This is a genomic window from Gardnerella swidsinskii (genome assembly GCF_003397705.1).
Taxonomy (GTDB): Bacteria; Actinomycetota; Actinomycetes; order Actinomycetales; family Bifidobacteriaceae; genus Bifidobacterium; species Bifidobacterium swidsinskii.
Genome location: NZ_QJVB01000002.1, coordinates 288,357 through 346,027, shown reverse-complemented (window position 1 = coordinate 346,027; position 57,671 = coordinate 288,357). Strand labels below are relative to the sequence as shown.

At 42.0% G+C, this 57,671-nt stretch carries 43 protein-coding genes, 1 tRNA gene, 1 pseudogene and 1 CRISPR repeat array (2 of these 46 cut by a window edge); of the genes and pseudogenes, 38 read left to right on the top strand and 7 right to left on the bottom strand.

What is annotated here, in order from left to right:
• From prmC to D0T18_RS03685, 7 genes are all read left to right on the top strand, one after another.
• Positions 1-467, top strand: partial view of a peptide chain release factor N(5)-glutamine methyltransferase gene (gene prmC, locus D0T18_RS03715; RefSeq protein ID WP_116440505.1) — the 3' portion only. The gene continues 448 nt to the left of window position 1, outside the view; the window shows 467 of its 915 coding nt (coding positions 449-915); its start codon lies beyond the left edge, outside the window; its stop codon occupies positions 465-467.
• Between the two features lie 72 nt (positions 468-539).
• Entirely contained in the window at positions 540-1,211 is a 672-nt protein-coding gene (locus D0T18_RS03710; protein ID WP_116440504.1) for an L-threonylcarbamoyladenylate synthase, read from the top strand.
• A gap of 128 nt (positions 1,212-1,339) precedes the next feature.
• Complete coding sequence (locus D0T18_RS03705) at positions 1,340-2,443, top strand: MraY family glycosyltransferase (RefSeq protein WP_004108465.1); 1,104 nt, start codon at positions 1,340-1,342, stop codon at positions 2,441-2,443.
• Between the two features lie 236 nt (positions 2,444-2,679).
• Positions 2,680-4,224, top strand: coding sequence for an IMP dehydrogenase (gene guaB, locus D0T18_RS03700; RefSeq protein WP_004108463.1), 1,545 nt, complete (start codon positions 2,680-2,682; stop codon positions 4,222-4,224).
• Between the two features lie 199 nt (positions 4,225-4,423).
• The gene (orn, locus tag D0T18_RS03695; protein WP_116440503.1) at positions 4,424-5,131 is read left to right on the top strand and encodes an oligoribonuclease; all 708 of its coding nucleotides are present in this window, start codon (positions 4,424-4,426) and stop codon (positions 5,129-5,131) included.
• Positions 5,132-5,188: 57 nt separating this feature from the next.
• Positions 5,189-6,646 (top strand): ATP-dependent DNA helicase, encoded by a 1,458-nt coding sequence (locus D0T18_RS03690; RefSeq protein WP_116440502.1) that lies wholly within the window; start codon positions 5,189-5,191, stop codon positions 6,644-6,646.
• Positions 6,647-6,820: 174 nt separating this feature from the next.
• Entirely contained in the window at positions 6,821-8,653 is a 1,833-nt protein-coding gene (locus tag D0T18_RS03685) for a proline--tRNA ligase (protein ID WP_116440501.1), read from the top strand.
• A 123-nt stretch (positions 8,654-8,776) separates the two neighbouring features.
• On the opposite strand, the gene D0T18_RS03680 is transcribed toward D0T18_RS03685, so the two are convergent.
• Positions 8,777-9,265 (bottom strand): single-stranded DNA-binding protein, encoded by a 489-nt coding sequence (locus D0T18_RS03680; RefSeq protein WP_116440500.1) that lies wholly within the window; start codon positions 9,263-9,265, stop codon positions 8,777-8,779.
• 316 nt (positions 9,266-9,581) lie between these two features.
• On the opposite strand from D0T18_RS03680, the gene D0T18_RS06945 reads away from it, so the two are divergent.
• The 6 genes from D0T18_RS06945 (at position 9,582) to cas2 (ending at position 15,639) form a co-directional block, all read left to right on the top strand.
• A complete protein-coding gene (locus D0T18_RS06945) occupies positions 9,582-10,112 on the top strand; it encodes a hypothetical protein (RefSeq protein ID WP_240318280.1) in 531 nt (176 codons plus the stop codon).
• A gap of 21 nt (positions 10,113-10,133) precedes the next feature.
• Positions 10,134-10,481, top strand: a complete 348-nt coding sequence (locus tag D0T18_RS06940) for a hypothetical protein (protein WP_240318279.1) — start codon at positions 10,134-10,136, stop codon at positions 10,479-10,481.
• Entirely contained in the window at positions 10,460-10,702 is a 243-nt protein-coding gene (locus tag D0T18_RS06935; RefSeq protein WP_240318278.1) for a hypothetical protein, read from the top strand. The genes D0T18_RS06940 and D0T18_RS06935 overlap by 22 nt, the downstream gene beginning before the upstream one ends.
• 119 nt (positions 10,703-10,821) lie before the next feature.
• On the top strand, positions 10,822-14,394 hold the full coding sequence (gene cas9 / locus D0T18_RS03670; RefSeq protein WP_240318277.1) for a type II CRISPR RNA-guided endonuclease Cas9: 3,573 nt from the start codon (positions 10,822-10,824) through the stop codon (positions 14,392-14,394).
• A 7-nt stretch (positions 14,395-14,401) separates the two neighbouring features.
• Complete coding sequence (cas1, locus tag D0T18_RS03665; protein WP_004108447.1) at positions 14,402-15,310, top strand: type II CRISPR-associated endonuclease Cas1; 909 nt, start codon at positions 14,402-14,404, stop codon at positions 15,308-15,310.
• Complete coding sequence (gene cas2 / locus D0T18_RS03660; RefSeq protein WP_004108445.1) at positions 15,307-15,639, top strand: CRISPR-associated endonuclease Cas2; 333 nt, start codon at positions 15,307-15,309, stop codon at positions 15,637-15,639. Before cas1 ends, cas2 begins: the two co-directional genes overlap by 4 nt.
• 50 nt (positions 15,640-15,689) lie before the next feature.
• Positions 15,690-16,174: direct repeats of the CRISPR family, unit length 36 nt; unit sequence CAATTATATCAAGAATGGTAGAAGCTAATTTTCAAC.
• Positions 16,175-16,959: 785 nt separating this feature from the next.
• Here the strand turns inward: cas2 and D0T18_RS03655 are convergent.
• Positions 16,960-19,098: a M13 family metallopeptidase gene (locus tag D0T18_RS03655; RefSeq protein ID WP_064621394.1), complete on the bottom strand. Its 2,139-nt coding sequence runs from the start codon at positions 19,096-19,098 to the stop codon at positions 16,960-16,962.
• Between the two features lie 92 nt (positions 19,099-19,190).
• On the opposite strand from D0T18_RS03655, the gene map reads away from it, so the two are divergent.
• The 13 genes from map (at position 19,191) to D0T18_RS03590 (ending at position 37,166) form a co-directional block, all read left to right on the top strand.
• The gene (gene map / locus D0T18_RS03650; protein ID WP_004120872.1) at positions 19,191-19,964 is read left to right on the top strand and encodes a type I methionyl aminopeptidase; all 774 of its coding nucleotides are present in this window, start codon (positions 19,191-19,193) and stop codon (positions 19,962-19,964) included.
• Between the two features lie 80 nt (positions 19,965-20,044).
• Positions 20,045-21,181, top strand: coding sequence for a peptide chain release factor 2 (prfB, locus tag D0T18_RS03645; protein WP_116440499.1), 1,137 nt, complete (start codon positions 20,045-20,047; stop codon positions 21,179-21,181).
• Between the two features lie 63 nt (positions 21,182-21,244).
• On the top strand, positions 21,245-22,699 hold the full coding sequence (ftsE, locus tag D0T18_RS03640; RefSeq protein ID WP_116440498.1) for a cell division ATP-binding protein FtsE: 1,455 nt from the start codon (positions 21,245-21,247) through the stop codon (positions 22,697-22,699).
• Entirely contained in the window at positions 22,699-23,622 is a 924-nt protein-coding gene (ftsX, locus tag D0T18_RS03635; RefSeq protein ID WP_012914381.1) for a permease-like cell division protein FtsX, read from the top strand. Before ftsE ends, ftsX begins: the two co-directional genes overlap by 1 nt.
• Positions 23,623-23,768: 146 nt before the next feature.
• Positions 23,769-25,175 carry a CHAP domain-containing protein gene (locus D0T18_RS03630; RefSeq protein WP_116440497.1) on the top strand — a complete coding sequence of 469 codons (1,407 nt, stop codon included), beginning with the start codon at positions 23,769-23,771 and terminating at the stop codon, positions 25,173-25,175.
• 133 nt (positions 25,176-25,308) lie between these two features.
• Positions 25,309-25,806: an SsrA-binding protein SmpB gene (smpB, locus tag D0T18_RS03625; protein WP_116440496.1), complete on the top strand. Its 498-nt coding sequence runs from the start codon at positions 25,309-25,311 to the stop codon at positions 25,804-25,806.
• A 277-nt stretch (positions 25,807-26,083) separates the two neighbouring features.
• Positions 26,084-26,992, top strand: coding sequence for an ABC transporter substrate-binding protein (locus tag D0T18_RS03620; RefSeq protein WP_004108432.1), 909 nt, complete (start codon positions 26,084-26,086; stop codon positions 26,990-26,992).
• Positions 26,993-27,136: 144 nt separating this feature from the next.
• Complete coding sequence (locus D0T18_RS03615) at positions 27,137-28,138, top strand: amino acid ABC transporter permease (RefSeq protein ID WP_102155694.1); 1,002 nt, start codon at positions 27,137-27,139, stop codon at positions 28,136-28,138.
• 85 nt (positions 28,139-28,223) lie between these two features.
• Positions 28,224-29,012 (top strand): amino acid ABC transporter ATP-binding protein, encoded by a 789-nt coding sequence (locus tag D0T18_RS03610; protein ID WP_116431593.1) that lies wholly within the window; start codon positions 28,224-28,226, stop codon positions 29,010-29,012.
• A gap of 95 nt (positions 29,013-29,107) precedes the next feature.
• Positions 29,108-31,015, top strand: a complete 1,908-nt coding sequence (gene glmS, locus D0T18_RS03605; protein WP_116440495.1) for a glutamine--fructose-6-phosphate transaminase (isomerizing) — start codon at positions 29,108-29,110, stop codon at positions 31,013-31,015.
• 46 nt (positions 31,016-31,061) lie between these two features.
• The gene (locus D0T18_RS03600; protein WP_033888514.1) at positions 31,062-32,492 is read left to right on the top strand and encodes an ABC transporter substrate-binding protein; all 1,431 of its coding nucleotides are present in this window, start codon (positions 31,062-31,064) and stop codon (positions 32,490-32,492) included.
• A gap of 182 nt (positions 32,493-32,674) precedes the next feature.
• Complete coding sequence (locus D0T18_RS03595; protein WP_004108421.1) at positions 32,675-33,442, top strand: type III pantothenate kinase; 768 nt, start codon at positions 32,675-32,677, stop codon at positions 33,440-33,442.
• A gap of 247 nt (positions 33,443-33,689) precedes the next feature.
• Positions 33,690-37,166 carry a BspA family leucine-rich repeat surface protein gene (locus D0T18_RS03590; protein ID WP_116440494.1) on the top strand — a complete coding sequence of 1,159 codons (3,477 nt, stop codon included), beginning with the start codon at positions 33,690-33,692 and terminating at the stop codon, positions 37,164-37,166.
• A gap of 139 nt (positions 37,167-37,305) precedes the next feature.
• On the opposite strand, the pseudogene D0T18_RS03585 reads toward D0T18_RS03590, so the two are convergent.
• The 4 genes and pseudogenes from D0T18_RS03585 to pdxS form a co-directional block, all read right to left on the bottom strand.
• Positions 37,306-37,586, bottom strand: a pseudogene (locus D0T18_RS03585) (type II toxin-antitoxin system YafQ family toxin).
• Positions 37,583-37,915 carry a type II toxin-antitoxin system RelB/DinJ family antitoxin gene (locus tag D0T18_RS03580; protein ID WP_116440493.1) on the bottom strand — a complete coding sequence of 111 codons (333 nt, stop codon included), beginning with the start codon at positions 37,913-37,915 and terminating at the stop codon, positions 37,583-37,585. The pseudogene D0T18_RS03585 and the gene D0T18_RS03580 overlap by 4 nt, the downstream one beginning before the upstream one ends.
• A 377-nt stretch (positions 37,916-38,292) precedes the next feature.
• Positions 38,293-38,886, bottom strand: a complete 594-nt coding sequence (pdxT, locus tag D0T18_RS03575; RefSeq protein ID WP_116440492.1) for a pyridoxal 5'-phosphate synthase glutaminase subunit PdxT — start codon at positions 38,884-38,886, stop codon at positions 38,293-38,295.
• Between the two features lie 2 nt (positions 38,887-38,888).
• Entirely contained in the window at positions 38,889-39,824 is a 936-nt protein-coding gene (gene pdxS, locus D0T18_RS03570; protein WP_076002965.1) for a pyridoxal 5'-phosphate synthase lyase subunit PdxS, read from the bottom strand.
• A 481-nt stretch (positions 39,825-40,305) separates the two neighbouring features.
• Here pdxS and D0T18_RS03560 point away from each other — a divergent pair, with 481 nt between their 5' ends.
• The 9 genes from D0T18_RS03560 (at position 40,306) to dnaG (ending at position 51,952) form a co-directional block, all read left to right on the top strand.
• On the top strand, positions 40,306-41,997 hold the full coding sequence (locus D0T18_RS03560; protein ID WP_033888460.1) for an ABC transporter substrate-binding protein: 1,692 nt from the start codon (positions 40,306-40,308) through the stop codon (positions 41,995-41,997).
• Between the two features lie 219 nt (positions 41,998-42,216).
• Positions 42,217-43,182: an ABC transporter permease gene (locus D0T18_RS03555; protein WP_033888459.1), complete on the top strand. Its 966-nt coding sequence runs from the start codon at positions 42,217-42,219 to the stop codon at positions 43,180-43,182.
• A 50-nt stretch (positions 43,183-43,232) separates the two neighbouring features.
• On the top strand, positions 43,233-44,108 hold the full coding sequence (locus tag D0T18_RS03550; RefSeq protein WP_420870292.1) for an ABC transporter permease: 876 nt from the start codon (positions 43,233-43,235) through the stop codon (positions 44,106-44,108).
• Positions 44,105-45,787 carry an ABC transporter ATP-binding protein gene (locus D0T18_RS03545; protein ID WP_116440489.1) on the top strand — a complete coding sequence of 561 codons (1,683 nt, stop codon included), beginning with the start codon at positions 44,105-44,107 and terminating at the stop codon, positions 45,785-45,787. The genes D0T18_RS03550 and D0T18_RS03545 overlap by 4 nt, the downstream gene beginning before the upstream one ends.
• A 116-nt stretch (positions 45,788-45,903) precedes the next feature.
• Positions 45,904-46,398: an S-ribosylhomocysteine lyase gene (locus D0T18_RS03540; protein ID WP_004118906.1), complete on the top strand. Its 495-nt coding sequence runs from the start codon at positions 45,904-45,906 to the stop codon at positions 46,396-46,398.
• Between the two features lie 54 nt (positions 46,399-46,452).
• On the top strand, positions 46,453-46,992 hold the full coding sequence (locus D0T18_RS03535; RefSeq protein ID WP_103013833.1) for a GNAT family N-acetyltransferase: 540 nt from the start codon (positions 46,453-46,455) through the stop codon (positions 46,990-46,992).
• 85 nt (positions 46,993-47,077) lie between these two features.
• Positions 47,078-48,457 carry an alanine racemase gene (gene alr, locus D0T18_RS03530; protein ID WP_116440488.1) on the top strand — a complete coding sequence of 460 codons (1,380 nt, stop codon included), beginning with the start codon at positions 47,078-47,080 and terminating at the stop codon, positions 48,455-48,457.
• 61 nt (positions 48,458-48,518) lie between these two features.
• Positions 48,519-49,802 (top strand): deoxyguanosinetriphosphate triphosphohydrolase, encoded by a 1,284-nt coding sequence (locus D0T18_RS03525; RefSeq protein ID WP_116440487.1) that lies wholly within the window; start codon positions 48,519-48,521, stop codon positions 49,800-49,802.
• Positions 49,796-51,952 carry a DNA primase gene (gene dnaG / locus D0T18_RS03520; RefSeq protein WP_420870291.1) on the top strand — a complete coding sequence of 719 codons (2,157 nt, stop codon included), beginning with the start codon at positions 49,796-49,798 and terminating at the stop codon, positions 51,950-51,952. The genes D0T18_RS03525 and dnaG overlap by 7 nt, the downstream gene beginning before the upstream one ends.
• 100 nt (positions 51,953-52,052) lie before the next feature.
• Here the strand turns inward: dnaG and D0T18_RS03515 are convergent, their stop codons facing one another.
• Positions 52,053-53,804, bottom strand: coding sequence for an acetolactate synthase large subunit (locus D0T18_RS03515; protein ID WP_082915474.1), 1,752 nt, complete (start codon positions 53,802-53,804; stop codon positions 52,053-52,055).
• 255 nt (positions 53,805-54,059) lie between these two features.
• Between D0T18_RS03515 and D0T18_RS03510 the strand changes: the two genes are divergently transcribed.
• The 3 genes from D0T18_RS03510 to D0T18_RS03500 all read left to right on the top strand — a co-directional run.
• Positions 54,060-55,253 carry an SLC13 family permease gene (locus D0T18_RS03510; RefSeq protein WP_116440486.1) on the top strand — a complete coding sequence of 398 codons (1,194 nt, stop codon included), beginning with the start codon at positions 54,060-54,062 and terminating at the stop codon, positions 55,251-55,253.
• A 79-nt stretch (positions 55,254-55,332) separates the two neighbouring features.
• Positions 55,333-55,405 (top strand) — tRNA-Arg (locus tag D0T18_RS03505).
• 543 nt (positions 55,406-55,948) lie between these two features.
• Positions 55,949-57,671, top strand: partial view of an SIR2 family protein gene (locus D0T18_RS03500; protein ID WP_103013835.1) — the 5' portion only. The gene runs 212 nt beyond the window's last position; the window shows 1,723 of its 1,935 coding nt (coding positions 1-1,723); its start codon is at positions 55,949-55,951; its stop codon lies beyond the right edge, outside the window.

The window sequence follows — 57,671 nt, the reverse complement described above, 5'->3', positions numbered from 1 at the left end:
AAAAATCTCCTGAAGCTTTCCAATATTTGCAAAAAAATTTCGAAGAAACTGCAAAAAAATGGGAAAATATTCAGATTTTCAGTCGCTATCGTGCTGTGCTTGCAGACGCAACCAAATCGCATATTTCGGATTGCACGCCGGAACTTCACGCAATTTGCGGCAAAGTAGATTTAGTAATAACGAATCCGCCTTACGTGCCGGAAAGTCAAGTGCCAGAACAGGTTGAAGTGCGAGAGTACGATCCGCCGGTTGCGCTTTATGGTGGTTCTGCGGACGGCTTGCTTATTCCGGAGCAGATTATGCGTGCGGCTTTTGCGCTGCTTAAGTCTGAGGGAGCGATGGTTATGGAGCACGATATTTCGCAAGGGGATGCGCTTAAAAAGTATGCGGAAAGCGTAGGTTTTTCGCGTGCGCGCGTTGGAAACGACTTAACTGGCAGACCGCGGTACACTTTTGCGGAAAAGTAGGATTTTAATCAAAAATAAAACTTGACTCAAACAGAATAAAATAAGCAAAATAAGCAATAAAAGAGGCAAAAAATGAGCAAAATTTGCAATATCAACGAAGAATCCCTGCAAATGGCAGCGCAAATTATTAACGAAGGCGGCGTGATTGTAGTGCCAACGGACACCGTGTATGGCGTTGCATGCGATCCATTCAATGAAGCCGCTGTTGCCAAAATTTACGAGCTTAAGCGCAGGCCGCGCACAAAGGCGCTGCAAATTTTAATGAGCGGAGTGGAAGATTTAGAAAAACTTGGGCTTTATTTGCCTTCTCCGCTGGATATTCTAGGCAAAAAGTTCCTTCCGGGCGGATATTCTCCGATTGCGCGTGCGAAGAAGGATTCAGTTGCTTCAAATCTTGCAACGCTGTGCAAAACGAATGAAACTGATGCTCAAAACGATGCGAAAACTCAAGCAACTCAAGGCGTGCGCGTGCCGGATTGCCCTGAATTAATGCAAATTTTGCGAGTCACCGGTCCACTGGCTGCTTCTAGCGCGAATCGCAGCGGTAACGAAAGTGCAGACAGTGTAGAAGAAGCATTTGCAGCTTTCGGCAACGAAATTCCGCTGTATTTGAACGCAGGCCCGACTCGCTCGCACGTGGCAAGCACGGTAGTTGGCGCGGATTCAAGCGATAAAGACGGTATTGTGATTTTGCGCGAAGGCGTGATTTCGGAGAGTGAAATTCGTAATGCGTTAAGTGAGTAAGTTTATTAACTTATTTCTGGTACTAAATTTCTGGTACTAACAAATCGCTACAATCAAGATAAGCAAGTGAAAAATTTAACAAACGCTGCTAAACCCAACGAAGTAATCGCATAGCAAAGGACGCATTTATGAGGGTATACCTGTTTATTGCAGCAATTGCAGGCGGTGCTACGTGGCTTATTATGCCTCTTGTTCGTCACCTTGCAATTCGTATGGGTGCTGTTGGCAAAGTTCGCGCTCGCGACGTGCATACTATTCCAACGCCACGTATGGGTGGTGTAGGTATGCTTTTTGGTTTCGCAGTTGCGATGGCGTTCGCTAGTTCTATGCCATTTATTTCCGGGCTTTTTGCAGGAACGCACCAGCCGTGGGTTGTGCTAGCAGGAGCCGTTATGATATGCCTGCTTGGGGTATGCGACGACATTTGGGATCTAGATTGGATGCTAAAGCTTGCCGGTCAGCTGCTTATAGCTGTTTTTGTAGCGTGGGGAGGGTTGCAAATCGTAACTTTGCCGCTAGGATCGCTCGTAACGGCATCTCCAAGCGTGTCAATCGCAATAACTGCAATACTAATCGTTGCTTCAATTAATGCAGTAAATTTTGTAGATGGGCTGGACGGACTGGCTTCTGGAATCGTTGCAATCGGCGGCATTGCCTTCGCAACATACTCATACATGCTTGCGCGCACGTCGCCATCCTACGCTTCAATGGCAACTCTTATTGACGTTGCAATGGTAGGTATGTGCGTTGGATTTATTATGCACAATTGGCATCCAGCAAAACTTTTTATGGGTGACTCAGGCTCCATGTTAATCGGCTACTTAATTACTTGCGCGTCGATTATTATGACCGGCCATTTGGATCCTTCCGCCGTTCATACGAGTATTTATTTGCCTGTATTTATGCCGATTTTGTTGCCGATTCTTGTGCTGTTTTTGCCGGTTCTTGACATGTGCTTGGCTATTTTTAGGCGTGTTGCTAAAGGGCAGTCGCCAATGCATCCGGATCGCATGCACTTGCATCATCGCATGCTGCGCATTGGGCATTCTGTGCAGGGTGCTGTGCTGATTTTGTGGGGATGGGCTGCGCTAATTGCGTTTGGCTCTATTATGATTTTGTTCTTTAAAGCTGTGTATGTGCTTGTTGGAATGATTCTTGCTGCTGCGCTACTTACTGTGCTCACAATGATGCCGTACTTGCGTTGTCGCCTGCCCGAACTTCGCAATTCGTAACAACTGCTTAATTTTGTTTTTCTTAATGTGGCGTGGCGCTCAAAACGTGCGAGTACGCTCGCGCTATAAGCGCTCGCTACGAAACTCGCGTTGGAAGTCCACTGGACTTCCAACTTGAGCGAGTTTCCGCTCCGAATTGCTTTCGCGCGCGCTGTGCTGCGCTCAAGCATGTCGTCGCGCCCGCGTTTGGAGGGTGCGTTTCGGCAAACGTCATAGCAAAAACGTATAGTAACCCTATGGCTACAACTGATATGAACACGGAATCCGTGTATGCTCCTGTTCCACCAATTTTCGAGAAGCTCGGTCTCGCTTATGACGATGTCCTTTTGCTTCCAAACGAAACTGATGTTATTCCGTCCGAAGTGGATACTTCCACTCGTCTGACTCGCGAAATTACCATGAAAGTGCCGACTATTTCGGCAGCTATGGATACTGTTACCGAGTCCGATATGGCTATTGCCATGGCGCGTAACGGTGGCATTGGAGTACTTCACCGCAATCTTTCTATTGATGATCAAGCTGCGCAGGTTGATATTGTTAAGCGCAGTGAATCCGGTATGATTACCGACCCGCTTACTGTTCACCCAGATGCTACGCTCGCCGATTTAGATAAATTGTGCGGGCGTTTCCATATTTCTGGTCTTCCGGTAGTGGATAGCGAAAATCGTTTAGTTGGTATTATTACCAACCGCGATATGCGTTTCATTGCTTCCGAAGACTACGATCGCTTGAAAGTTAAGGATGTGATGACGCGCGAAAATCTCGTCACCGGTCCTTCAAATATTTCTAAGGAAGATGCTCACCGCTTGCTTGCGGATAACAAGATTGAAAAGTTGCCTTTGGTTGATGCTGAAGGTAAGCTTACAGGCTTGATTACTGTTAAGGACTTTGTGAAGACTGAACAGTATCCGGATGCTACTAAGGATGATCAGGGTCGCTTGCGCGTTGCTGCTGGCATTGGCTTCTTGGGTGATGCTTGGCAGCGTGCGTGCGCTCTTATGGAAGCTGGAGTTGACGTGCTTGTGGTCGATACCGCAAACGGCGAGGCTCGCTTGGCTCTCGACATGATTCGTCGCATTAAGGCAGATAAGGCTTTCGACGGCGTGCAAATTATTGGCGGAAATATTGCAACTCGCCAGGGCGCACAGGCTATGATTGACGCTGGTGTTGATGCTGTAAAGGTTGGCGTTGGTCCAGGCTCTATTTGCACTACGCGTGTTGTTGCAGGCGTTGGTGTACCTCAGCTTACTGCAGTTTACGATGCGGCTCAGGCTTGCAAGGCTGCTGGAATTCCATGCATTGCAGACGGTGGTATTCACTATTCCGGCGATATTGCTAAGGCTTTGGTTGCTGGCGCGGACACCGTTATGCTCGGCGGCACTTTGGCCGGCTGTGAGGAAGCTCCAGGCGAGAAGGTTCTTCTTCACGGCAAGCAGTACAAGCTTTACCGCGGCATGGGCTCGCTTGGTGCAATGGCTCCTCGTGGTAAGAAGTCTTATTCGAAGGATCGTTACTTCCAGGCAGACGTTACCAGCTCCGATAAGGTGGTTCCAGAAGGCGTTGAAGGCGAAGTTCCATATCGCGGTCCGCTTAACGCTGTGCTTTACCAGCTTCTCGGCGGCTTGCACCAGTCAATGTTCTACGTTGGTGCGCACAATATTAAGGAAATGCAAGAGCGCGGCCGCTTTATTCGCATTACTGATGCTGGTCTTCGTGAATCACATCCTCACGATATTGTGATGACTGCAGAAGCACCAAACTACAGCGGTTTCCACAACTAAATCGCAAGTTGCGCAAGTTGCGCAAGTTGCGCGTATTACGTAAGTTGCGCGTGTAAGTCGCAACTATTTTTGCATTAAACGGCGAAAAGTTACGCAAGTTATCTACAACTTGCCTGCTTTTCGTCGTTTTTAATACGCGTCTCGTCGGTAGGAAGATGTAGGCTGATGGGTTCGAAAAAATATTAGGAAAGGAACGAAAATGGCTGAAGCTAAGGAAGATCTTACGTTTACGCCGGAAGAGTCGCGCTTAATTTGGATTGATTGCGAGATGACGGGACTTGATATTTTCCACGACGAATTATGCGAAGTATCTGTAGTTCCAACCGACTTTAATCTGAAAGTTTTGGACGACGGTATTGATTTAGTGATTAAGCCGAGCGATGCTGCTGTGGCTCATATGAACGATTTTGTACGCAATATGCACACTTCTTCTGGACTTGTTGACGAGTGGAATAAGAACGGTTTGTCTTTGGAAGAAGCGCAAAAGCAGGTAGTTGAATATGTAAAGCGCTTCCTGCCGGCTCGCGGAAAAGCGCATCTTGCTGGAAACTCAGTTGGTTCTGACAAAAAGTTCCTCGACCGTTACATGCCAGATTTAATGGCAAATCTGCACTATCGTGTAATCGACGTAAGTACGTTGAAGGAAATTTCGCGCAGGCTTTACCCGGACGTTTACCGCAATAAGCCGGCAAAACACGGCGGTCACCGTGCGCTCGCGGATATTATTGAGTCGATTGACGAGCTTCGTTACTACCGCGATATGATGTTCGTTCCAGCACCAGGCCCAAGCGAGTCTCAAGCAAAAGCCGGTGCGCAACACATTGAAAGCACGAGCTTGCTTCGTGACTATGAGCGTCGCGGAGAGGCATTAGAAGACGCAAATTCCGCAGAAAAGCGCGACTACTAAACACAACGCTACTATTAAATAAAGCGCGACTACTAAACGCAATAAAAGGTACTGCCAATGAAGCAATCCGAAGCCTTAACCATAATCAACGCTGGCGCGAGCGCGTTCATTACCGGCGCTCCGGGTGCAGGTAAAACCTACGTATTAAACGAAGCTATTCGCGCAATGCGAAAGAACGGTTTAAGCGTTGCTGTAACTGCCTCTACCGGTATTGCGGCAACGCACTTAAACGGTCAAACCATTCACTCGTGGAGTGGAGTTGGAGTTTCAAACGCGCTTACGGATACGCTTCTTAAAACAATTAGAGCTAGGCGAGGAAAGCGCATAAAGGCCACGGACGTGCTCGTGTTGGACGAAGTTTCCATGATTCACGCGTGGCTTTTTGACATGGTTGATGAAGTTTGCCGGAAGGTGCGCAAAAATCCCGCTCCTTTCGGCGGGCTTCAAGTAGTTATTTCGGGCGACTTCTTCCAATTGCCGCCTGTTAGCACTTCTATGCGAAATCGTGATGTGTTCGAGCCGAGCTCGGAGTTTATTTCGTCGCGCGAAAAGTATGCTGGAGCTGGAAAAAATCCGGAAGGCTATATTACGGAATCGTTTGCATGGGACGCTTTGAAACCTGTTGTGTGCTACTTAACTGAGCAACATCGTCAGGATGACGGCAAGTTGCTAGAAGTTTTGACGGATATTCGTAGCGGTCTCGTGAGTGACGACGATAAGCAAGTGCTTGCTAGCCGCCTTGGTGAGTATCCGCAAGATGACGAAGTTGCAGTACATCTTTTCCCAACGAACGCGCAAGCAGACGGATTAAATAATATGCAGCTTGCAGCAATTGATGCAGAGTCTCACGAGTTCGTAGCAACGGAAGCTGGGCCTAAAAATCTTGTTGAGCGCTTAAAAAAGAATATGCTTGCTCCGGAACGTTTAGTTTTGAAGGCTGGAGCTGCTGTGATGGCATTGCGAAACGATCAGGAAAAGCAGTACGTAAATGGCTCTGTTGGGCGCGTGTTGCGTTTTGCGCCTGAATCTAAGGGCGGCTGGCCGATTGTTGAGTTTGAAAACGGCAATATTGTGACTCTTAAGCCTGCTGCTTGGGAGATGACGGACGGCGAAACTGTGCTTGCTAGCGTAAATCAAGTGCCGCTTCGTTGCGCGTGGGGAATTACGATTCATAAGTCGCAAGGTATGACGCTCGATGCTGCGGTAATGGATTTGCGTAGAACTTTCGCTCCCGGAATGGGTTATGTTGCGCTTTCTCGCGTGGAAAATCTGAAAGGTCTTTATTTAAAGGGTATTAACGAGCGCGCTTTTAGCGTTTCAGTTGATGCCGTTCTACTAGATGGATCTTTGCGCGATGCTTCCAAACATGCGAGTGAGATGCTTGCTAGCGATGGTGCTTCTGTATTTTTGACAGATAAGTTTGAAGGCGATTCTGCAAATCAGCAAGAGTTTAGTTTTTTTGAAAATGCTGGAGACAGTGTTGCGGACGAGTTTTCTTTCGACGATGAGTTTTAGTGTGATACGCGTTTTTACTGGCGCGCGGCTTTTTCTTTACATAGCTGCTTAGTTTATGTCGCTTTGGCAGATTTGCGCGCCCCATGACCTAATTGACATTACTAATCGAGTATTACTTTTGTTGATGCGTGTAAACAAGTGTTTATGTCCTCATGCGCAAATAGATTGGAACGCATGAATTCCAATGTACTTCGTATGTCTCAGCTATTCCTTCGTACGCTGCGCGAGGATCCTGCAGACGCGGACGTGACTTCCGCAAAACTTATGCAGCGCGCAGGCTATATTCGTAAATCTGCACCAGGTGTGTGGACTTGGCTTCCGCTAGGACTTAAGGTTTTGAACAAGGTTCAGGCGATTATTCGCGACGAAATCAACGGTATCGGTGCGCAGGAAGTTCACTTCCCGGCACTTCTTCCGCGTGAGCCTTACGAGGCTACCAACCGTTGGGAAGAATATGGCGACAATATCTTCCGTCTTAAGGATCGCCACCAAGCTGACTATCTTCTTGCTCCAACGCACGAAGAAGTTTTCACGCTTCTCGTTAAGGATATGTATTCTTCGTACAAGGATTTGCCTGTTACTTTGTATCAGATTCAAACGAAGTATCGCGACGAGTTCCGTCCGCGCGCTGGTCTTATTCGCGGTCGCGAGTTTATTATGCAGGATGCTTATTCGTTCTCGATTGACGAAGATGGTTTGAAATCTGCTTACGTTGAGGAGCGCGCTGCTTACGCTCGAATTTTCGACCGTTTGGGCATTAAATACGTGATTGTTCACGCTGTTTCCGGCCCAATGGGTGGCTCTGATTCCGAAGAGTTCTTGGCTCCAATGCCAATTGGTGAAGATACTTTTGCGCTCGCACCTTCAGGAAAAGCTTGGAATGTTGAGGCTCTTACCACTCCAGAAATGCAAGATGTTGATTATTCGGCAACTCCTGCAGCGCAATCTCTCGAAACTCCAGACGCTAAGACGATTGAAGCTTTGGTTAAGGTTTCTAACGACTTGCATCCGCGTAAAGATGGTCGCGAATGGCAAGCAGACGACACTTTGAAGAACTTGATTATTGCTGTTAAGCATCCGGCAGATGCTGAAGGCGGCGAGCATGAGGAGCCATGGCGCGAAATCGTGGCGATTGGTATTCCAGGGGATCGCCAAGTAGATATGAAGCGTCTTGAAGCTCAGTTTGCTCCTGCAGAAATCGAAGAAGCAACTGAGGATGATTTGAAGTCTCATCCTGAGTTTGTTAAGGGCTACATTGGCTTTAGCGTATTAGGTCCTCAAGCTCGCAAAGAGGGTAGGGGTATTGCAAATCCTGTTCGCTACTTGATGGATGCTCACGTTGCAAAGGGAAGTGCTTGGATTACAGGAGCTGACGAAGACGGAAAGCACGTTTACGACGCTGTTTACGGCCGCGATTTTGAGGCGGACGGTGTTGTTGAAGCAGCCCAGGTTCGTGACGGTGATATGAGCCCAGATGGTTCCGGTCCGTTGAGCTTCGAACGCGGTGTGGAAATCGGCCAGGTGTTCCAGCTTGGCTTAAAGTATTCTAAGGCTTTGGGCTTAAGCGTTCTTAACGAAAACGGTAAGGCTGTGCCGGTTTGGATGGGTTGCTACGGTATTGGTGTTAGCCGCGTGATCGCATGTTTGGCAGAAACACATCACGACGACGCTGGTCTCGCATGGCCTATGGCGATTGCTCCAGCTCAAGTTCACGTGGTTGCAACAGGCAAAGATCAAGTTGCTTTCGACGCTGCTGAAAAGATTGTTGAAGAGCTTAGCAAGCAAGGCATCGAAGTAATCTTTGACGACCGTCCAAAGGTTTCTCCAGGCGTAAAGTTCAAGGATGCTGAGCTTGTTGGCGTGCCGCTGATTGCTGTTGCTGGTCGCGATACAGTGAACAATGGAACTATTGAAATCCGCAATCGCGATGGCTCAAACGTTGAGGCAGTTCCAGTTGACGAAGCTGCCGCTCGAATCGTATCTCGCGTAAACGATTTGCTTAAGTAATGACCTGTTTTACAATTTGCCGCCAGGAATACTACTATTCTTGGCGGCATTATTTTATTGTATTCATATTAATTTATTGTGGTGTGAGTTTAGTGGATTTCTCGAATTGCGATTTTATTTTCCTTAAATATCAGTTTCGCCTCCAAATTCGTCATTCGAAATGTTTGCGTTAGAGTTATTTTGTTGTGCATTGTTCTTCTGCTGTACTTGATTACTTTCTTTCGTATGATCATTTTTAGCGGAATCAGCGTTTCGCTTTGTAAATTGTGTAGTTCCACGATTTAAATCGTGACCAATAGCAGAAGCTTCCAAAATTACGCGATTATAATCGTTTCCATCTTTCGTCCAGTTTTCTGTACTCAAGTTGCCGTATACAACGATTGCATCGCCTTTATGAACGCTTTTTAGCACGTTTGAAGCCAAAGTCCTATACGCTTTCACAGTCATCCAAGTAGTTGGACGCTCATGCCATTGCTGCTCGTCGTTGCGGTAATATGATTGCGTGCTCGCGATTCGTAGCGAACAAGCCGGAGAATTTTCACTTCGCCCAAAGCTTACAGGTTCAGCACCTACGTATCCACTAATAGTCACGGTTGACTGTTGTTGTGCCATATTTCATAGTCCTTTCACAAATTGGACTGCAGCCATTTCAGCCCCGAAATACAGAGCCATCATTGCCTCTGAGCTTCGCAGCCACGAGGAAATGCCGCAGTAATAACAACTATGAACTTTGCGCAACAACTTTGCCAGCAAACTTTTCTATTGTGGTTAAAACCTAGGTTTTATCCACAATGTAATTAATCTCTTGACTACAGCAAAATATGTAGTAAACGCTCAACAATTAACTGTACATGCGTAATAATTTCTCATTGCAGGGTAGTATTGAGCAAACGTATTAAAAATGTTGAATGTAGTGAAGAAGATATTTATGGTGGGAAGTAATCAGCAATATGCGAAGCATAAATCTAATATGCGCATAAGTTGGGTTAGTATCCTTGTTATTTCTGCTGTATGCCTAGCTGCATGCGCAATATCGCAAAATTTTGCTGATTTTACTTTAGAAAATTCTAATGCGTATCATCAGGCGTATCATCAGGCGTATAATCGCGAATATCATCACGAATATCATCAAAATCCAATAATTCAAACAACTAATTCTGCTTCTGCTGCAGCTTTTATTCAGTCAAGTAATGTAGCGCGTTACGTTCTTTCTTCTATTCGAAACGCAAGATCTAGGCTTTACGATGATTGCAGCACGTATTTTAATGGCGCTCCTTTGCAAGATTACGTGAGCCGCTACGGTCTTACTAAAGAAGCGTATGTTAATAATATTCAGTACGATTCTGCAAATGAAGATGATGCTTTCCGTCGCGCGCAAGAAACCGCTCAGCATGAGCAGTTTGGCCATTTTGGCCCAGATGGTGTGAGCGAGCCTGATTACACTGGCCGAAAGGCGTGAGGTGAAAATTTAAGTTGGGGTGTGGATCTTGCTGGTTCTATGCAATTGTGGATTCAAGATGAAGAGTCGGCTTTGCGTGCAACCGGCGGAAGTTTTAACGAAGATAATGGACATTTGTATCAGATTTTGAATCCTAGCAATATTTCTTTCGATTACGGAGAGGCTTCGGGCGGCCCTTATGGTGTTGTTGGAGCGTTGACACTATCGGAATATAACGGTGATATTGATTATCCGGATGGAAAGATTGGCCCAGAATCTCCCGAAGAGCAAAAAAGCGTGCTGAAGAGGAGCGAAAGAAGAAGGAAGAGCAGAAGCGTAAAGACGAGGAAGCTAAGAAGAAAAAAGCTTTGGCTAAAAAGAAGCATTTGAAGCATAAGCATCATAAAAAGTTAGCGAAAGCTATGAAGAAAAATGCTTCAACGTATAAATTTATTGTGATTATTTCTGCGGTTTTAAGCGTGCTTGTTTTGTGCGCAATTGCAGCGGTAGCTTGGATTTTCTTAAGACGAAGGCTGATTTCTAAAAATAGTTTGCACGTGAAGCATATTGCGCGTAGCAAAACAAGTCTACATTTAGAGCAACGCCGTTAGTTTGGCATTCTCGTGATTAAGCTCATTCTATGTTATAGATATTTATTACATGAAAATTTATAGATAGTTATTTTATTTATACAAATAGATAGTTATTTTATTTATACAAATAATTGCTTATGATTCTGTATATGGAAGGTAATATTTCTTATGCTATCGGCATTGACGTCGGTTTAAATTCAGTAGGTCTTGCTGCGATTCGTTTGGATAATAATGGTGAACCTATAAGAATACTTAAAGCAATGAGTGTTATTCATGATGCTGGTATTGATCCAAATGGGGCAAAAGAATCTGATACGCGTAAAGCAATTTCTGGTGTCGCGCGGCGCGTGCGCAGGCTGTATCGTCAGCGCAGACGTCGTTTGCAGAAACTTGATTTTCTATTGCATTCATTGGGTTTTCCTGTTGTTGAAAACAAGGATTTAGATTTTTCTGATTCGTTTACTCCATGGATTTTTCGTGCAAAACTTGCTGATGAATATATTGCGGATGAAAAACAACGTAAACAAATGTTAAGCGTTGCAATTCGTCATATTGCTAGACATCGTGGTTGGCGCAATCCTTATCAGTCAATAAAATCAATGACACAAGAGACTGAGTATTCTGAATTTTACAATGAGTTGCTAAAAAATATTGAAAAGTTTGCGCCGGGAGTAAGTTGTGAAGGTTCTACGCCTGCGCAATTAGTGCGTGATTATCTTTTATCACAACAAGGTAAAGCCTCGCGTCGCTTACGTATAACTACGGACGATAGAAGGAAAAATCATCCAAACTCATTAGATCCTGTTTTACCACGTAAGCTAATGCAAAGTGATAACATGCTTGAGATTCTCAATATTTTCAATGTGCAACATATTGATAACAAGTATGTTAGAGAGCAGATTATTAATGCTGTTTTTTATGCGAAATCTCCGCGTGGATCTGCAGAAAATCGTGTTGGCAAGGATGCTATAACAGGAAAGGGTAAGCGTGCACTAAAGGCATCGTTAGCGTTTCAGAAATATCGAATCATATCTACTATTTCTAATCTGCGCATAAGAGAAAATTCAAAAGAGCGTTGTTTAACAATAGAAGAAAAGCAAAGTGTTTATAAATTATTAACAACTTCGACTGATGAGTCTTCAAAAGAGAAAAGCGCTGAAGCGCCATTATATACTTGGATTGATGTAGCTGATTGCCTCGGAATTGAACGCTATAAGTTGCGTGGAGTAGGATCGCAAATAGAAGATGGAGAATCTGTTGGTAATCGTCCTCCAATGTTGAATAGTGAGTTAGCTATTCTTTATGCGAATGCTAAATCTTTAAAGCAATCGTTGATTACTTGGTGGTTAGCTGCTAATCGTACGCAAGAAGATAAAGAAGCTTTTATTGAGATATTGAGCAACACGGTAGACATAGAAGCAATTCATGATAATCCTGAATATCAAGATAAGTACGGTTCAGTAATAGCGTTTATTGATTCAATGGATGAAACAGAAATTGCGGCATTAGAAAATATTTCATTACCTGATGGTCGTGCTGCTTATAGTTTGGAAACATTAGATAAACTCAATAAACAAATGCTTGAAACTGATGATGATTTATTTGAAGCGCGTAAAAAGTTATTTAATTTACCAAATAATTGGCGCCCATCTGAAGCTCCTATTGCAGAGCCAACAGGTAATCCTTCAGTTGATCGAGTATTGAAAATTGTGCATCGATTCCTTATAAGTGCTAAAAATCGTTGGGGTAATCCTGAACGTATTAATATTGAACATGTTCGTTCTGGATTCCAATCTAAAAAAATGGCGAATTCATATAAGAAATTATTAGATAAACGAACAGAAGGTAAAGAAAATCTTAAAGCAATGATGCGGAATTCTTTGCATTTAGGCACGAGTGATTCTATTTCAGATGCAGATATACGTCGTTATGAGGCTGTTCAACGTCAGAATGGGCAATGTTTGTATTGTGGCTCTGAGATTACTTATCATACTTGTGAGCTAGATCATATTGTTCCGCGTAAGGGACCAGGTTCTACGAATACTCGTGAGAATTTAGTTGCTACTTGCTCATCGTGTAACGCTCAAAAGTGTAATACTCCTTTTGCAACTTGGTGCGAGGAGTCTACATATTGCAAGAATCATGATATTAGTGTAGATTCCGCTATTAATCGGGTTCGTGCTTTTATTTTCCCTCCTAACTCATACGACAAACGCGGTGCTAGCCAATTCAAAAAAGAAGTTATAGCTCGCCTGAAACAAAAAGTTGGTGATGAAGCGTTCGATAATCGCTCTATTGAATCGGTTGCATGGATGGCAAACGAATTGCATCGTAGAATTGATTGGTATTATAATTCGCAGAATTATCAAACAAACAATGGTATTTCCGATATAACTAATAAAGCTCAAACAAATGTTGGAGTTTATGCTGGATCGCTTACTGCTATAGCAAGAAGAATGTCTGGAATTGACGGAAAACTAGAGTTCTTTGATGGTAGAAGAAAAACTCGTTTTGATAGACGACATCATGCAGTTGATGCATCAGTAATTGCAATGATGACTCCAGGAATAGCTCAAATACTTGCAATTAAATGCAATCTGCGTGAAACACAGTTATTGCAAGGTAATAAAGTGGTTCCCGGTGGTATTGATTGGAAAGAATATCCAACGGCGAATGATCAAGGATATCAGCAATATGCTAATTGGTCTGTTCGTATGAATGCGTTATTGGAACTTCTTAATGAAGAAATGAGAGCTGATCGTATTGCTGTGGTTAATTCTATTCGTTTGAGATACAGTAATTCTTCTGTTCACAAAGATGATGTACATGCATTATTAAAGTTGCACGTCGGCGATGAAATCGACAGTGAAACAATCCGACGTGCTTCTACTCCTGCACTTTATTGTGCTTTGACAAGGAATCCTGATTATGATGTAAATAATGGTCTTCCTGAAAATACAGATAGAACTATCCTGTTGCATGATAAGAAGTTAAATGCAGACGATTCAATTACTTTTTTCAAATCAAAAGCAGCACAACTTTTCGTACGAGAAGGTTCTGTAGAGATTGGTAATTCTATCCATCATCTACGCATTTATGAATACTTTGAAAAGTTAAAAAGTGGGAAAGTTAAAAAATCCTATGGAATGATTCGTGTATTTCAAGATGATTTGCATAGATATATTCATGAAGATTTATTCTCGTGTGATTTGCCTGAGCAATCTATCTCAATGAGATATGCTGATACGAAAGTCGCTCATGCTGTGCAAACAGGTAATGCTAATTATCTCGGATATCTTGTGCCTGGTGATGAGATTATCGTTGATTTTAGTCATGTTAAATTATCAGGATATATTGGTGAATTTGTAGAATTCTTAAACAAGATAGGAGCAAATTGTGCAGCATATAAGCATTGGGTGGTTGCGGGTACGGATGATAAAACAACTTTGATACTTAAACCATCGATGATTTCTTCTGAAGGAATTGACAAGTTGTATTCGAATTGCGAGCGAAATAACTTCGATTATGCTTCTTATGAAAAATCTATTGATAAGATTCTAGTTGATAAAGGTTGGCGTGTTTCGGTTAATGTATTGGATCAGTATAAAGCAGCGACTATTCGACGTAATGCGTTAGGTGAGCCTCGTTGGGCATCGCGTTCTCATTTACCTATTTCTTGGAGTTGGGATACTGGAGAAAATAGAGAATAGAGGAATTATGCAGAATGCTTGGCGTGTGATTGATTGTACTAATTTGCAAGGTGAATTACGGTATATTCGCGGTAGGATTTTAGTGTGTGATCATGCATTAGAGCAGAAAGTCGAAATTCCGCTAGCTGAAACGGCAATATTGCTTATTGGTTTGCATTGTAATTGTTCTGCAGGTCTTCTTCATCAGTGTGCTGAATATGGTACTTGTGTAATGACCTGTGATTGGCGATGCGTTCCTGTCAGTGCTATGCATTCGTGGACAAATGTTCCTACGAGAATTACAGTTCGTCAATTGTCTCAGGCAACAATGAGTGTTCCTCGAAGAAAAGCAGCGTGGGCTCAGATTGTTCGCGCGAAAATACGTGGACAAGCGGCTTGCCTTGATTTATTAAATAAAGAGGGAGGTGGATTATTACGAGGATTATCTAATACTGTTCGTTCTGGGGATGTAACGAATAGGGAAGGTCAAGCTGCTCGTGAATATTGGAAACGTATTTTTCCCGAGGAAGAAGATTTTCATCGTAAACCCGGGTCTGGTCAAGATAGGAATGCTTTACTTGACTATGCTTACATGGTGTTGCGTGGTTTCTCCATTCGTGCAGTTCTATCTGCCGGTCTTAATCCAACAATGGGTATGAATCATCATAATGGTACTAATTATTTCTGCTTAGTAGATGACATAATTGAACCGTTTAGACCAGCTGTTGATTACGCTGTTTCAAAATTATCATTCTCAGATACTCCAAATGATAAAGCAGTTAAAAAGTATTTAATCGACAGTGTTAATCAACAGTTTAATGGTTCTGGACATACGATTCCTAGTGCCTTATCTGATTTAGCTCAATCATATGGTATTTATGTGGAAAAAGGCGTGGAAGAATTTCAAGTACCACAATTCGTAAGGAGTGGATTATGAAAGTCGATGAGGACAGTGGTGGCATGTGGTGTTTAGTAATGTTTGATTTACCAGTGAAAACAAAAGTGGAGCGTCATGCTGCAACTGTATTTCGCAATATGCTGCTTGATATGGGATATGCAATGGTGCAATTTTCTGTATATGTTCGTTATAGTCCCACTCAAACAGGAAATAGAACTTCAGTAAAAATAATTAAGGATAATCTTCCGCCGCGTGGATCTATACGCATTTTACATGTCAGTGATCATCAATGGTCATCTGCGCAACGTTATTACAATGCCAGGCAAGAAAAGAAAGAAGAAACCCCAGATATCGCTATGCTTTTTTAATCGTAAAAAGCTTTATAATAGTTGAAATTCTACCATTCTTGACGATATACCAATTATATCAAGAATGGTAGAAGCTAATTTTCAACTATTAATATTGCTGTTCGTCTTCCTAAACAATTATATCAAGAATGGTAGAAGCTAATTTTCAACATGAGTGAGTACGATTTTAGAGCTAAGACAATTATATCAAGAATGGTAGAAGCTAATTTTCAACCATCTGCTGGGATGGCGACGGTAAAAACCAATTATATCAAGAATGGTAGAAGCTAATTTTCAACTGACATATCATGGTATCAGCGCGGCATTCAATTATATCAAGAATGGTAGAAGCTAATTTTCAACATAAATAACGGTGTTAAAAATGGTAAAACAATTATATCAAGAATGGTAGAAGCTAATTTTCAACCCTATGAGTCGTAAAATGCAACGACGGAACAATTATATCAAGAATGGTAGAAGCTAATTTTCAACTTGAAGCATCCGGAGAGTGTAGTCGATGCAATTATATCAAGAATGGTAGAAGCTAATTTTCAACTAATAAATAAAAACGGGGAAGCTGGAAAGCTTCCCCTGCAGTGATAATCATCAAAACTGCTGAGCAATCAAACTGGATAACAAGTCCAGTCTTATTGAAAATTAGCATTTCTAATATATCATTTTTAAGAAATAGAAAACAAGTGATTTTTTTAAGTTTTGTTAAAAGATTTGAAAAAGTAATATATTGATATAATTAGTGGGTAGCGTAGTTGAAAATATTTTCACTTTACGTATGTGTGCGTTTTCTAAAAAATGTCTTCTAGGAATGTATGTGTAGGATTATAGGCTCAAAAGTGTGTAAAGCTAAGCTGATGAATATTCTGTGCATAAACCATAGCTTCAGCACCGTTACTAACTCAGTTATCTAACTGAGAAAGTAACGGTAATCACCCAAACACTGTTACTAACTCAGTCAGCAGGCTGAGAAAACAACGGTCATGCGTTACTAGTGCAGTAAGTAGACTGCGTTAATAACGAATAAGCGGGGTTATACGTTACTAGTGCAGTACAAAAACTGCGCCAGTAACAGCGTTTGACGATTTACTGTTAATTCATCTAATACATGCTTCGAACGCCACTTAGCATAAGGAATAACCCACATTCGGTATACTGTGAGCCCTACTGCAATAAGGGTTATGAGCTTATTTTTTACACACTTTTAGCATATAACCCCATATATCCATAATGGGAACGTTACTAATGTAGCGTTCCCATTATGTTGCTTTATAGTAAGAAAATTATTTAAGCGTTACCTGCGCGCGACAATCATTTGCATTATGCAACTTACCAAATGTGTACGCGCTCAGCAGGGTCGAGCCACATTTCGTCGCCTTCTTTAACGTCGAAAGCATCGTAGAACAAGTCTACGTTACGAGCAATGCCGTTAGTGCGGCATTCGGCTGGGGAGTGCGGGTCGATTTGAAGCAGCTGTTCCGCAATTTCATTACGAGCCTTGGAACGCCATACTAACGCGTAGCTTAAGAAGAATCGCTGCAAAGCAGTGAAACCATCTACTTCAGGAGCGTTCAGCAAAGTTTCGCGAATCGCATCTTCACTTCCGTCAATTTCATGCCCTTCACTCTTTTGCAAAGCGAAAGCGTATGCTTTAAGTGCAATAGTCACGCCGCTTAAATCGCCAATATTTTCGCCGATTGTTAAAGCACCGTTTACGTGAGGCATCGCATTGCGCTCTTCTTTGCTCTTCAAGTGAGAGTACTTAACAATAAGCTGCGTTGGTGTGAAAGCATTGTATTGCTCAATAAGCTTCTTAGTGCGCTCAGTGAAGTTGGTTTTGTCTTCTTCAGTCCACCAATTGTTAAGCATGCCGTCGCCGTCGTATTCGCAACCTTGGTCGTCAAAACCGTGGCCGATTTCGTGGCCAATCACTGCACCAATAGCGCCATAATTTGCTGCGTCTGGAGCGCTCGGGTTAAAGAATGGTGGTTGCAAAATTGCAGCAGGGAATACGATTACGTTAAGCAATGGATCGTAGTAAGCGTTCACAGTTTGCGGAGTCATCTGCCATTCTTCGCGATCCACGGGCTTTCCAGCTTTCGCAGTATTCTTACCGAAGCCAAATCGATAAACTTCGCGCATATTTTCAACTAAACCAGCGTCTTCCTTAATATTTAACGCAGAGTAGTCAACCCAATGGTTTGTGTAACCAATATTTGGCTCAAATTTACTAATCTTTTCCAAAGCTTTCGCTTTAGTTTCCTCACCAAGCCAGCTGCTGTGAGAAATCGACTCGCGGTAAGCGTTAATAAGATTGTCAACTAAGCCTTGCATATATTCCTTAGAAGACTCAGGGAAATGCAATCGCACGTATTCGCGTCCAACTTCCTCGCCGCAGGCATCGTCAACAACTCCGACTGCTCGCTTCCAGCGGTCGCGCTGCTTTGTGGCACCAGAAAGCACTTTGCCGTAGAAGTCGAATCGCGCTTGTGCAAAATCTTCACTAAGTAAGCTTGCCCAGCGCAAAATCACGTGCACGCGCGCCCAAAGCTTTAAATCTTCTAAGTCGGCTTCTTGCCAAATCTTATTCAAACCTTCCATAAAGCTTGGCTCGTGAACTACAACTTTGTTAAAAGCTTCACGAAGGTTGATTGGCTGATTTGTTGCTTCTTCGCAATTATCGTACGCTTTTTGAGTAGCGTCTAAGAAAGCGTCGAGATTAAGCGCTTCAAGAGTTTTTGCTAAATCGGCATAATTGTAAGGATTATAGGTTTTTTGAGAATCGCGAGTTGCTACGTTATCCCAATGGTAGCTCGCTATTTTAGTTTCAACATTCAAGAAACGCTCGGCTTGCGCTTGTGTAGTAGTTGCGTCTCCGTAGCCTGCTAAGCGCAGCAAAGAAGCTACCATTTTTACATATTCAGTGCGAATTGGAGCGTAGTTATCTTCGCGATAGTATGCTTCGTCTGGCAAGCCCAATCCCGATTGCTCAATATGCATAATATTCGTCTTAGGATCTTTAGGGTCTCCGTAAACGCCAAAATAAAACATTGCATCTGGACCGCCGTACGGATTAAGCGCGCCAATAGTGCGAACCAAATCTTCCTTAGTTTCTGCTGAATCCACAGCGTCTAAATCGCCCTTAATTGGCGTAATTCCAGCTTTTTCAATAGATGCGGTATCCAAATAGTTACGGTATAAGGTTTGCGACTTTTTGGCTGGGCAATTTTCGTTTTCTAAAATATCTCGAATTTGCTTTTCTGCATCTTCCGCAAGCTTGTGGAAAGCACCATACATTGGTTTGTCTTCTGGGAGAGTGTAAGTGTCAATCCAAGGACCGTTTATGTAACGGAATAAATCGTCTTGTGGTCGAGTAACCGAAGAGAAGGATGCAGGGTCGAAATCTACAGCAGAAATTTCCTTCTGTGATTCCTTATTATTACTATTATTTTCATTGTTGTTAGACATGTGCCTAGATTACATGTATTAAGCGACATCATTTAGCTAGTATTTTCGCTATATTTTGCTTTATTTTCGTGCCTGCGCGTTAGTCTTGAAGCATGATTGAACTTAAAACTCCATCTGAAATTGAAGCGATGAAGCCTGCAGGTCGCTTCGTCGGTAGTATTCTTAAAGACTTGAAAGCAATGACCAAAGTTGGCACGAATCTTCTTGAGATTGATGATTTCGTTCGCCAGCGTATTATGAGCCGCAAAGGTGCGTCTTCTTGCTATGTTGATTACGCTCCTGATTTTGGTACAGGACCTTTTGCGCACTATATTTGCACGTCTGTAAACGATGCTGTTCTTCACGGAGTTCCTTTTGATTATAACCTTAAAGACGGCGATTTGTTGACTCTTGATTTGGCAATTAACGTAGACGGATGGGTTGGTGATTCCGCTATTAGTTTTGTGGTTGGAAAGCATGCAGATCCTGAGGATTTGCGCTTGATTAAGTGCACTGAGGAAGCTTTGGAGGCTGGCATTAACATGGCTCAGCCTGGCAACCGTCTTGGCGATATTTCTGCAGCTGTTGGTTGCGTTGCTCACGAGTACGGCTACAGCGTAAATCTTGAGTTTGGCGGTCACGGAGTCGGTCATATTATGCATGGCGATCCGCACGTTCCTAACGATGGCACTGCTCACCACGGCTACAAGCTTCGCCCAGGTTTAGTTATTGCAATTGAGCCATGGTTCTTAAAGACTACTGACGAAATTTACCAGGATCCTAAGGATGGTTGGACTCTTCGCTCTGCTGATGGTTCTCGCGGTGCTCACAGCGAGCACACGATTGCAATTACGGAAAACGGTCCTGAGATTTTGACCGTGCGCTAAACTTATCAATAGTTGATTTTGTAAGTATTTTGCGAGTAGTAATTGCGTAAAACAGGTATGTAAAGAGGTACTTTAAGTAAATGGCGGAATTTGATTTTTCCCAAGCATTAAATGATGTTGAAGCAAAGTATTCTTCGATTTCTAAAGCACTAGACGTCGATTCGTTGAAGGCTACGATTGCTGATTTAGAAAAGCAGGCTGCAGAGCCTGGACTTTGGGATGATTCTGAGCATGCTCAGCAGGTTACGAGTAAGCTTTCCGCGGCTCAGTCTCAGTTGAAGCGTTTGCAAGCTGTAGATCAGCGCATTGAAGATACTAAGACTTTAATTGAGCTTGGCCAAGAAGAAGGCGATGCTGATTCTATGAGCGAGGCTCAAGAAGAGCTTGGAAATATTACTCACGAGTTGGACGATATGGAAGTTCAGACTCTTCTTGACGGCGAATATGATGCTCGTTCTGCAGTTGTTACGATTCGCTCTGGTGCTGGCGGCGTGGATGCTGCTGATTTTGCTCAAATGCTTCTTCGTATGTACTTGCGCTGGGCTGAGCGAAACGGTTACAAAACTAAGATGATGGACACGTCTTATGCGGAAGAAGCTGGTATTAAATCCGCTACTTTCCAAGTGGATGCTCCGTACGCGTATGGTCGTCTTTCTGTAGAAGGCGGTACTCACAGAATGGTTCGTATTTCGCCATTCGATAATCAAGGCCGTCGACAGACTGGCTTTAGCGCAGTGGAAGTAATCCCTTTGGTTGAAGCTACAGATCATATTGATATTCCAGATTCGGATATTCGCGTGGATACTTTCCAGGCTTCAGGGCCAGGAGGTCAGGGCGTGAACACTACGTATTCTGCTGTTCGTATTACGCATTTGCCAACCGGCTTGGTTGTTTCTATGCAAGATGAGCGAAGTCAGATTCAGAACCGCGCCGCTGCAATGGCAGTTTTGCAATCGCGTTTGCTTGTGCTTAAGCATGCTGAGGAAGCTGCAAAAAAGAAGGAACTTGCTGGAGATATTAAGGCAAGTTGGGGAGATCAAATGCGCTCTTACGTGCTTCACCCTTATCAGATGGTGAAGGATTTGCGCACTGGTTACGAAACTTCACAAACTCAAGCTGTTTTTGACGGCGATATTGACGGTTTTATTGAAGCTGGCATTCGTTGGCGTCACGAGCAGCGAGTTGCAGCTCAAAAAGAAGCTGAAGCAGAATCTTAAATAAAACTAAAGCTAGAACTAAAAACCAACAATTACACATAATCTTCGGAAGGAATTGAAACAATGTCGCTGATTTCATTAGATCATGTGTCAAAAATATATCCTCGAGGTACACGTCCTGCATTAGACGATGTGTCTTTGCATGTAGATCGCGGAGATTTTGTGTTTCTTGTTGGCGCTTCCGGTTCTGGTAAAACTACATTGCTTAGTTTGCTGCTTCGTGAAGAAGAAGCAAATGGTGGGGAAATTCACGTAGCTGGTAACGATTTGCGCAGACTTTCTAACCGACAAGTGCCGCAGTATCGTAGATCTCTTGGCTTTATTTTCCAGGATTATAAGCTGCTTAATAATAAAACAGTTTACCAAAATGTTGCTTTTGCTTTGGAAGTGATTGGCACGAGTCGGTCTACGATTCGTTCACTTGTTCCTCGTGTTCTTGAAACGGTTGGTTTGACTGGTAAAGAAAATAATTACCCACACGAGCTTTCTGGTGGTGAGGCGCAGCGAGTTGCAATTGCTCGCGCATACGTCAATCACCCTCAAATTATTCTTGCAGATGAGCCTACTGGTAATTTGGATCCAACTACTTCTCTTGGAATTATGGAAGTTTTGGATGCTATTAACCGAACTGGCACAACGATTGTTATGGCTACGCATAATGAGGAAATTGTGAACTCAATGCGTAAGCGAGTTGTGGAGCTTCATGCTGGAAAAATTGTGCGTGATGAGCGTGAAGGATCATATGATTCTGCATTGTATTTCCCAGATAGTGAAGTTGAGCATAATTCTAAAGCACAACAAACTGTTGAAAATTCTCAAGATCAATCAGATCGCGATGCTCAAAAGTCAATTGCTCAATCTGAGCATACTGAACGTCATAAGAGGCTTTCTAAAAAAGCTCAACGTGCTGCTCAGGCGCGTGAAGTTGTTGACATGGTAACGCAATCGTTGAAGAGTGACACTTCAGAAAATGAAGGAATCGCACGTTTGGCTCAGTCTGTTCATTCTGGCAGAACTGGTCGTTACGGCGAAGTGTTCCAGTCTTTGGAAACAACGATGACTTGGGGACGAGGATTGATTTCTTCAAACGATAATGAAGATGTTGAAGAGAATGATTCAGAAGTTGAGATTTCGGAAGATAATAAAGAATCCTCTGAAGTTGCCGGAAATTCTGAAACTGCAGAAACTGCTAATACTACTGAGACTACTGATAATCACGAAACTGCAGAAACTAATGAATCTCACGAATCTCACGAAACTGCTGAAACTAATGAATCTACTGAATCTACTGAAAACTCTGAAGTGAGCGAAGAATCACAATCCGAAACCGGCGATGAGTTGCAGTCAGAAGCAGAAAGTAAGTTACAATCCGATGTTGAATCTGAGCGTAAATCTCAGCTTCCTCCTATGCCTCCAGCTCCGCCTAAGCCACCTGTTGCAGCTGAAAATACTAATAATGAGAACATTAGTGTTGACGATAGCAATAATGACATTAATAAAACTGAAGGAGCAGAGTAATGCGTTTACGATTTATTTTTTCCGAAACTTGCATTAGTTTGCGTCGTAATGTTTCGATGATTCTTTCGGTTATGCTTGTAACGTTCATTTCTTTCCTTTTTATTGGTGTTTCAGTGCTTATGCAAGCGCAGATTACCAAGGCAAAAGGTGACTGGTATGACAAAGTAGAAGTGGTTGCCTGGCTGTGCCCGGATGGAACTAGCCAATCTCCTTCTTGTGCTTCTGGAAAAGCACCTACTGATGCCGAAATTGTAAAATTGGAGCATATTATTCACCAAGAATTAGGCGATGATGTTTCAAATATCACTTATGTTAGCCGCAATGAATTTTATAAAAACACATTCTTAAAGCAATATCCTAACGGAATGTATCAAGGACGTACTTTAACTGCGGCAGACATGCAAGATTCGTTGCGCTTGAAGCTTACTAATCCTATGAAATATCAGGTTGTCTCAGAAGTTCTTTCTGGACGCGATGGTGTGGAAGAAGTTGTTGATCAGCGTCAGATTTTTGATCCTGTTTTCAGTGTGCTTAATCGCGCTACTGTTGTGACAATTGTGCTTGCAGCAGTTATGGTTGTTGTAGCGATTATGCTTACTGGCACTACGATTCGAATGTCTGCTGCTAGCCGTCGTCAAGAAACCGAAATTATGCGCTTAGTTGGTGCCTCTAACTGGACTATTCGTATGCCGTTTCTTCTTGAAGGAGCGTTCGCGTCGTTTGTGGGTTCTTTACTTGCTGGTGCTGCGCTAAGTTTAGTAGTTAAAGTTTTTGTAACTGATTGGCTTGCGCAGAATGTGCGTTGGATGCCATTTGTTACTCAAACAACTGTGTGGCTATGCGTTCCAATACTTGTAGCTGGTGCAGTAGTGTTATCTATAGTTGCTTCTGCTATTGCTTTGAGGCGATACTTAAAAGCTTAAAATGCAAAATAATAGGTGCGTAATTATTTGCGTTATTTTCGCATGAGCATTGTGAAAGTACTATTTTAGAAGATTTGAAGTAGAAACTCGCGTGATTCCTTGCATTACGGTATAATTCGCAATAGTGATGTTGAAAGGGAAGTGATATGAGCGAAGATCGACATAGCATGTATGCAATTCGACGCACTCACACTGTAGTGAGTTTAATAGTTGCTATTTCAATGATGTTTGCTGGTGTTGCTGGTGCATTATTTAATGCGTCTACAGCAAGTGCTGTCAACATGAAGGAATATAGGCGCAAAATACAACGAAACGAGAATTTGAAGCGCCAACTTGCTGGTGTAAGTAAACAACTTGCAAATAAGATCATTGAATTGAATGATTTAAATGAGCATAAAATTCCAAATCAAATACGAGCTGCTCAACAAGCAGAAGAGCAAGCTTCTCAGGCGCGCAGTCTTGTAGAATCAACGCAGCAGCGTCTAGAGTCTGCACAAAAAGATAAGCGTGATTTGGAAGAGAAAATTAAAAAAACTGGTGAAGATTTTGATGATGCTAAGGCTGCTGTAGCACAGCTTGCTCGTAAGAGTTTCCATGGTTCTCAGGCATCTAATGTTATGGATATTGTGACTAAATCAACTACTACAGAACAGTTTGTTGGAAAGTTACAATCCGAGGCTGCTGTTGCTAGAAGTGAAGCAAATGCTGCTAATGATGCTGCTATTAAGTTGAATACTTCTATGAATCGTCGTCAGCGTTTGGCTGCTATTGAAGCAGAAATAACCAAGTTAAAGCAGCAGGCGGATGTTCAAGCGCAAAGTGCTCAAATCGCTGCGAAAGCCGCCAATGATCGCAAAAAGTCCTTGCAAAGTTTGCGAGATCATGGTGAAGAGATTCGTAAGCAGCTGGAAGGTCAAAAGAGTAGTTTGACTTCTCAGTCTGCGCGTGAGGCTGCAGAAATTGTAGCAATGAAATCTGCCATCGATGCTCAAGCGCGTGCTCTTGCTAATAAGTCATTCGCTAAAGCTGATCCGAATGCTGGTAATCGCCAGCAATTGAATGGAAGCTCTGGAAAGAATGTTTACCTTCCTCCGATGCAACTTTCTAATGGTGCTGCTAATGGTATGAATTATACTGTTCCTGGAAATTGCGCAGAAGGTTCTAAGTTCTGCTACGGGCATAATACTGGAAACACTGTTGGTGGTTCTGCTTATCCTGCTCGTCAATGCACGTTATGGGCTTATTTGCGTCGTTCGCAACTTGGTTTGCCTGTTGGCTCCTACATGGGTAATGGTGCTGAGTGGGCGAATACTGGTCGTAGGTTTGGATATTTAGTTAATAGAATTCCACATGTTGGTGCTGTTATGGTGTTTGCTCGCGGTCAACGCGTCGGCAACTGGAATGCTGATTGGCAATATGGACATGTTGCGGTTGTGGAACGTGTGAATGCTGATGGATCAGTTCTTATTTCTGAAGGTGGAACTGGTTTTTCGACATTCCCTGCTTATGAAACTATTTATAATCCAGGCGATTACGAGTATGTGCATTATTAAATATAAGCACTTCAAAGTTTTCAATTTGTTGAAATTGAAAACTTTGTAAGTTTACGACTTATTGTTCTTGCCATAAGATAGTAGTATCTTATGGCAAGTTTCTTTTGTGCGTGATGTGTACTGGAGGGGAATTATGGCAAATAAGCCTGCGCAAGATGGCACTGTTACTGTGGCACAAAACCGTAAAGCGCATCATGATTATGTAATTGAAGATTGTTATGAAGCAGGTCTTGCTCTTACTGGTACTGAAGTTAAGTCACTTCGCGAAGGGCGTGCTTCTTTAGCTGAATCATTTGTGAATATTGATCGTCGTGGTGAAATGTGGCTTGAAGGAGCAAATATTCCTGAATATTTAAACGGCACATGGAATAATCATGCTCCTAAGCGCAAGCGTAAGCTTCTGCTTCATGCTGCTGAGATTGCTAAGCTTTCTAGGCAAACTGAGGCGAAAGGCTACACTGTTGTGCCTTTGCGTTTGTATTTTAAGGGAAGCTACGTAAAAGTAGAAATTGCTTTAGCGCGCGGTAAAAAGGAATTTGATAAGCGTCAGGCTTTGCGTGAGGAGCAAGATAAGCGAGCGGCTTTGCGTGAAATGCGTTACCGTAATCTGCGTTCTCGTAGTATTGATTGAGAGTTGACGCTTCTTTTTTTATGCGTTTGTGAAACACTTGCTTGCTTCGCACGTGATAAAAAGTGAGGTAATGCGACACGCACATATTATACATTATTGCGAATAATATGCAGTTTTTGTTTATGAAAAGTATAATTATTGTGCAGATGTACCGCATGAGTATCTTTGTATATTCAATAATCGTATAAAAGGCTGTTGAATTTGTAGGGTTATCGTGTATAGTTATACACATTAATGCAAATTATAGATTCTTAGTACATACATGAGGAGAAGAACTATGTTTAAATCTATGAAGCCTGTTGCTATTGTTGCATCTTTAGTAATGATTGGCAGTATTGCTGCATGTGGACCTGCTGATTCTAAAGAAGCAGACCCTGATGTTGCTCGTAGCTATGATGTAAGTCATGTGCAAAAAGATGATGCTGTTGCAGCCTTGGTACCAGCACCAGTTGCAAAAACAGGAGAGTTAACTGTTGGTGTAAACGTAAGTTATGCCCCTGCAGAATTCTTTGCTGCAGACGGTAAAACTCCTGTAGGTTACGAAATTGATTTTTCGAAGGCTCTTGCAAAGGTCATGGGCTTAAAAGCAAAAATTATGCATGCTCAGTTTGACTCAATTATTCCAGCAATAGGAAGCAAATATAATGTTGGTATTTCTGGTTTTACAGTAAATGCTGAACGTATGAAGTCTGTAGACTTTATTACTTATGCAAACGCAGGTTTGTCTTTTGAAGTGCGTAAGGGAAATCCTACTAAAGTAGATCCAAAGAACCTTTGTGGCAAGAAAGTAACTTTGGAAACTGGAACTGTTGGCGAACCTATTATGGAAGAAGCAAAGAAACAGTGCGCAGCTAAAGGAAATAAGCCTCTTGAAATCATGAGCTTCAAGGAGCAAACTGACGCAACTACCGCACTTCTTTCCGGTCGCGCTGATGTTATGTATGCAGATACTCCTGTTGCAGGTTACGCTTCAATTAAGAATCCTGGAAAGCTTGAAATTTTGGAAAATAGCAAGGATTCTGAACCAATGGGAGCGGCTGTTAAAAAGGGTGATGCAGCGATGCTGAAGGCTGTAAAAGCTGGCATTGATAAGCTTATGAAGTCCGGCGTCTACAAGGATATCTTGAAGAAGTGGGGCGTTGAAGATGTTGCTATTGAAAAGTCTGTAGTTAATCCAAAACTATAAAACTTTAGCTATGAAACTTTAGCTATCAAATAATTGAATAATTATCTAAAATGATATTGTTAATCTGAGTCGTGATTGAATTCTCGGCTCAGATTGTTTCTTTACTTTGCTGTTTTTGTATAAACGTACTTATTGGAGCATATTTTGAATTCTTTAATTGGTAACTCTGCTAAGAGCAAGTCCGGAGTAACTAACTCTGAACGTATTTTGCCAGTAAAAAAGCCAGGACCTATTATTGCCGGAGTCATTGTAGCTGTAATAGCATGTTCGCTTCTTTACAGTATTATTACTAACCCTCGTTTTGAATGGCAAGTAGTCGGAATATATTTAATAAGCGATAACGTGCTTTCTGGTATTGGCTGGACGTTACTTCTTACGCTAATTGCTATGGTAATTTCAATCGTGTTTGCTGTAGGCTTAGCGATGATGCGCAAGTCAGTTAATCCTGTGCTTCGTGGCGTAAGTTGGTTCTTTATTTGGTTTTTCCGTGGTACTCCTGTTTATACGCAGCTTGTATTTTGGGGCATGTTTGCAGTGCTTGTGCCGAGAATTAGTATTGGCATTCCTTTTACTTCTGTAGAATTTTGGTCTATTGATTCTAATGTAATTATGACTTCTCTTACTGCTGCTGTAGTTGGTTTGTCTTTGAATGAATCCGCTTATTTGTCGGAAATTGTTCGAGCAGGATTGGAAGCCGTTGATAGTGGACAAGTTGAAGCTGCTAAGGCTCTTGGAATGGGTAGAGCTTTAACTATGAGGCGTGTAATTCTTCCTCAAGCAATGCGTATTATTGTTCCTCCGCTTGGTAACGAAACAATCGGTATGCTAAAAACGACTTCGTTAGTTCTTGCAGTTCCGTTTACTCTTGAATTGCAATTTGCTACAAATGCTATTGCTAACCGTATCTATAAACCAATTCCGCTTCTTCTTGTTGCGAGTATTTGGTATTTGATTATTACTTCCATTTTGATGGTTTTGCAATACATGCTCGAGAAGCATTTTGCTAAAGGCTTTGAAGCAAGAGATATTGTAAAACATGCTCAACTTAATACTGATTCTGATCAGCGCGGCGATCAATCATTAGATGCTAAACGGAAAAATGTTAAAGGACGAAATGATGCTGCTATGCTCGGATTTAATGCTTAAATAAGCGCATAATAGCTTAAATTTTAAATATTTTTCTTTGTAAACTTTAAATTTTGCATGAAACAAACAAATTGGATGTGAATAAATGGTAGAAGCAAAATCTAATCTTCCTGCGGTTGCTATTAACGATGTGCAAAAATCTTTCGGTCAATTGCATGTACTTAACGGTATTAATATGACGGTGAACCCAGGTAGCGTAACAGTTATTTTGGGTCCGTCCGGTTCTGGAAAATCGACGTTATTGCGTTTAATTAATCAATTAGAAACTTTGACTGCAGGAAGTATAAGTATTTATGGCGAGCGCATCGGTGTAAAGCAAGTAATGCATAAAGGTGAGAAGTGCCTGCAGGCTCTTAACGACAAAGAAATTGCTCAACAGCGTGCGAAGCTTGGCATGGTATTCCAGCGTTTTAATTTATTCCCTCATATGACGGCTTTAGAGAACGTTATGGAAGCTCCTGTTCATGTTATGCATATGAAAGCTCAAGAAGCGCGCGATTTAGCTATTGAAGAACTAAAGCGAGTTGGCATGGATGAGCGTATGAACCATTATCCTGCAGAACTTTCAGGCGGTCAGCAGCAGCGCGTTGCAATTGCTCGCGCTCTTGCTATGAAACCGGAAATTATGCTATTTGACGAGCCAACATCCGCGTTAGATCCAGAGCTTGTAGGTGAGGTGTTAACCGTTATGCGAAATCTTGCTAAAGATGGCATGACTATGATTGTAGTAACTCACGAAATTGGTTTTGCGCGTGAGGTTGCAGATCAGGTTGTGTTTATGGATGGCGGTGTCATAGTTGAGCAGGGTAGTGCAGATATTATTACTAGTCCGCAAACTGATCGTTTTAAAGATTTCCTAAATCACGTATTGTAATTTACGTAAGAAACGTATCTTATTTATGTAGTTTTGCATAGTTTTTGTGTGCTTCTCTGGCGTGCGCTCGCTCGCATAACGTACAATAGAAGATTATGTGTGGCATTGTAGGATACGCAGGTTTTGGAAAAGTTTGTGCAAAACCTTTAGAAGTTTGTTTAGGTGGGTTAGAGCGTCTAGAATATCGCGGATATGACTCTTCGGGCGTAGCTTTAGTTGCTCCTGGAATGAAATGTGCGACTGTGCGAAAGAAAGCTGGTCGTTTATCTGTTCTTCGCAATGATATTGATGCAAATCCTATGCCTGAGGCGAGTGCAGCTATTGGTCATACTCGTTGGGCTACTAATGGTGCTCCTTGTGACACTAATGCGCATCCTCATACTAGTGCAGATGGCAAAATCGCGCTTATTCATAACGGCATTATTGAAAATGCTGTTGTATTAAAAGAGCAGCTTCACGAAGAAGGATACGAATTTTCTTCTCAAACAGATACTGAAGTTGCTGCAAAATTACTTGGTAAAATTGCGAATGATATTGTAGACGAAACTGGCAAGCCGGATTTATTTACAGCTCTTCGTCGTACTGCAAAAATGTTAAAAGGAGCTTTCACATTACTTGCTGTTGACGTTCGTCAGCCTGGTATTGTGGCTGCTGTTCGTCACGATTCGCCTTTGGTCGTAGGTCTTGGAGACGGTGAATATTTCCTTGGCTCTGACGTTGCAGCTTTTGTTGCTTATACGGATCGAGTCTTGGAAGTTGGTCAAGATCAAGCTGTGTGCATTGGAGATGTAGATGGCAGTGGCAAAGCATCTTTGCTTCTAACTGATTTTGACAATAATATTGTTAAAAATCCTACTTGTTTTACGGTTGATTGGGATGCTTCTGCAGTAGAAAAAGGCGGTTGGGATTCCTTTATGGATAAGGAAATTCATGAGGATCCGCATGCTGTCGCTGACACTTTGCGAGGTCGCTTTGATGCGCAAGGAAATATTGTTCTTGACGAAGTGCATATTAGCCAAGATGTTTTGCGTTCAATAGATAAAATTATTGTTGTTGCTTGCGGAACTGCAAGTTATGCCGGATTGGTTGCAAAATATGCTATTGAGCACTGGGTGCGCGTGCCGGTTGAGGTGGAGCTTGCGCACGAGTTTCGCTACCGTGACCCTATTTTGACGCATCGAACATTGGTGGTTGCAATATCGCAGTCTGGCGAAACAATGGACACTCTTATGGCTTTGCGTCACGCGCGCGAGCAGGGAAGTAGGGTTCTTGCAATTTGCAATACGCAAGGTTCTAGCATTCCGCGCGAATCTGATGCAGTTCTTTACACGCATGCAGGTCCCGAAATAGCAGTTGCATCTACTAAAGCTTTTGTTGCGCAAATAGTTGCAGCCTATATGCTTGGTCTGTTTTTGGCGCAAGTAAAAGGCACTATGTATCGCGACGAAATTCAGCAAATCGTTGCGCAATTAAAAGAGATGCCGGATAAAATTCAGCATGTACTTGATGCACAATCTGAATCAATTATGAAAGCTGCTGAGCATACTCTGGAAGCTAAATCTTTCCTTTTCTTAGGTCGACATGTTGGCTATCCTGTTGCGCTAGAAGGTGCGTTGAAGCTTAAAGAAATTGCGTATACCTTTACTGAAGGTTTTGCTGCAGGTGAGCTTAAGCACGGTCCTATTGCGCTTGTAGATGAAGGTGAGCCGGTAGTTGTGATTGTGCCATCTTCTCGCGGTCGTGATGTGCTTCATGCGAAAGTTATTTCTGGAATTGAAGAAGTTAAAGCGCGCGGAGCTTTCACTATAGCTGTTGCAGAAGAGGGTGATCCAGATGCTTCTCGCTATGCAGATATTGTGTTCTGGCGTCCTAAATGTGCAACTTTGCTAAGTCCTCTTGTAGATGTAGTTGCATTGCAATTATTTGCAATGGATATGGCAAAGTTAAAAGGTTATGATGTTGATAAGCCTCGTAATCTTGCAAAGTCTGTAACTGTTGAGTAAGCGCATAACAACGTTGAGTAACACAAAGTAACGGATGGCAAATCTTATGTCTGCATTTGCAAGAATTTTGCAACAACGCAATCATTTTGGACGCTTGCTTTTTTCGATACTTTGTGTTTTTTCTTTGCTATTTTCTTGCGGATGCGGAACTAAAGATTCTAGAACTCAAATTAGTGTTTGGTCTTGGGAACCAAGCATGAAACGACTTGCTGAAGAATTTGAACTACATAATCCGGATGTTCACGTAACTGTAAAGGATACTAGCGGATATAGCAATCTTAATAGCGCTATTCAAGATGGCTATGGTATGCCAGATGTTGTTCAATTAGAATATTTTGCTCTTCCGCAATATGCGGTAAGTGGACAGCTTTTAGATATTACTGATCGTGTGAAAAATACTCGCACTTTCTATACTCCTGGAACATGGTCTTCTGTGCAACTTGGTGGACGTGTTTACGGTTTACCAATGGATTCTGGCCCAATGGCTTGGTTTTATAATGATGACGTATTTAAGCAGGCTGGTGTAGATGCCACAAAAATACACACTTGGGAAGATTACCGTCATGCTGCTCGTAAGCTTAAAGATATCGGTGTGTATATTGCAGCAGACTCAGGTGACGCAAGTTTTTATAACGCTATGATTTGGCTTGCAGGTGGACACCCGTTTATGACTTCTCATGATGGGAAAACAGTTACTGTTAGATTGAGTAAAGATAAGGGTACTGAAGAGTTCACAAAGTTCTGGCAATCAATGATTGATGAAGGCTTGATTGACATTAGAACTACAACTTGGAGTCAACGCTGGAAGAACGGTGTTGGAGCTGGAAAAATTGCTTCTGTTTTCTCAGGAGCCTGGATGCCGTCTTTGCTTCTGGAAAATGTGCCTGGAACTGCAGGATTGTGGAAGGTGACGAATGTGCCAACTATGCACGGAGAAAAGCGTAATGCAGAAATGGGCGGTTCTTCGTTATCTGTGCTTAAATCGAGTCGTAAGCCTGAAGCAGCAATGCGATTTGTGAATTTTGTATGCCATGATATGCATGGAATTCGTACTCGTGTCAATGGTGGAGCGTTTCCTGCAGATGTTGTTACGCTTAGAGATAAGTCATTTTTAGATAGAGCTACTATTCGTGATTCACGAGGCATTGATATACCTTATTTTGGCGGTCAGAAGTTTAATCGTGTATTTGCAGATGCCGCTAATCGCGTGGATACGGGATACAGGTATTTACCTTTTGAAGTGTACTCGCGAAGTGATTTTAGAGCAACTATGGGTCGAGCATATGACTGGAGTGTTAAATCTTTAGCTAGATTAAACGTGCAAGCCATGATTGATGCTGGTGTTACTCAAGATGATGGAAGTAAATTGTGGCTTCCAGATGATCCTGGTAAACGTATTTCTTTAAAAGATGGTCTTTTATTGTGGGAAAAAGATCTTCAAGAATATGGTTACAATCAAGGATTTGTAGTTAGATAATTTCGTAACTTATTACAATTAAGTGATTTCGTAAAAGCAGCTTAATTTTGCGTAAAAGTAAGATTATTAGCAAAAGTAGTATAAATACAATAGGATAGTATACATACACATACAATACGTGCGCACGTGATTGCAGATTAACTTAATTAATCCGTAAATGCCAATATAGGAAGTAGGCACACATGTTATTAGCAGTAGACATTGGTAATACGAATATTGTGCTGGGTTTTTTGGAAAATAACCGAATTGTTGGCACTTATCGTATGACAACAAAGTCTAATCATACATCAGACGAGTATGGCATTATGATTGCACAATTTTTGCATTTAAGCGGATTTACAATAAACGATGTTGAAGATGTTATCGTTGCTTCTGTTGTGCCGAAAGTTATGCATTCATTCCGCGCTAGTATTATCAAATTTCTTCATATTGATCCTATGATTGTAGGACCTGGTGTTAAAACCGGTATGAATATTCGTATTGATGAGCCAAGAACTCTTGGTGCGGATTGTTTAGCTGATTGCGTTGGTGCGTTTAGTGAGTATGGAGGATCTGTACTAGTTATTGATTTTGGTACGGCAACAACTTACAACTATATAGATAAAAGTGGTGCTATTACTTGCGGACTTATTTGCACAGGTATTCGTACTGCAGCTGCGGCACTTTGGGATAACACGGCTCAGCTTCCAGAAGTGGAAATAGCTAGACCGCAGTCTGTTCTTGCAAAATCTACTAAACTCGCAATGCAAGCTGGATTATATTACAGCTTCTTGGGTGGAATTGAGCGCACAATAGAACAGTTTAAGACGGAGATTGGTGAGCCGTTTAAGGTAATTGCTACTGGCGGATTGGGTAGATTGTTTGAAAAAGACGTGAAAACGATTGACTTTTACGATCCTGACTTGATTTTCAAAGGTATGGCTGAAATTTATAAGCGCAACCTGCGGTAATATAATGCGAATTTGCTGTTGTGGATATTCGTCATAGCGATTTCGTTTGTTGCGGCGATTTGTTATAAAAATTTGCTGTATAAATTTGTTATTAGTAAGTTGTTATACCAATTTCGCATTTAGGCGTATACTATGAATAGTTATGTGTAAAGATTGCGTTCGCCGGTGAACCGTCTTGGGTATGTATTTGTTTTGCATACTGTTTATGCGCTGGCTGTGGATTCGTTCACATTTGAGAGGAAGTTTGATGATGGGTAGTAGGAAACATCGTATTCTTTCAGCAATTGGCACCGTTTTATGCCTAGTCTCTATGATTGTAAGCGTAACCGTGTTGCCGGCGATGGCTTATGCCAACGTAACGAAGAATCCATTGTTTGCTGCTGCCGGCGCTGCTGCTGCCGAGAATAATAGGGGTCAAAATAAGTCGGGTGAAGGGGGATCTGGTAAAGAAGTTAAAGAGGGAGCTGGTAAAGAAGTTAAAGGGGATAAGGCTAAAGAGGTAGATAAAAAAGAAGGTAAGAGAAATGATGGGGCAGCTAATGGGGCAGCTAATGGGGAAACTGGTAATGAATCTAATGGGGGGGGGTCTGTAGATAACAGCAATGCTGGCAAAGATGCCAGTAAAGATACTGTAAAATCTGGTAAATCTGACAAAAATGCTGACAAAAATGCTGACAAGGCTTCTAAAAAAGATAGCAAAGACGCTCAAAAAGCTAAGAGTCAAGATCGCGTCTCCGGTGATAGTGAGAAATTAACCCTAGAAGAAGTTAAAAAGCTTCCTGCTTGCGTGGCTAATGCCATAGTAACTTCAGGTGAAACAATCGAGACTCTTTCAATCGAGCCTCCATCCGGAGCAGACAAGTGTGCCGTTAGTGCTGATCATCACGGTGATGAGTTTGGTGAAATTATAAATGAAATAAAAAAACTTTCTCCTACAGAAGGATTGCTTGGTTTTTACAGAGGCAGAGTGTATGCGTACGGGCGTTTGTCAAAGAATGGTGTGGGTCTTTTTTCAGGGGAAAATATTAGTAACATTGATAGCATAAACAATTTCGATATAAGTTATGTTACAGATATGTCCTATCTATTTAAGGATTCCTCATTAACTGATTTTAGTTTTTTGAGCGGTTGGGATGTGAGCAAGGTTACGAATATGGAGGGCATGTTCGAGGGGTGCACTGGTTTAGAAGATATTAGCGGTTTGGCTAATTGGAAGGTTGACAATGTTACGAATATGGAGGGCATGTTCGAGGGGTGCATGAGCTTGAAATCGCTTAAAGGGTTGGAAGATTGGGATGTGAGCAATGTTAGAAGTATGTCCGGAATGTTCGCGTCTATTATTAAGAACCAAAATCAACATGATGCTTTGAATCCAGTAGACGGGTATGCAGGTGAGATGGCGATTGCTTCTGTTGAACCTTTACGTAAGTGGAATGTTAGCAATGTTATGAACATGAACAGAATGTTTGAGGGTTGCACCAGCATAACAGATTTTACTGGTTTGGAAGGTTGGGATACTAAAAGCGTTGTGGCAATGATCGGTATGTTCGAATACTGCAAGAGTATGAGTTCGCTTGGATTTTTGAAAAAGTGGACTGTAAAGAACGTTGAATATATGATGGCAATGTTTGCGCTGTGCGACAAGATTAAAAATACTGAGGGCCTAGAAAATTGGAATGTTAGTAACGTTACAAAAATGGATGACATGTTTGCAGAATGCTCTAGCCTCGATAGTATCAGTGGATTATCTAATTGGAAGACAAGCGGTAAGAGCAGTACAAGCAAATTAACTAGCACGTATAGAATGTTCGATAACTGCAGTTTTCTTTCTGATCTTCAACCTTTGAGCGGTTGGAATGTTGGCAGTGTTACTGACATGCATGACATGTTTAACAATTGCGGCAGTCTTACTGGTCTTGAACCTTTGAGTGGTTGGGATGTTGGCAGTGTTAAGAACATGAACAGCATGTTCATCGGTTGTAATGGTTTAACTAGTCTTGAGTCTTTGAGTAAGTGGTTGAATGATAAGAGCAGTGTCACGGACATGAGTAGCATGTTCAGCGGTTGTAATAGCTTGAGTGACCTTAAAGGTCTAGAAAAGTGGAATGTTAGTAATGTTAAGAACATGAGCAGCATGTTCAGCGGTTGCGCTACGGATATCTACGGTTCCGGAGATGATCCTAATCCTATTGGTATAAAAGGATTGGCTGATATAAGTGCATTAAGTGATTGGAATGTTCGCAGTGTCACGGACATGAGCAACATGTTCAGCCATGAGGTTAGCGGTTCTGATTTTGATAAGCTGACTGATATAAGTGGATTGAGTAAGTGGAATGTTAGCAATGTTAAGGACATGTCTAGCATGTTTGCATATTGCAAAAAACTTACCGGCGCTGCAGATTTAAGCAAGTGGAATATTTCAAAAGTTACGAATCTTAGTTCAATGTTTTCCAATGCAGGAGCAGAAAGCGGCGACAGTCTTATATTAGATTTCAGCGATAAGGCTTTTACAAAATCGGATACACCTGTATACACGGATGACGAAGGGAAGCAGCGTTACTTTTCTGTTGATAGTATGTTCAGTGGTTTTAAAGGCACGCTGATTGCGAATAACTTGCAGTCTAGTGGTTTTGAGAATAATCCTGAGGATGATCCTATCAAAAGTCATTTTGCTGATGGCGAAATATTCTCCCTCGATGAGAATGGTCACAGCAATAATATAGTCGTAACTAATAATATTACGATTTTAGATACAATTTCAAACGATGATGATCTTAAAAAGATTGCATACTACATTCCTGTTAAAGCCAAGCTGATGGAGCCTGGAGATATAAAAAATGACAATATGACATGTGATTGCAATAGAGATTCGGGTGGCACTACTTATACTTACTATGTTCCTGCACTGTATAATTCGAGTAATTTAGAGAAGAAACAGGATGAAAAATCGCAGGATTATGCGTACAGAATTGTAAAAAATAGTTTCGCTTCAAAGTTGCGGTACGCTATAGATTCTCAATCGGGCAAAGGTACTAGTACTGAGGAACCAGGTGGAGATGAACCTGGCGGAGATGAACCTGGTGAAGGTGAAGGTGGCGATGAATCAGGTGGTGATACTGATACTGGCTCGCGTAGTGCAACGTTGAAATCGCGTGTAAAGAAACTGCGATCCGCAAGGAAATCGCGATCTGTAAGAGATGGCGATGATGAAGATGAAAATCCTGAACCTGAGCCTGACGAAAAACAGGGTAATACTTATAAAATCATGTTTAAGAAGTCAAGCGAAGGTGGTTGCACCTGGACAGAACTTGGCGATGGTGATGGTGCTGTGCCTGTTAGTAATCCAAAGTCGCCTTTAGTGTTCTTTACTACGACGTACTATTTGGAGACTTTTGTTAAGCCAGTGCCTTTGCCGCATACTGGCGGTCAGTCGGCTGTTATGTTCACGTTCTTGTCGATTGGACTGTTCTCAATGTTCGCTGTTGCTGGGGCATTTGGTCGTCATGGTTGGGTTGCGTCTGTGCTCTCTGGCTCTGCTTTAGCTGGGTTTTCGAAGGCTTTTGGTGGCGGCGCGCTCGATATTGCTTCTGGTGCTAAGCACTGCTTCGCGCATCCTGTTGTAAGTGGCTCGATGATTAAATCTGCTGTAAGTGCGGCAACCGGCTTCTTTGCTCGGTTCCGAAGTGACGATTCCACCTTCGGCAAGCACACTAAACAGCGCTAAATCGCAGCGCACGCAAAACACAACCGAATTCCCAATGAACTACCACACAAATCTGTCCTGCCTTCGTCAATTGAGACTAAGGCAGACCTCGCTTGCGTTGAAAGCACACTGTGATTTCAACGCTTAGCAACTCGCAGCGCTACTCGTTGAATACGTCTGAGTGTGTTCCCGTGCGAGAAAGCACAAGTACCACATCATCGTTATCTATGCGATATATAAGAAGCCAATTTGGTTTTACATGGCATTGCGGAATCCTAAATAGTTGCCTGTAAGTGCGTGGTCACAGTATCTTTCAGCAAGTTTCTCTTGCGGCGCAATCATTCGCACGACGCTATCTAAGAGGCTTATATCGTATCCTCGTTTTTTGATTCGCTTAAGATCTCTTTTGAATGAATTTAATAATACGACTTTTAGGCTCATTTTAGTGCGTCCTCCAATGCTTCGGTAACATTGTCGTAGCGCTTGTACTCTTCTGGATGTGCTTTCATGTAGTCGTATTCCTTAAACGCGGCGATTGTTTCTTTATTGTATTTTGGCTGTTTTAAGTCGAAGGGGAGTCCTTCTACCATAAGTGATTTGTGTAAGAACATGTTGATTGCTTCGCTAAGAGTTATGCCGAAGCTTGCGAATAATTCTTCTGCTTGCGCTTTAACATCCTTGGTGACGCGCACGTTGATGCTTGCGGTTTTCGCTGCGGTTTTTGCTGCTGCTGGGGTTGCTGTTGCTGTTGTAGTTGCGCTGATTGCCATAATATGCTCCTTGATTTTATACTTATAATTTTTGCTTCTATAAGTGCGCTAGTTTTCTTGACTCGTTAATTTTGTTTAATTTTGATTTGTTTTTCTAGCTCTTTTATATTCATATATCAACTTTTATTACATTCTATAATGTGTTGCACTGTTATACAATATTATATAAACGTTTTACACTGTATTACGATTGCATTACGTTTGTCGTGCATGTATACGTTTACTGTGCAAATTACATAAAATTCAAAGTTTTTGACGTACGCGTTAAAAAGTGTGTTGTTATTGCAGATTGCGTTCTGCGTGAGTAACGAAAAACAGCCAACGCTCGCGCGAGCGTTGGCTGTTTTATGGAACATTTGCCGGAGTTACGAATCCGCTTACAAATCCAAGAAAAGCTGGTGGATTCGCGTATCGTCGTCAAGCTCCGGGTGGAAGGACATGCCAATTTGGTTACCTTGGCGCGCGGCCACAATGTGACCATCAACAGTTGCAAGAACCTCAGCATTAGTGCCGACCTCTGCAATATAAGGCGCGCGAATAAATGTCATCGGCACCTTGCCAAGATCACCAAATTCAGCTTCGCAGTGGAAGCTTCCAAGCTGGCGGCCGTAAGCATTGCGCTTAACCGTTACGTCTAAAGTACCGAAGCCGTTAACTTCGTTACCTTCCACGTTCTTAGCAAGCAAAATCAAGCCTGCGCAAGTGCCAAGAACAGGCATGCCGCCTGCAATTCTCTCGCGCAAAGGCTCGAGCATATTTTGCTCGCGAAGAAGCTTAGCTTGCACGGTGCTTTCGCCGCCCGGCAACACTAATCTGTCGAAAGACTGCTCCAAATCGCGCGCCTGCCGAAGCTCTATTACGCGCGCTCCCAGCTTTTCCAGCATTAAGCGATGCTCAAGAAAAGCTCCCTGAACAGCTAAAACTGCTACAGTATGAGCGGAGTTATCAGTATTGGTAGGTGAGTTTGACAAAATTACTCGCCTCGCTCAGCCATTAAAAGCTTGATTTCCTGCTCGTTAATGCCAACCATAGCTTCGCCCAAGTTTTCGGAAAGCTTAGCAATCATCTTGGCGTCCTTGTAATTAGTTACAGCTTTAACGATTGCTGCAGCACGCTTTGCTGGGTCTCCAGACTTAAAGATACCGGAGCCAACGAATACGCCTTCGGCACCAAGCTGCATCATTAAAGCAGCGTCGGCTGGGGTAGCAACGCCGCCGGCTGCGAAGTTAACAACAGGGAGCTTGCCGTTTTGTGCAACGTATTTTACGAGTTCGAAAGGCACGCGCAAATTTTTGGCTTCTTCAAAAAGCTCATCCTCGCGCATGCTTGTAAGCTTACGAATTGCGGAATTCATCATGCGCATGTGACGCACAGCTTGAATCACGTCTCCAGTTCCTGGCTCGCCCTTAGTGCGAATCATGGAAGCGCCTTCGTTGATTCTGCGCAAAGCTTCACCCAAATCCTTAGCGCCGCAAACGAAAGGCACAGCAAAATCGCGCTTATTGATGTGATACACGTCGTCGGCTGGAGAAAGCACTTCGCTTTCGTCGATGTAGTCGATCTCGATAGCCTCAAGCACTTGTGCTTCAACAAAGTGACCGATACGGCATTTTGCCATAACAGGAATAGACACAGCCTCTTGAATGCCGTGGATCATAGCCGGGTCGCTCATACGAGAAACGCCGCCTGCTGCACGAATATCGGCAGGAATACGCTCCAAAGCCATAACTGCGCATGCGCCAGAATCTTCAGCAATTCGCGCCTGCTCTGGGGTGGTGACGTCCATAATTACGCCACCCTTAAGCATTTGCGCCAATTGGCGGTTCAATGCTGTACGGTCTTCGCCGCTTTTATTTTGCGGATCCGAGGATTCGTTCACAGTTACCGTAGTATTCAAGTTCTCAGCCATCATTCCTCGCTTTAGTTTTAACATATGAGATACGTGTATGCATCTTAATATTTCGTGAATTTGCGCGCTTCTACGCTGTAATCTTATGTCGATTATTGCGTACGTTTGCAAGTTTACGTTCTGTTGGAATTTAACCACATTCGTAGGATATATCTCATATGTATTGGTATAAAAATATTACAAAAATATACAAAATATGATTTGATTTTTTGGACGCGCCATAGGTGAGACTGGCTTGTCAATCGACTACGATTAGTAATGCAGTCGACTTGTATTTGGGTTTATGTGGTATGCAAATAGTTATGTTTGCAAATGTGCATTTCCAATAAAGCGGCGAGCTATAAGACAAAAATAAATAAAGAATAAATAAAGAATAAATAAAGAATAAATAAAGAATAAATAAAGAATAAATAAAGAATAAATAAAAAATAAATAATAACAAATAAATAATGTTTATATGCCATTAAGAAAGGTTTATGGTATGTCTAACAGCAAACCTGAGGAAAGCGTGCACGAAGAAAACGGCGCGACTGAAAAATTCTCCGGTAAAACTAACGATGAAGCTAACAAAAGCACTTCTTTCGCTGCGAGCACTGACTCTTCGCTGAATGAAGCTGAAAAATATGCTTATTCAGGCTCGAAACGCAAAATGGGCAAGATATGGCTATTTAGCTTAGCTATTGTTTTGGTAGTGGTGTTTAGTGCAATTTTTGCAACTCTTACTACATCTAATAAACCAAATAAATCAAATTCAGTATCGGAAATTTCGAACAAAACTGTATCTATAGGTCTAAAGTTAGCTCCTACGAATCTTGATATCCGTAACCAATCAGGTTCATCGCTTGACCAGTTGCTTATTGGTAACGTGTATGAAGGCTTAGTTGCTCGCAATGATATTAATCAGGTAGTTCCTTCGTTAGCTCAAAGCTGGGAAATAAGTAAAGATGGTTTGCGTTACACATTCCACATGCGTAAGGGCGCTGTATTTTCTAATGGCGATAGACTTACTGCGCATGATGCGGAATGGTCGTTTAACGAGCTTATTGCTAAAAAATATCGCGGCTCTAACATGGTTGGAAAAGTTGAGTCTGCTAAAGCAAAAGATGATTACACGTTTGAAATCACTCTTAAAGAGCCAAATGCTAAGCTTTTGTGGGCACTTTGCAGTCGTTCAGGTTTAGTTTTTGATAAAAACGCAAAGTATGATGCAAAAACTCAAGCAGTCGGTTCTGGACCGTATCTAATTGACAAATTTGTGCCAAATGATCGTGTTGTTTTAAAAGCAAATCCGCGTTATAAAGGTATTCATCGTGCGCAAACTAATAAGATAGTAGTTCGCTACTTTGTTGACGATAACGCAGCAGTTGACGCACTTTCTTCCGGCTCTGTGCAAGCGTTGGCTCCTATTTCTGGTCAACTTGCTAAGCCTTTTAAAGATGATTCCAAGCGTTACGATGTAAGTGCAGGTAATGGCACAGATAAATTTGTTCTAGCGATGAATATGAAAGGCGAACGTACTAAAGATAAGCGCGTGCGCAAAGCTATTCGTTACGCGATTGATCACAAGCAAATTATTGCATCTCGTGGCGGAACGGATTTAGCTCTTGGCGGTCCAATTCCTTCTCTTGACCCTGGTTATGAGGATTTAACTAAGCTGTATCCACATGATTTGCATCGCGCTAAGGCGTTAATGAAGGAAGTCGGATTTGACGAATCACATCCTATGGATTTGACGCTTACTTATCCGAATATTTACGGCACGCAAATTGGCGATCAGCTGCGCTCGCAATTGAAGCCTATTGGAATCAATTTGAAAGTTAATATTGTTGAGTTTACTACTTGGCTTCAGGATGTTTATAAGAATAAGCAGTATGATTTGTCGATGGTTGATCACAATGAGAGTCACGATTTTGGGCAGTGGGCGGATCCTACGTATTACTACGGATACGACAATAAGCAAGTCCAGGATTTGTATGCTAAAGCTATGCTTTGTGCGGATCCTAAAGAGTCAAACAAATTGCTTGCTCAAGCTGCGCGAATTATTAGCGAGGATGCTCCTGCTGATTGGCTGTTCAACTATCGCGTTGTAACTGCGAAAGTGAAGAATCTTGAAGGAATGCCTTTTGACATGAATCAAGAGATTTTGCCGCTATACAACCTGCGACTTAGTTGATTTTTATTTGCTAGTCGCCATCTAGTTTCTAATGTAGAAATGAAACTGCGCGCGTGTCCGAAAACCACTAATCAGAGACACTCGCGCAGTATGTAATCTGCGTGAGTGTCCCAAAATGGGCAAAATAAGACACTCGCGCAGCGCGCAAACTGCACTAGTGTCCGAATTTGTGTATTTGTGGTGTGTTTCGACTAGAAGAACATAGAAAGTAGGCATTTTATGTTTCGTATGATTTGCTACAGAGTATTGCTGTTTCTTCTTGCTTTACTTGGCATTTCTGTAGTTATTTTCATATCGTTACGTGTACTTCCAGGCGATGTTGCGCAAGTTATGGCCGGCTTAAACGCTCCTCGCGGAAAAGTAGAGGAGCTTAGAGCAGAACTTGGTATTAATAAGCCACTTTTTACGCAGTATGTTGACTGGATTTGTGGTGTTTTCCGCGGTGACTTTGGCATGTCTATGTTGACTGGTCGTTCTGTAAGTTCAATTATTGCGATGCGTGCTTCTATTACTTTTCCGCTGATTCTTTTGGGTCTGTTTATTGCTTTAGTAGTTGGTATTTCACTTGGATGTTTGCAAATTACTCATGAAGGCAAACTTTCACAGGCAATTACGCGCTTTTTGGCTATTACAGCAGGCTCTGTTCCAGCATTATGGGGTTGCATGCTACTTATTTTGCTATTAGGACGCGGTATTGGCGTGTTCAGCTTGCTGCCAACTCAAGGTTTCCCTACAGATGGCTGGAGCGAATTTCCTGAAGCTTTTGCGTCTCTTCTTATTCCGGCTCTTACAGTCGGACTTATTGTTGGCTCTAGTTTTATGCGTTACACTGCTGCAACTGTTGAAAATATTGTTAAAAGTGAAGTAGCTTCTCAAGCTATGGCTTGCGGAATGACTCGCAAACAAGTTGTGTGGCGTGTTGGTTTGCGACTTGCTCTTCCTCAACTCGTATCTGTTATTGGTTTAACTTTCGCTCATATGGTTATGGGTGTGATGGTTATTGAAAACCTGTTTTCCTTACCTGGTATTGGTACGGGAATGGTTCGAGATGTTGGTTTGCGCGATCTAATTGCAGTGCAAGGTGAGCTTTTTATGCTTGCTGCATTGTTCTTGCTAATCGGCTTTGTAGTTGACATTACGCACCGACTACTTGATCCTAGGTTATCTAAAGATAGTTTGAATTAATTTCCTATTGTTGAATCTAACATGCGAATAAGGGAGTTTTTATGTGCAATATGTCTAAAAAAAGTATCAAAGTAAAATCTACTTTATGTAAGCGCGTATGGAATGCTACTTTCGGTAAATTTGTGTGTTTAACGTTTGCAATATGGTTTTTTGTTGCTTTGCTTTCGCTTTTATGGACTCCGTACTCACTTTTAGAAACTAACGGTTTTAAAGTATGGCAGAAGCCGTCTTTTTCGCATTGGCTTGGTACGGACGGCACTGGTTCGGATATGCTTAGTTGGCTTATGACAGGTTCAAGAATTGAGCTGATTCTCGTTTTTTCTACTGTTCTAGTTGCTGCTTGTGTTGGGTTTATTGTTTTGAGCTTTATGATTTCTAGTTCACAAATTGTTCGCACAATAAGCATTATGTCTGTTGACGCATTGATTTCTATTCCAACTGTTTTAATTGCGCTTATGCTTGCAGTTCCGTTTGGAGCTAGTGTTGTTGTGATTGTTATTGCTTGTGGAACTGGCTATGGCTTGAATTTAGCACGTATTGTACGACCTAGTGCGCAGCTTGCGTTGCAATCTGATTATGTGACTTCAGCTGTTTTGCAAGGTTCCTCGCGTAAATATGTTCTTATTCATCATGTTTTACCAAATATTATTCCTGTTGCATTTGTTGAGCTTTCTCTTTCTGCAGGAACTGTTATTTTGGCTGAAAGTGGCTTAACATACTTGGGTATTGGAGTTCCTGCTGGAGTTCCTAGCTGGGGGCGCGTGTTGGCTACTTCTGTTTCGTTAATTCACGTAAATCCTTTATCGGTTGTCTGGCCAGGTTTGATTGTGACTGTGGTTGTTGTTGCTCTTAATCTTTTTGGTGACGTATTGCGCAAAGTTTTAGATCCTTCATCAAAAAGTGCGAATAAAGTAGGGGAAAAATGAGCTTAAATATTCAAAATCTCACGCTAAAACTTGGCGGAAAACTAATTCTTGACAACGTATCAATTGAGATTTCTGACGGTGAGCGTGTTGGCTTAGTTGGTTCTTCTGGCTCTGGCAAATCTATGCTAATTCGAGCTATAACTGGATTATTGCCGTCAAATGCTGAAATTTCAGGCTCTTGTATGCTTGGCAATCTTCAAACAGTGAAAGCAAAAGATGAAAATTTAGCTTCTATTCGTGGAAAATACGTTGGTGTAGTATTTCAGCAAGCTAATAGAGCACTTAATCCAATGTTAAGCGTTGAAAAACAAATTTCTTTGCCTTTGCGAATACATTACAATCTAGATGATGACGATATTCACAATCGAGTATGCATGATGCTTGAAAAAGTAGGGTTGTCGAAAAATCTCGCATCTCAACGAACGTTTGAGCTTTCTGGAGGTCAACAGCAGCGAGTTGGTATTGCTACAGCTTTGATTACCTCTCCGCGTTTGATTTTGGCTGATGAGCCTACTACTGCGCTTGACTCGGTTACACAAAGTGAAGTTGTGCGAATGCTTGCTTCACTTGTAGATGATATGGGCGCTTCAATGCTTTTTGTAACGCACGATTTTTCTGTGCTTTCGCATGCTGCTAATCGTTGCTATGTGCTCGATTCTGGGCGTGTGGTCGATAGTGAAAATGTTAAGAATTTGCTTGATAATCCGCGTATTTCTTCTACTAAACAATTAGTGAGTGCTGCTAAAAAGTTGACTTTTAGAGCGCAAAATTTGGGTTCTAAAAATTTAGATTCTGCAAAAGTGGGTTCTGCAAATACTGGTTCTGCAAACGTTGATTCTGAAAACGCTGATTTTAAGAAATTTAATTCCCATATTGGCAACAGTGAAGAAAATTCGCTTATAAATGCAAAAAATATTCACGTTACTTTAGGTCGAGCAAAAACTCGTGCTGAAGTGTTAAGCGGTGTAGATTTAAATCTTAATATTGGCGAATCTTTGGCGATTATTGGCGGATCTGGTTCCGGCAAAACAACTCTTATACGCGCTATGTTGGGGCTTGAAACTCTTTGCGAAGGTAACGTTACTTATTGCGGTGAAATCGTAAATAATGCAAATTTATTAGAAGTAAATAAAAATGCTTGTACGCTTATGAGACGCGAATCGTCGCTTGTATTTCAGCATCCGTTTGCTGCATTGGATCCACACTGGACAGTTCAAAAAAGTGTTGCTGAGCCTCTTAGAATATGGCGAAAATCGCTTAAATTAGACGATGCAACTATTGAGCAGCGTGTTTGCGAAATGTTGAAATTAGTAGGCTTAAAGCCTGAAGATTTTTTGGAACGTCACCCTCACGAGCTTTCTGGTGGTCAAGCGCAATGTGTTTGTATTGCTCGCGCATTAATCAATAATCCTCGAGTTTTGCTTGCTGATGAGCCTATGAGTGCAATTGACGTTGCTGAAAGAACTCGCATTTTAGACGCTTTTGCGTCCATTCGCTCCGAGCGTAAAAGCATGTCATGCATATTTGTAAGTCATGATTTGGGTATGATTCGGCATTTAGCAACGCGAGTTATTGTTCTTAATGAAGGAAAAGTTGTGGAATGTGGCAGTGTAAATGATGTGCTCAATAATCCACAAAATGACTATACTCGTGCTCTTGTAAACGCAGCAATCATGTAAATAAATCTTTCAACTAATAAATCTTTCAACTAATTAGGCAACTACCGTCTACTATAGAAGTACTTAGTACGTAAAGAGTACGTTGTTTATTGTGTAGTTAAGCGAAGGGAATACTTATGAATAAGCAGGATGCGTCTAGACCTAGACCAGAAAGTTTTGAACTAGATCATACTAAAGTAAAAGCACCTTATGTGCGCTATATCAATACGCAAAAAGGTCCTAATGGGGATGTTATTTCCAACTATGATATTCGTTTAACGCAGCCTAATGAGGAAGCGATTCCTACTGCAGCTTTGCACACAATTGAGCATATGATTGCAGTGTTACTTCGCGAGCGTATTGATGGCTATATTGATTGCTCACCTTTTGGTTGCAGAACTGGTTTTCATCTGCTAACTTGGGGTGAACATAGCACAGAAGATGTGGCGCGCGCTTTAAAGGAATCTCTTGAGTTTATTGCGTTTAATGCCACCTGGGATGATGTTCCTGCAACAACTATTGAATCTTGCGGCAACTATAGAGACCACAGTTTATTTGGTGCTAGTCAATGGTGTAAAGATATTCTAGCGAAGGGAATTAGTTCGGATCCTTTTGAGCGCAAACTTGTGTAAGTAATAATTAGCTAATTTTGCGTAGTTTTATTTGCTTTCTTTTTAGAGGTTGACATGGAAGATATAACATTGAGAAAAGCAACTCTTGGTGACTTGCGAAATATTGAGCATATTTATGAAAATGCTCGCAAATTTATGCGTGTTACAGGCAATCCTCATCAGTGGGGGAATAGTTTTCCACTTGTTTCAAGTGTTATTGAGGATATTCGTTTAAAACGTTTCTATTTGATTGTTGACGAGGACCCAGAATCATGTAACGAGCGTATTCTAGCGCAATTCGCATTATGCGAAGGTGTTGATGAAGTGTATGCCAGTATTGACGGTGCGTGGCTTGATGATATTTCCCCCTATGTAACAATTCACCGCTTAGCATCTTCAGGAATAAAACCAAAAATGGCAACAGCGTGCTTGCATTGGGTGCAGCAAAACTATAATAATGTACGCATTGACACGCATCCAGATAACGTAATTATGCAAAAAGTAATTACGCGTGCAGGGTTTAGTCGTTGTGGGTTGGTTGTTATTCCAGATCGCGCACACAGTGCAGTACGTATTGCATACCAATGGTTGCAAACGCTTAATCATGTCATATGAATGCGCATGTGTTCTTAAAAAGCTTATAGAGAGTATGCAAAAGAGCATGTAGCATTAAAAGCATACTAAATCAGTTAGGTGAGTTATGAGTACAGATTTAAGTAATGCGGCAAGTAATAGTGCAAGTAATGCGGCAATGTTAGAAGCAAACTATGCTCGCGCGTTAAGCGTATATCCTGGGCAAGTAATTGTCGATTTGAAGGCGCTTCGAGACAATATGCGCACTTTGGTTGCGCGCGTTTCGCAAGATTTGCAGCCTGGTCAGAATGCGCCGGAAGTTATGGGAGTCGTAAAAGCAGACGGATACGGTCACGGGCTTATTCCTAGTGCGCTAGCAGCATTAGCTGGAGGTGCTACTTGGCTTGGCACAGCTCAACCGTACGAGGCGTTACGTTTGCGTGCAGCTGGTATTGATTCCAGCCGTTGCCATATTCTCACTTGGCTTACTAGTGCTCCAACTACGAGATTTGCAGATTTGATTACAGCAGATATCGATATTTCTGTAGGCTCTATTGACTCTCTTGATGCTGTAGCTTTTGCTGCACGTAATTTAGCAAAGTCTGCTCGCGTGCACGTAAAAGTCGATACTGGTTTTGGACGAAACGGTTTTACACCAGAAGGTTTTTGTGCCGCTCTAGAAAAATTGCAACAATACTCTAGTGAAGGCGTAATCGAGGTTATTGGCCAATGGAGTCACTTAGCTGTAGCAGATTCTCCTGACGTTCCAGAATTTGTAGATGCAACCGACCGGCAAATCCAACAATTCCACGAGTTTACGAAACGCATGAAAGAAGCATCGGTTGCTCCTAAAATCCGCCATTTAGCGAATACTGCTGCAACGCTTAACCGTCCTGAAATTCATTTTGAACTTGTTCGTCCAGGAATTGGTTTGTACGGATACGAGCCGGATCCTGCAATGGGAAATTCCCAAACCTACGGATTGCAACCAGCTATGACGCTTCAAGCGCAACTTGGCACTGTAAAAACTGTAGAAGAAGGGCATGGAATTTCCTACGGACGCACGTATTTAACTCCAAATAATACGAGTACTGCTATCGTGCCGCTTGGCTACGCTGACGGAATTTTGCGATCTGCTTCCGGATTCGATATGCAAGGTGCGCGTCATGTTAATAAGCCAGGCGGTCCGGTTAGAGTAGAAACAAAGAATGGTGCTCGAATTGTGAACGTTTCTGGGCGAGTTTGCATGGATCAGTTCATAGTCGATTTAAAAGGAGATGCTTCAGAGTTAGGCGTTCTGGAAGGCAATACTGTAACGCTTTTTGGACCTGGAAGAGGCGTGAAATTTGCCGAGCCTACTGCAGACGATTGGGCAGAAGCTGCAGGAACAATCAGCTACGAAATCATGACTGGAATTGGGCCTCGCGTGCCGCGGCTTTACCGCAACGCTTACGAAGTGCTATCTTCTAGCGATATTGCAAAACTGGACGCAAAAAGTCTTATATAACTTGTTACTGCTTGTTTTAGAAGGTTAAAATAGCCTTAATTGCAAATAAAAGAGGTGCTATATGTGCAACGAAGTAATTGCATCGGATAATGAGATCGTTGGCGAATACAATTTGCATGATACTGAGCGCTGGGCGAGTGAGCCTCATCACACTCGTGTGAGAACGCCTTTTGAACGAGATCGCGCGCGAATCATACACTCGTCTGCTCTTCGTCGATTGGGTGCAAAAAGCCAAGTTTTAGTCGCAGGCTCGGATGATTTTGCTCGCACTCGCTTGACACATACTTTGGAAGTTGCGCAAATTGGTAGGCAAATTGCAGCAATGCTTGGATGCGATCCAGATGTTGTTGATTGCGCTTGCTTATCGCACGACTTAGGGCACCCACCATTTGGCCATAACGGGGAACGCGCACTCGCAGAATTAGCGAAAAATATTGGTGGATTTGAAGGAAACGCACAAACTCTTCGCTTACTTACGCGCTTGGAACCGAAAGTTTTTCGTGAAAACGGCAGTAGTGCAGGAGTAAATCTTACGCGCGCAGCATTAGATGCTGCAGTGAAGTATCCGTGGGGATTAGAAGAAGCAAAAGCACACGATAAAGGCGAGCGTGATTTGAAATTCTGCGTATATCCGGATGATCGAGATGTGTTTGAATGGCTGAAAATTGGTGCTCCAAGCGAAGCAAAACCAATGGAATGTCAAATAATGGATCTTTCAGACGACATTGCTTACAGTGTGCACGATATTGAGGATGCGATTGTAACCGGCGCTTTTAACCCTGCTTTAGTTGCAGATTCAAAAGTTGTAGATGAAGTTATTGAAGAAACCCACGCATGGTATGGTGAACGTTGGGATGTAGATAAACTTTTGGATGCTTTGAAACGTTTGCGCTCGCTTCACATGTTTCCTAATTCTTTCAACGGTTCTCGTCGAGCACTAGCGCAGTTGAAAAATATTACTAGTGCTCTTATTGGTCGTTTTGCAAGCTCTGTTGAGCACGCTACGCGTGAGCGTTATGGCAACGGTCCGCTTGTTCGCTACCGAGCAAACCTTGTGATTCCGGAAAATACTTCCTACGAAATTGTGATGCTGAAAAGCTTAGCTGTGCACTTTATAATCGCCCCTCGAGAGCGTGAAGTTTATAAGCGCGAACAGAAAATTTTGACAGATTTAGTAGAAGTATTTATGAGCAAGTCGCCGCGCTCGCACGATGCAATGGAGGAAGTATTCGTGGGAGATTGGAACGAGTGCACTAACGATGATGAGCGTCTTCGTGTTGCAATCGACCAGGTGGCAAGTCTTACAGACGGTTCTGCTACAACTCTCCACGCGGCTTTGTGCTAACGAATCCACTAGGAGTTTCCAACACTGGCGAAGAAATTTACCACTCGCCGCAGATTTGCGATAAGCTAGATAGCATGGTTGGAATGATTGTGAAAGAAGACATTGAGCGCGTGCGCGCTGCGGCAGATTTGTATGACATTGTGTCTGCAACAGTGACGCTTAAGCCTTCCGGAACTGGCACTTTTGTAGGTCTTTGCCCATTCCACGATGAAAAAACGCCAAGTTTTAGTGTGCGACCAAGCTTGGGAGTATGGCACTGTTTCGGTTGCGGCGCTGGTGGTGATGTATTTAAGTACGTTGAGCAAAAAGAGAATATTGATTTTCGTGAAGCGGTCGAGTTTTTAGCAGATCGTTATCACATTGAGATGCATTATAAGCAGGAGCAAAATAATGATTCTCAAGCGCGCGGTTCTAAGCGAGCCAGGCTTTTAGAAGCAAATGAAGAAGCGCAAAAGTTTTTCGTTTCAAATCTCGGCACTAAAGAGGCAGCTCCTGCGCGCGAATTACTTGCAGGGCGAAACTTTACTCCGCAACAAAGTGCGCGTTTTTCTTGTGGTTACGCGCCTAAAGGCTGGGATAATTTAGTTAGATATTTGGCAAATAAAGGTTTTACGCGTCAAGAACTTCTTGATGCTGGTCTCGCTAGACTCGGTCAGCGCGGAATATATGACTATTTCCGCGGTCGCTTAACTTGGTCTATTCGCGACTCGACTGGTCGAACTCTTGGCTTTGGTGCAAGAAAGCTTTATGACGACGACTCCATTAGCGCAAAATATATTAACACTCCCGATACTGCACTGTATCGAAAAACGCAAGTTTTGTACGGAATTGACTTAGCTAAAGCAAATATTGTAAAAAAGCGTCAAGTTGTAATTGTCGAAGGCTACACGGACGTTATGGCATGCCATTTAGCTGGTATTGATACTGCAGTTGCAACTTGCGGAACTGCGTTTGGCGTTGAGCATGCAAAAATTGTGCGCCGCCTTATTGCAGACGATTCTTTGGGTGCAATTCAGCTTGTTGGTCCGCTGAAGGTAGATGGACAGTCTGTAAGTTCGCGCATCGTTTTTACTTTCGACGGTGATGCTGCAGGTCAAAAGGCTGCGCTACACGCTTTTGGTTTGGATTCTGCGTTTTTGACGCAAACTTTTGTTGCTGTAGCAGACAATAATCTCGATCCTTGCGATTTGCGTATTCAGCGCGGTGATGAGGCTGTGCGTTCGCTTGTTGCACATGCAAGTCCGCTATACGATTTCGTTATTGACACAGTAATTAATCGTTTTGAGACTTCGTACACTACTGGTCAAATGGGCGCTATAAAGGCTGTCGCTCCTCTTATTGCGCAAATTCGAGACCGTTCGCTGCTTGACTTGTATATGCGCAAAGCCGTGCGCTCAATTGGCGTTGATTTAGCTGTTATGCGCAATGAAGTTGAGTCTGCGCGTAGACGTTTGAAAGTGCGTGACGACGATGCTTATGCGCAAAAGCATAACGTTATTCCGCCTTTTGGTCAGCAAATTCATGACGATCGTAATGCAGGTTTTAAAGCTTCGCGCATGGAAATTATTAAAAGTTCTGCTAAAAATCAGCATTATTATCGTGTGGATGATGCTGTATTTATGTGCGAACAACAATTTATGGCGTTACTTTTGCAAGTTCCGCTTGCTTTTGATGAGAAATTGTTTGCGCAATTGACTTTGAATAATTTTATTACACCAGTATTTCGTACGCTGTTTCAGGCATTTGTAGCTGCAGGTGGATTGCCGGTTGGCAATGTTTCGCAAGGATTGTGGCTGCACATGATGACAAAAGCTGCAGGTCCTTTGCTTGAATCCGTTATTACAGAACTTTCTGTAATGCCGTTGCCGCTTCCTTCTCCTGCAGATACATTGGAAGATACCGGCAATCGACAAAATCAGCAAGTTTCGAACGGATCTCCTTCAGATTTTTTGCGGAAAGCTACGAGTGCAGAAAGTAAGTATGCAAACGAGCTGCTTATTCGCCTTCTTGATATCGGTTATATGCGTAGAATCGGTGCTGCTAGAGTGCGTATGGCGAAACTCAAGGATGGTCAGGAAAAGCTTGAGCTTCTAGGAAAAATTACTTCAATGGAAGCTGCTCGCAAAAACTTACAATCGCAAATCATGTAGCCTTTCATGCAATCTTTTGTACAAAACTGTACTAACAAACAAAAGACCACGTAATCTAGTGTGATTACGTAGCCTTTTGTCTGCAAAAATTTATTGAAACTCAGTTACTAAAGTCAATATCGCCGAGCTTTTCAATAAGCTTCATATTCTCGCTGTAATCGACTGGGCAAGAAATCACATCGACACCGTTTTCCTGATCCAGCGCTTCACGCAACATGTTGTACAAATCCTCCGGCTTTTTAACAGCATGACCGCGCGCGCCAAAGCTTTCAGCCAGTTTTGGCACATCCGGATTATGGAAATCAACGTATTCGTGCTCGCCTGCATGAAGCTCCATCTTCCACTTAATTAAGCCATAAGCGTTATCTTCCCAAACAAGAACTACCATTCGGCTGCCAACGCGCACTGCAGTTTCAATTTCCTGCACGTTCATCATAAAGCTTCCGTCGCCCATCACAGCCAAAACCGGTTTCGCGTTCATTTTGCCGGAATTATCTCGAATAAACGAAGCTCCAACAGCGCCCGGAAGTGTCCAAGCCATAGTAGAAAGGCTGTTGTCGATTATGCAAGTATTCGGGTGCATAGTTGGGTACAAGCGAGCCATCCACATTTTCAAAGCGCCCGTATCTACAAGCACCTTCGTTCCTTCAGGAACAGCGCGGCGAATATCGTAAACTACGCGCTGAGGTTTCATTGGCATACTTTCGTCGTTTTCGCAAGAATGTAATTCTTCCGTAAGAAGTTGTCGAATACGAGGGTGACTTACGTCGAAAGTAATTTTGCGATCCTTTAATACCGAAGTAAGAGTTTTAAGCGTTTGGCCAATATTCGCCATAATGTTCAGCGCAGTAGGGTAGTGCGCGTCGGTATCTTCCACAAAAGTATTGATGTGAATAATAGTTTTATCAATATTCGGGTTGATTTTCTTAGGATCAAATTGTTGAATTGAAAAACCTACGGCAATAATCAAATCAGCCGTGTCAAAAGCGAAGTTTTCGTAGTCGCGATGCATAAATCCAACGACTCCAAGCGCATTCGGATGATTATCTGGGAAAACGCCTTTTCCTTCAAAAGTAGTTGCGACCGGCACGTTAAGCTGCTCGGCAAACGCAAGAAGCTGATTTTCTGCGTGAGATCGCGCAACACCATTTCCAGCTAAAATAATAGGCTGCTTTGCTTTACTAATAATTTGAGCAGCTTCTTCAATAGTGTCGGGCGCTGGCATAATATGCAGAGGATGAGGAAGTGGAAGAGGTTTTGCGTCGTCAGGTGCTGGCATTTCGCTAATATCTTCCGGAATAACAAGGCACGTGGCTCCCGGACGGTTGCGACCGGCAATAGAGAAAGCTTTTCTGACCATTTCCGGCGCAGATTCTGGAGCAAGCATCATAGAAGACCATTGCGTAATCGGTTGGAAGAGCGCAACCAAATCAATAATTTGGTGAGATTCCTTATAAAGCCTAGAAACATTACCTTGTGCGCAAATCGCTACAAGCGGTGTAGTGCTTGCGTTTGCTTGAGCTACAGGAAGCGTTAAATTCAATGCGCCAGGACCTAGAGTTGCCAAGCATACGCCCGGTTTTCCAGTAATATGAGCGTATGTTGCTGCCATAAAACCGGCACCCTGCTCGTGGCGAGTAAGCACAAAACGAATGCGTCCATCGCGCTCAATTGCTTCAAGAAGCGGAATATTTTCCTCACCTGGAATACCGAATACTGCTTCAACGCCTTCGTTTACCAAGCATTCAACAACTAAATCTGCAGTATTGCGCTTGTGGTTTTCACGAAGATGCTTTTGACGAGCAAGTTTTTGTTCAAGCTTCTGATCTTCTGTTTTGTTTATTTCTGCCATAATTCGCTTCTTGTGTAGACAACAAATTCTTTGTTTTAATATGATATACGCAATCTTGTCTTTAAACGCAATTTTTGCGATGCGCGTGTCATAAAAAAGGGCGGAATTTTGTGTTAGCTACTTTAGGCTAAATCACGCTATTAATAGTTGCTAATTTATTGTTATTGCAACGATTTTGTCGGGAATTTAACCTGATTGTAGGACTGGGTTTCTAGTACAATAGAACCATTGTGTCTATTGCGTTACGGAGGAATGATGAAGCGCTGGCTGTTGAATGTGGTCAAGTGTGAAACCATTCTTATTGTTGCCGCAATTTTAGCGGTTATTTCCTGTTTTTTGGTACCTCCAGATCCGCAATATTTGAGTTATATTCATCTCAACACTATTTCGCAATTAGTGTGTCTTATGATGGTTGTGTGCGGATTCCAGCGCATTGGCGTGTTTCGATCTATTGGTGCGCGTCTGTTAAGGCATGTACGCACTGAGCGCGGCTTGGTGCTTGTGCTTATGTCGTTAACATTCTTTTCGGCAATGTGGATTACGAACGACGTTGCTCTCGTAACTTTTGTGCCTTTTGCACTATCTGTGCTCGTAATGGCGAATGCTGAAAAGCAGTCAATTCTTGTAATTACGCTTATGACTATTGGTGCCAATGTTGGAAGTATGCTCACTCCTATTGGCAATGCTCACAATCTGTATTTAAAGGCGTTGACTCATATGTCTACGCAAGATTTTTTGAAGATTATGGCGCCTTATACGATTACAGCAGCACTGTTGATGATCGTATTTGCATTCGTATTCTTTAAGTCGCGCACAGTTGACCAGTTTGCAGGTTTGCATGGTGACGATATTGAACAAAGCGTGTTGGCTCCTTCGCATGGTCATCCGCAGCCTGATGAAATTCGTGTTATGGGTTACGGCATGAATTTTACTCGCTGGCGTGTTGCTGTTTATAGTTTGCTGTTTGTCGTTTGCTTGTGTGGTGTTAGTGGATGGATTCCTGACTGGATTATGGTGCTTATTATGGTTGCAGCTTTTCTTGTTTGCGACCGCCACGTATTCCGTGTTTTAGATTGGGCTTTGCCACTCACGTTTATTATGTTCTTTGTTTTTATTGGCAATATGCGCCGAGTTTCTGGATTTAGCGATCTTGCGCAAATGTGGGTTGGTGCGCATCCGATGGAAGTTTCTATTGCTTCAAGCCAATTTATTAGTAATGTACCAACGACAATTCTGCTTTCTGGATTCTGTGATCAGTGGAAGCTTCTTATTATTGGCACGAATCTTGGTGGAATGGGTACTTTGATTGCTTCTATGGCTTCGCTTATTTCTTATAAGGGAATTACGCACCAGTATTCGCATTACCGTGGGCGTTATTTGCTCACGTATACTATTGTCAATGTGTTCTTTCTTGCAGTGTTGATGTCACTTGCGTGGATTATTGAATAACAATTTTTATATAAACGTTTGATATTTATAATTTTATGGCGCGTTGATAACAGTTTTTTGGTATAATAACCATTTGTTTGCCTCTGTAGCTCAAAGGATAGAGCAACGGCCTTCTAATCCGTTGGTTGCGCGTTCGAGTCGCGTCGGGGGCACGATGAAATCTTGAAATAGCATAGTGCATTTCAAGATTTTTCAGAGTGCCTAGCTTGCTTATGGTTGAAAGCACTGTGTGCTTTCAACGCAAGCTTAGTCTGCCTTATCGGACATTTTGTGGAACATTTGCCGGGGATTTTCCGACATTTTTCTTTACAACGCTGTAAAGTTTCTGTCGCTTTTCGCAGATTTGGAAAACATTTTTCCTAGCGGCGAATGTGCAGAAAACAGATTCGATTACAGCAAAACGCTTGCATTACAAGGTCTAAGACAAGATTTTTTACACACCTTTGGTTTATAACCGAGCTTGGGCTATAACTCCAAAAGTGTGTAAAGCTGAGCTTCTGGATATTCTGTGTTATAAGGCACAGCCCAAACATTGTTGTAATACATATATAAATATATAAACTTTTGCGAAAAATAAAGTAGTGAGTATAATTCACGTTTTAGATATGTAACATTGAAGTTTTTATAGATTTTGTATTCTTCATAAAAATTAAAATATTTAGATTATTGTCAAAATTTTCTCAAAGGAGATTGTGATGGTGAATGATATCGTATTTGAAGATAGTAATAAAAAAGATAAAGAAGAATTGCTTGATTGTTTGATGAAAGAAAGAGGTTTATTTTTTACTGGATCAGGAATCAGCATTGAATCTGGGGTTGCAAAAGTTGATGATGTCTTACAACATACTTGTGATAAATTCTTGATGGAATTTGATAAATGTGGTTGGTGTGTCCCACAAAAAGAAATGTCTCGTAAAGATTATATTTGTAAAATAGTTCAACCAGAGCTATTTTATTCAGTACTACTGGAATGTACAGGGGATGACCGTGTTTTAGAAATGTGGAATTGTCTTAAAAAAGATCATTTCACGAAGGACTATGAACCGCAACCAAATATAATACATTATTTCATAGTAGCTTATTCATATTTTGCAAAGGTTCCAATTTTTACCATGAATTATGATAAAATGTTCGAATCATCTTGCGAAAAGCTTAGACTGCCCCATCTTGTTTATGTTGATTGTCCAACTGATGAATCACTTGAATCACAAGTAGTAATCTGTAAATTGCATGGAAATTTAAGAGAAAATTCAGGGAATATAGTAACAAAAGATGATATTGCAACAACAATGCCAGGTATTTCCAAAAAAAGCGATTTTGCAGATTATGTAAAAAGTAATATTAAGACGCATGACGTGTGTATTTGGGGATATAGCGGAAGAGATGTGGATTATTTTCCGATTTTGCGAAATAGTCATTATGAGGACAGAAAATTTTTCTGGACGGTTGGAAATCCTAAAGAATCTGAAATTGATAAGCTAACAGAAGAAAATGCTTCATCATTGCATAATGTAGTCAAGATAACAGGATATCCATCCAATATGAAAGATGAGTTGATGAATGTGTTATCAACTTTTGATGGCGGCAGTGATATTGTTGATCATATTCGTGAACTAACTAAGGACAGCTCAGTTTCTACAGAAGAAAAAGAAAAATTTTTAAAAGAAATTGAGTCAAACATTGATGCGAAAAATATATCTTTTAATAAAGAAATATTCTGGATGTTGCTTTTGCAAAGAACTGGGCAAAATAAAGATTTGAAATGTATGATTGAAAAGTTGTCTGAAAAATACGATGATGATGATTGTAATTCATTAACTAGTAAAGAAAGAATTATATTGCTAAAAGCGAGGATTTCCCTTGCAAGAGAAAGTGCGGATTTTGATAAATATCGTCAACTTGCGAAAGAACTAAAGAAAACAGCAAAGAAATACGGATTGTCATCTATAGACAGGCGCCAATATTTAGCAGATTCAAAAATCGAATATGTGTCTTCGTTGCAAATGCGTGTTCCATCGAGCCTTTCTTTAAAAGTTCCGTTATTAAGAAGAAAATACGGTTTATTGCTTTTAGTTAGGATTCGTTTTGCACTTGTGAATAGCATGTTTATTCGTGATGAAGAATTGTATAAGAGTAACGAAGTCATTGCACAAGAATGTGAACTTAGGTCTTTGGCAATAGACTGTAAAATTCCATTTTTAAAGAAACGTGCAAAAAGAAAACTTAGAAGTTTATTGGCAAGAGCTAAGGCTATAGGTAATCACGCAACAATAATTGGAGCTTGTAAGTATCTCTGCAGATTATATCCATACAATAAAGATGAGTATGAGCACATGGTTAAAATCGTTGGAACTATAGGAAGTGATTTGAGTGCATTGTCTATCATTTATAGGGATGAAGATGTCAATAAATCTTTAG

Bases quoted from the DNA above. Each gene is read 5' to 3' on its own strand.
- D0T18_RS03510 (WP_116440486.1), top strand. From the start codon at position 54,060: ATGAAGCGCTGGCTGTTGAATGTGGTCAAGTGTGAAACCATTCTTATT.
- D0T18_RS03600 (WP_033888514.1), top strand. From the start codon at position 31,062: ATGTCTGCATTTGCAAGAATTTTGCAACAACGCAATCATTTTGGACGC.
- D0T18_RS03535 (WP_103013833.1), top strand. From the start codon at position 46,453: ATGGAAGATATAACATTGAGAAAAGCAACTCTTGGTGACTTGCGAAAT.
- D0T18_RS03515 (WP_082915474.1), bottom strand. From the start codon at position 53,804: ATGGCAGAAATAAACAAAACAGAAGATCAGAAGCTTGAACAAAAACTT.
- D0T18_RS03550 (WP_420870292.1), top strand. From the start codon at position 43,233: ATGTCTAAAAAAAGTATCAAAGTAAAATCTACTTTATGTAAGCGCGTA.
- D0T18_RS03655 (WP_064621394.1), bottom strand. From the start codon at position 19,098: ATGTCTAACAACAATGAAAATAATAGTAATAATAAGGAATCACAGAAG.
- map (WP_004120872.1), top strand. From the start codon at position 19,191: ATGATTGAACTTAAAACTCCATCTGAAATTGAAGCGATGAAGCCTGCA.
- D0T18_RS03710 (WP_116440504.1), top strand. From the start codon at position 540: ATGAGCAAAATTTGCAATATCAACGAAGAATCCCTGCAAATGGCAGCG.
- glmS (WP_116440495.1), top strand. From the start codon at position 29,108: ATGTGTGGCATTGTAGGATACGCAGGTTTTGGAAAAGTTTGTGCAAAA.
- D0T18_RS06945 (WP_240318280.1), top strand. From the start codon at position 9,582: ATGGTGGGAAGTAATCAGCAATATGCGAAGCATAAATCTAATATGCGC.
- guaB (WP_004108463.1), top strand. From the start codon at position 2,680: ATGGCTACAACTGATATGAACACGGAATCCGTGTATGCTCCTGTTCCA.
- D0T18_RS03595 (WP_004108421.1), top strand. From the start codon at position 32,675: ATGTTATTAGCAGTAGACATTGGTAATACGAATATTGTGCTGGGTTTT.
- cas9 (WP_240318277.1), top strand. From the start codon at position 10,822: ATGATTCTGTATATGGAAGGTAATATTTCTTATGCTATCGGCATTGAC.
- D0T18_RS03630 (WP_116440497.1), top strand. From the start codon at position 23,769: ATGAGCGAAGATCGACATAGCATGTATGCAATTCGACGCACTCACACT.
- D0T18_RS03580 (WP_116440493.1), bottom strand. From the start codon at position 37,915: ATGGCAATCAGCGCAACTACAACAGCAACAGCAACCCCAGCAGCAGCA.
- D0T18_RS03545 (WP_116440489.1), top strand. From the start codon at position 44,105: ATGAGCTTAAATATTCAAAATCTCACGCTAAAACTTGGCGGAAAACTA.
- D0T18_RS03555 (WP_033888459.1), top strand. From the start codon at position 42,217: ATGTTTCGTATGATTTGCTACAGAGTATTGCTGTTTCTTCTTGCTTTA.
- ftsE (WP_116440498.1), top strand. From the start codon at position 21,245: ATGTCGCTGATTTCATTAGATCATGTGTCAAAAATATATCCTCGAGGT.
- D0T18_RS03690 (WP_116440502.1), top strand. From the start codon at position 5,189: ATGAAGCAATCCGAAGCCTTAACCATAATCAACGCTGGCGCGAGCGCG.
- cas2 (WP_004108445.1), top strand. From the start codon at position 15,307: ATGAAAGTCGATGAGGACAGTGGTGGCATGTGGTGTTTAGTAATGTTT.
- D0T18_RS03560 (WP_033888460.1), top strand. From the start codon at position 40,306: ATGTCTAACAGCAAACCTGAGGAAAGCGTGCACGAAGAAAACGGCGCG.
- orn (WP_116440503.1), top strand. From the start codon at position 4,424: ATGGCTGAAGCTAAGGAAGATCTTACGTTTACGCCGGAAGAGTCGCGC.
- D0T18_RS03680 (WP_116440500.1), bottom strand. From the start codon at position 9,265: ATGGCACAACAACAGTCAACCGTGACTATTAGTGGATACGTAGGTGCT.
- pdxS (WP_076002965.1), bottom strand. From the start codon at position 39,824: ATGGCTGAGAACTTGAATACTACGGTAACTGTGAACGAATCCTCGGAT.
- D0T18_RS03540 (WP_004118906.1), top strand. From the start codon at position 45,904: ATGAATAAGCAGGATGCGTCTAGACCTAGACCAGAAAGTTTTGAACTA.
- D0T18_RS03525 (WP_116440487.1), top strand. From the start codon at position 48,519: ATGTGCAACGAAGTAATTGCATCGGATAATGAGATCGTTGGCGAATAC.
- cas1 (WP_004108447.1), top strand. From the start codon at position 14,402: ATGCAGAATGCTTGGCGTGTGATTGATTGTACTAATTTGCAAGGTGAA.
- alr (WP_116440488.1), top strand. From the start codon at position 47,078: ATGAGTACAGATTTAAGTAATGCGGCAAGTAATAGTGCAAGTAATGCG.
- prfB (WP_116440499.1), top strand. From the start codon at position 20,045: ATGGCGGAATTTGATTTTTCCCAAGCATTAAATGATGTTGAAGCAAAG.
- D0T18_RS03610 (WP_116431593.1), top strand. From the start codon at position 28,224: ATGGTAGAAGCAAAATCTAATCTTCCTGCGGTTGCTATTAACGATGTG.
- D0T18_RS03685 (WP_116440501.1), top strand. From the start codon at position 6,821: ATGAATTCCAATGTACTTCGTATGTCTCAGCTATTCCTTCGTACGCTG.
- smpB (WP_116440496.1), top strand. From the start codon at position 25,309: ATGGCAAATAAGCCTGCGCAAGATGGCACTGTTACTGTGGCACAAAAC.
- D0T18_RS03590 (WP_116440494.1), top strand. From the start codon at position 33,690: ATGATGGGTAGTAGGAAACATCGTATTCTTTCAGCAATTGGCACCGTT.
- D0T18_RS03705 (WP_004108465.1), top strand. From the start codon at position 1,340: ATGAGGGTATACCTGTTTATTGCAGCAATTGCAGGCGGTGCTACGTGG.
- ftsX (WP_012914381.1), top strand. From the start codon at position 22,699: ATGCGTTTACGATTTATTTTTTCCGAAACTTGCATTAGTTTGCGTCGT.
- D0T18_RS03620 (WP_004108432.1), top strand. From the start codon at position 26,084: ATGTTTAAATCTATGAAGCCTGTTGCTATTGTTGCATCTTTAGTAATG.